Here is a 48,995-nt window from a genome sequence, read left to right on the forward strand (position 1 = left end):
GGCCCTGCCTTCGAAGGCAGGGCCGGGGCCCATGGCGTACAGCTCGTCGTCAGGCGGCCGGGGCCGCTCCGCCGTGGTGTTCGTCGTCGTCCTCCGGGAGCTTGCAGACGCGCTCCAGGAAGAAGCCGGCCGCTATGACGGCGATGCCGGCGACGACGGAGAAGCCGGCGTAGATCGCCTGGTCGCGGCGGGCGGGGACCTCCAGGGACTCCAGGAGGAAGACCCCGGTCCCGCCGTACAGTCCCGCCACCAGGGCGGCGACCAGGGCGCTCGCCTGGCCGAAGACGACCGCGCGGGCCGCCATCAGCGGGTCGACGCCCTTGGCGCCGGGGCGGCGCTCGCGCTGCGCCTTGAGGCGGGCGCGCAGCGACAGGGCCGTCGCGAGGAGGACGATCGCGATCAGGGCGAGCACGATGGGTGCGGCCAGCGGGACCCGGGGGAGCGTGCCCACCGCGGCCCACAGGCGGGCGCCCGCCCAGGACAGCACTCCGGCCACGACGAACACCGCGGCCAGTGTCCTGATGCGCAGCTCTTTCACGATGCCCCTTCGGTAGCCCGTGGGGGCCGGCCCTTGCCGGCCGGCCCGTGGTCGTCCTGACCTTAACGACTACTCGGGCAGCCGGAGTTCCAGGTCCGCACGGGGAGCGACGCCGTCCCGCGTGACCGTGGTGAGGAGCTGGGCGACGGCACCGCGGCCGGGAAGCTGCGCCTCGGGGTCGACGTCGTGCCAGGGAGCGAGGACGAAGGCCCGCTCGTGGGCGCGCGGGTGAGGGAGTGTCAGCACCGGGTCGTCCGAGACGAGGTCGGCGTACGCGACGATGTCCACGTCGATGGTGCGGGGGCCCCAGTGCTCGTCCCGTACGCGGTGGAAGGCCTCCTCGACCGCGTGCGCCCGCTCCAGGAGCGAGGACGGCGGCAGGGTGGTCCGAAGGACCACGACCGCGTTGAAGTACGAGGGCTGGCTGCCCGGTTCGACGCCCCACGGCTCCGTCTCGTAGACGGGGGAGACCGCTTTGACGCGGACGCCGGGGGTGTCCTCCAGGGCGTCGATGGCGCCCTGGAGGGTCTCCAGGCGGTTGCCCAGGTTCGAGCCGAGGGAGATCACGGCGCGCCGGGGGTTCTGCAGCGTCGAGTCGGCGGCGTCCACGCGCTCGACGACCGAGGCGGGCACCGGCTGTACGGTCGGGTCGCTCTGACCCTCGGTGAAGGACGCGGCGGTCATGCTCGGCTCCGGGTGATCGTGACGGTCACGTCGTCGAAGGGGACCGTGATCGGCGCGTCCGGTTTGTGGACGCAGACCTCGACCTCCAGGACCCCGTCGTGCTTGAGGCACGTCTGGGCGATGCGCTCGGCGAGCGTCTCGATGAGGTCGACGGGCTCGCCCTGGACGACGGCGACGACCTCCTCCGCCACGATGCCGTAGTGCACGGTCTTCGCCAGGTCGTCGTCGGCCGCGGCCGGCCGGATGTCCAGGCCCAGCGTCAGGTCCACGATGAAGGTCTGGCCCTCCTCGCGCTCCCTCTGGAAGACGCCGTGGTGCCCGCGGGCCTTGAGGCCGCGCAGCGCGACACGATCCACGCGAATCACTCCTGCAATCGTCGGTAACGGCCGTCGTGCACCGAGTGCGGTCGGCACACCAGCCTCAGGCGAATCTACCTGCGGGCACTGACAGCGTTCGCCCGCGGGGGCGGGCGTCCGGGCGAAGGCGACGAGGCTTCACCGGGCGTTTCCCCTGGGGAACGCGGCGGCTCACGGGTTGGTAGCCGCCCCTACCCCGAGGTGGTGATTCCAACCACTTCTTGGTCCCTGCGGGGCCCATACCCACTCAACCGGCGGTGTCCTCGTCCTCTTCCTCACCGGATTCTGCGAGCACGGGTGAGGCGTGGTGGGACCAGAGCTTCCAGCCCTCGGGGGTACGGCGGAAGACGTTCGTGGCGACGACGAGCTGGCCGACGAGCGGGCCGAGTTCCTCGCCGTCGTCGGGTGCCGGGCCACCGCTGAGGATGTTCTCCGTACAGGTGACGAGCGCGGTGTCGCCGGAGACGGAGACGTGCACGTCGGTGAGGAAGAACTGGATGTACTCCGTGTTCGCCATGATCAGCGCGTACGAGCGGAGGACCTCGCCGCGGCCGTTGAGGACGGGCCAGCCGGGGTGGACGCAGGACACGACCGCGCCCTCGCCCGCGAAGTCGTCGTCGGACGTGTCCAGCGGGGCCAGCCACAGGCCGGAGAGGGCCTCGAAGTCGCCCCGCTCCAGCGCCTCGTAGAAAGCCGTGTTGGCGCCTTCGACCTGCTCGACGTCGGTCTGCGGTGTGCTCACCGGGCTCCCTCTGCGGCCGGACGGCCGGCGGTGCCGGACGGCCCGTCGGTGCGGGCACCCTCGACGGCGCGGGCGACCCGTACGGCGTCGGCGGTGGCCCTGACCTCGTGCACGCGGACCGCCCAGGCGCCGTGCTGGGCGGCGATCGCGGAGACGGCGGCGGTGGCGGCGTCGCGTTCGCGCGCGGGCGGCGGCGCGCCCTTCGGGTCGGCCAGGACGTGGCCGAGGAAACGTTTGCGGGAGGCGGCGACCAGCAGGGGGTGGCCGAGGGTGTTGAGGCGGTCGAGGTGGGCGAGGAGCGCGAGGTCGTGCTCGGGGTCCTTGGAGAAGCCGAGCCCGGGGTCGACGACGATCCGGTCGGCGGCGACACCGGCCTCGATGACGGCCTCCACGCGTGCGTGCAGCTCGTCGACGACTTCGGAGACCACGTCCTCGTACACGCCCTTCACGTTCCCGCCCGCGAGGAAGCCGCGCCAGTGCATGACGACGAAGGGGGCGCCCGCCGCGGCGACGGCCGGGAGCATCGCGGGGTCGGCGAGGCCGCCGCTGACGTCGTTGACGAGGGCCGCTCCGGCGGCGAGGGACTGCTCGGCGACCGAGGCGCGCATGGTGTCCACGGAGACGGTGACGCCCTCGGCGGCGAGGCCGCGGACGACGGGGATGACGCGCTTGAGCTCTTCCGCCTCGTCGACGCGGGTGGCTCCGGGGCGGGTGGACTCGCCGCCCACGTCCACCAGGTCGGCGCCCTCGGCGACCAGGTCGAGGCCGTGCTTGACGGCCGCCGTCGTGTTGAACCAGTGGCCGCCGTCGGAGAAGGAGTCGGGGGTGACGTTCACGACCCCCATGACCGCGCAGCGGTCCCACGTCGGCAGTCCCGCGACTCGCCCGCGCCCGCGCTCAATGCTCATACGCCCAGCCTAGGCCCCTGCCGGACCGGATCGCCCTGACCGGGCACACCGCCCCCCGCCCGTGTGCGGGCGGGGGGCGGCGACGGCTCGGTGTCCGGGCTAGGCGGCTCTGACGTCGCGTTCCGCCGGTGCGTGCGCGCAGGGGCGGGGGGCCCGGGGGCGGCGGCGCAGCAGGCGGGGGAGGGCGAGGTTCACGAAGCCCTCGGCCTGCATGGCGGCGAGGCCGATGCGGGGGAGGTCCCGGGAGGAGGCGTAGACGACGAAGCGCGGCTCCCAGCGGGGGCGGAACTTCGCGTTGAACTTGTACAGGGACTCGATCTGGAACCAGCGGGAGAGGAACACGAGCAGTCCGCGCCAGGCGCGCAGCACGGGCCCGGCGCCGATCTTCTCGCCGCGGGCGAGTGCGGCACGGAACATCGCGAAGTTGAGGGAGACCCGGGTGACGCCGAGGCGGGGGGCCGCCTGGAGCGCGGCCACGATGAGGAGTTCGTTCATGCCGGGGTCGGCAGCGCGGTCGCGGCGCATGAGGTCCAGGGAGACCCCGTCGGTGCCCCACGGGACGAAGTGCAGGACGGCCTTCAGGTCGCCGTACGGTCCCGGCTGGTCGTCGGCCTTGTGGGCGGTGGCGATCAGACAGTCCCCGTCGGAGGGGTCACCGATACGGCCGAGCGCCATGGAGAAACCGCGTTCGGTGTCGGTGCCGCGCCAGTCCTCGGCGGCGCGCCGTATCCGGTCCAGTTCGCCCTCGCCGAGGTCACGGATGCGCCGTACCCGTGTCTCGTAGCCAGCCCGCTCGATGCGCTTCACCATCTGGCGCACGTTCCGCATCGCGCGCCCGGCCAGGGAGAAATCCGCGACATCCACCACCGCCTCGTCCCCCAGTTCGAGGGCGTCGAGGCCGGTTTCGCGGGTCCACACCTCGCCGCCCGTCTCGGAGCAGCCCATGACGGCGGGGGTCCAGGAGTGTGCCCGGGCCTCGTCCATGAAGCGCTCGATGGCGCCGGGCCAGGCCTCCACGTCACCGATGGGGTCGCCGCTGGCGAGCATCACCCCGGAGACCACCCGGTAGGTCACCGCCGCCTTGCCGCTGGGCGAGAAGACGACCGCCTTGTCGCGGCGGAGCGCGAAGTGGCCGAGGGAGTCGCGGCTGCCGTGCCTGTCGAGCAGGGCGCGGAGCCTGACCTCGTCGTCCTCGGTGAGCCGGGCGGCGGGGTGCTCGGGGCGGAAGGCGAGGTAGACAGTGGTGACGGTGGTCAGCCAGCCGAGGGCGCCGAGGGAGAAGGCGACCGTCCAGGAGGTGGGTCCCGCGTAGTCGACGGGGCCCTCGAAGCCGACCAGGCCGTACAGGACGTGGGTGATGCGGTCGGCCAGGCTCGGGTCGCCGATCATGCGGTTCTCGTGGACGCTGACGATGAGGAGACCGAGGACGAGGGAACCGGCGCCCATGAGGACGAAGTTGGCGAGCGCGCGCCACCGGCTGCGCGGATCGGGCAGGGCCGCGAACTCGTCGCGGTGGCGCAGCAGCGGTGCGAGCAGCGCCGCCGAGATGACGACGCCGATCAGCGAGTGCCGGTACGCGAACTGCGCGACGGCGCCCAGCGGGAGCAGGACCACCGCGGCACGCCATGCCCGTCGCTTGCGGCGCCGCAGCCCGTGGGCGAGCAGCAGCAGGAGCACGCCGGCACTGAGCGACAGGGCCGCGGCGAACGGGCCGAACGAGCCGGGCAGCACCTCCGCGAGGGCGTGCATACGGCTGTGACGGAAGCGCGGGAAGACGCCCGCGGCGATGTCCAGGAGACCGACGAGCGTGCAGGCCCTGGCGATCAGGGCGGGGACGGCGTCGGGGCTCGGACCGCGGAGTATGCGCCGCGTTCGGCCTGTTCGGCTCGGAACCTCGCCCGACAATTCCCCATCTATCCTGACAGACATCGCATCCCGTAGTTCTGCGAGAGACCTTGAATCCGGTGCCATTCCGGCATCCGGCGACATTGCGCCCTCTAGGACGGTGTCTTGGGGACACAGGTTCACTCGTCTCCGGAAAGCCGGTTCAAAAGGCAAGGAAAGTCCAGGGCAAGGCCTCGCGAAGGAGCGGGACCGCCTCGGGCGGAAAGCGCGGGCGGAGCAGCTCATGGGTCTCACGAGCAACAAGGTGCTGGTACTGGCGGTCGTGCTCGCCGTACTGCTGTTCGCGGGCACGGTGTGGTGGTGGCCGCGGCTGGCGCGGCGCACCTGGCGGGCCGTCAGCGGACGCGTGGGCCTCCTGCTGGCCACCCAGTTGGCGCTGTTCGCCTGCGTCGGACTCGGCACCAACCAGGCGTTCGGGTTCTACGCCAGCTGGGCCGACCTGCTCGGCCAGGAGCGCGGCCAGGGTGTGGTCGTGGACCACAACGGCGCGCGCGGTGCGGGCGGCGGCCCCCTCCAAGTGGTCGATACGCAGCGGGTGAACATCTCGGGCGGCTCCCGGCCGTGGACCGGCGGCCAGATCCAGAAGATCGACATCGTCGGCCGTACGACCCGGATCGCCACACCCGCGTACGTCTATCTGCCGCCCGAGTACTTCCAGCCGCGCTACCGGACCCGGACGTTCCCCGCCGTCACCGTGCTGACCGGCTATCCGGGGACCGCCGGTGCGCTCGTCAAGGGGCTGCACTACCCGCAGACCGTGAGCCGGCTGGCGAAGAACGGCAGGATCCAGCCGATGATCCTGGTCATGCTGCGGCCGACCGTGGCGCCGCCGAGGGACACCGAGTGCGTGGACGTCCCCGGCGGACCGCAGGCCGAGTCCTTCTTCGCCAGGGACCTGCCCGACGCCGTGTCGGCCCACTACCGGGTCGGCACGAAGCCCGGGAGCTGGGGCGTCATCGGTGACTCGACGGGGGGCTACTGCGCGCTGAAGCTGGCCGTCCACCACCCCGGGGTGTACGCCGCGGGCGCCGGCCTCTCGCCGTACTACAAGGCGCCCATCGACCGTACGACGGGCGACCTCTTCCACGGCGACAGGGGACTGCGCGACAGGGCGGACCTGCGCTGGTACCTGAGGAACCGTCCCGCGCCCGACACCTCACTGCTCGTCAGCAGCAGCAGGATGGGCGAGTCCAACTACAAGGACACCCTGGGCTTCATAGACCTCGTGAAGGCGACCCGGCGGACCCGGATCTCGTCGATCATCCTCGACAGCGGCGGCCACAACTTCAACACGTGGCGGCGGGAGATCCCGGCGGCGCTCCAGTGGATGAGCGGACGGCTGGGCGGCGGCTGAGGCGTGCCGTGCCGCGCGCCGCAGCGGTGTCCCGCGCGGGGTCGTGAGGGGGCGTGAGGGTGCCGTGGGCGGGGGTTGTGACGGGGGCGTGCCCGGGCGGCACGAATTCGGTGACCGGCGCCGAAAAGCCGTCCCGGAGAATTGCCGCCGTCCGCGCCGCCGCCCGCTGATTCCGGTGCGGTGACGGTCCCGGGAAGGGCCGAATTGATCAACGGGCTGGGGAGGCCGGTGGTTTGCGACGGCCCTTGCGGGACAAGGGACACGTCCTGTCGGCGGCCGGTACGCGACAAAGCCTCCGGGGTGGCTGTGTTTTTACCGTGCGGGGCACCACGATTCGCCTACGCGCGGTAAGTTTCTGGCCATGCCACGTGGACGCCACCGCCATTCCCCGCCCTTGCACAGGCTGCTGCCTCCTTCGGCGATCGCCGGCGTGTCGCTCGTCTGTGCCGTGGGGCCCTGGTTGTTCACGGAGCCGGCCGTGCTCCGTGTGCTGGCCGCGGGTGCCGCGGTGACGGCGGTCGCCGGTGCGGTCGTCATGCGCCGCTGGGACACCGCGGCGGGCAAACGCGTCGCCGACCTCACGCGCGCGCGGGCGAGCGACGAGTGGCGTCACGACGAGCGGGTCGCCGAACTGGAGACCGACCTCGACGAGTCGCGCGAGCTGCGGGTGAAGCTGGAGCACAAGCTGCGCGCCAAGCGCACCGAGCTGGCCGGCCTGCGCAACGAACACGCGGCGCTGCTGCGGCGGTACGCGACGGCGGAGACGGAGCGGGCGACCGCCCTGGAGGGCCGCCGGCAGCTCGCCATAGAGGCGTCGGTCCCGACGCGTGCCCTCCCGGCCGCGCGGACCGCTCCCGACGAGACCGCTGCTCCGGAACCCGTCGACCCGGCGGGATTCTTCGGCGTCGCCGACGCTCCGGACACGGAAGGCAGGCGCGAGCGGTCCTCCGACGCGGTGGCGGCCGGGCAGGCCGAGGACGCCGACTCGGCGACGGACGCGCAGGACGACACGAAGGACGCGAGCGACTCCACGACGGCGGAGGCCGACGAGGCCGCGGCGGACGGCGGGACGGCGGCCGGGGACGACGCGTCGTCCGAGGGCACCGCCGACACCACGGATTCCGCTGACGGCACGGATGCGGAGGCCACCGCCGACGCCGACGCCGGCAAGGAGGGTGAGGTCTTCTCGCCCGCCGGTTCGGGGCTGTTCCTGCGGGCGGGCGCCGCGCTGAGCCGGATATCGAGTGGTGGCCCGCAGAAGGAGAGCGCCGAAGCGGCGGCTCCCGGAGCGGTCGCCGTGGCGGAGTCCGACAGCGACACCGATCCCGACGCCGACCCGGACCCCGACGCCGCGCCCGACACGGGCGCGGACGCCGAAGGCGGTACGGAACCGGCGAAGGCCACCTCCCAGGGTGCCGAGCGCGGCGAGTCCGCGCTCGACGCGGCCGTGAAGGACGCGGCGGCCCGCAAGAGCGCGGCGACCCGGCAGCGCACGACCGGCCCGAAGGCCGCGACCACCAACACCGAGCCCCCGAAGGGCGCTTCACGGGCCGGGTCGGCGACACCGCCCGACGCGGGGCCCTCCACCGGATCGGGTCCCGCCACCGGACCCGGCCCGTCCTCGGGCGCCGGCGCGGAGGACGGTGGGGCGCAGGGGAAGCCCGAGGCGGTCGGCGGGCATCAGCGCGCGGCCGCCGAGGCCAAGCCTTCGCCGTCCCGCCCGGCCGCCCGGGCCGCCTCGTCCACCCAGGCCACCCCGGGTTCCTCCGCTCCGTCCGCACCGGAGGCCGCGCCGGCTCCGGCGGCCCGGGCGCACCACCCCGTCAAGCCCGCCGAGCCCGCGAAGCGTTCCGGGCACTTCACCGTTCCGACGGCCGTGGCCGTCGTCCCGCCCACCGCACCGGTGCGACGTCCCTCGGTCGAGGGCGGGTTCGACTTCTTCGGTACGCAGAAGGAGGCCGCCGACGCCGCCGCGATGGAGGCCGTGCAGAACGAGGACCTGGCCGACGTCGTCGGTCAGGAGGCGCTCGCCCTGCACAAGGCGGAGGCGGAGTCGGGGTTCAAGACCGCGAGCGAGGGTTCGCTCGGGGCCGGTCAGGTCATCGACCTGACCGCGCACGACGAGACGGAGCAGATCGACGTGGCGGGGCTGCGGAGCGCGGCTTCCTGAGCCGCTCGCACATCCGAGGCGGCCGACGCGGTGAGGGCAGTGGCACGACGCCACTGCCCTCACCGCTGTCTCCGCCTGGATGGCCCCGGCACGCGCGCGTGGCGCTCTTTTCGCGGCCACGCGCGCGTGCATGCCCATGTCGGAAGCCCCGACGCGTGCATGCCCGTGTCGGAAGCCCCGCTCGAAGACCCGCACGCCGTCACACGCTCCGCCCCGTCAGGCCATCCACCGGTCCGGCCGGGCCTCCCGGCGCCCCGTGCGGGAACGGTCGGCCTGCGCCTGGAGCAGTTCCCTCGCCTCGGTGGTGTCGCGCAGCCGTGCCGTCACCGTCTTGCCCGCGCCCGTGTCGACGTGCACGTCGGCCACTCCCTTGAGCCGCTCCCACGGCCCCTGCGTCAGCCGGACGCTCTGCACCTTCGCGTGCGGGACCAGGGAGAGGCTGCGCCGGAGCAGACCGTGGCGCGCCGCGAAGACCGTGTCGGTGACGGCGAGTCCGTAGCCCCGCCACCAGAACGGCAGGCACCAGCGGGCCCGCCGCGGCGGCCGGTCCAGGGAAGCGGGGACGGTCACCCCGGGCAGCACGGCGGCGATCACGGCCTCGGCCACCTCGCGCGGGGCGACCGGCACGAGGACCGAGTTCGACGACCCCGCCACGTCCAGTTCGACGCGGACCCAGCCGCGGCGCCGCCAGAGCAGCGGCTCGACGATCCGGACGGTCTGCACCCGGCCGGGCGGCACCGTCTCGTGCGTACGGTCGAGGAGCCCGTGGTCGATGCGCAGCCCGTCGGGGGACTCGCCCACCGTCCAGTCGTACTCGCCGACGAAGCGGCCCACGCTGCTCGCGCCCGCCGCGCCGAGCAGCGGGACGCCGGTCGCGAGGACCGTCCACACGCTGTGCGTGGCGAACCACAGCAGCGGCGGTACGACGAGTGCGGCGGCCAGGGAGCCCCAGGTGGCGCCGGTCAGCACCAGGGAGACGGCGAGGACGCCGGGCGGCACGTGCAGCAGTCGCCGCACCGGTGCCTCGCCGACCTCGCGGGCGGCCTCGGGCGTGAACCCGGCCGCGCGGGCGAGGAGCACGGCACGGAGCTTGCGGGCCTCGCCCTCGCCCAGATAGGCCAGTTCGTCCTTCTTGTCCGCCCCGACCACGTCGAGCTTCAGCTTGGCGACGCCCGCGACGCGGGCCAGCAGCGGCTGGGTGACGTCGACGGCCTGGAGCCGGTCGAGCCGGATGTGCGCGGTGCGGCGGAACAACAGCCCCGTACGGATGCGCAGTTCCGTGTCCGTCACCGCGAAGTGGGTGAACCACCAGCTCAGGAAGCCGTACAGGGCGGCGCCCGGCACGATCACGGCGAGCCCGACGAGCAGCGCCGTCGTGGTGAGCCGGGTCAGCTGTTCCTGCGCCTGGTTGGGGTCGTGGACGGCCCAGCCGGCGATCACGGCGACGGGTGCCCAGGCACGGCGGAACGGCGTCACGGGGTGCAGCCGCCGCTCGGACAGCGGCTCCCGTACGCCCACGGAGCCCTCGTCCGGCAGCGCGGTCGCCGCGGACGGACTCCCTGGCACGACGGGCGGGGGCCCCGAGGGGCCCGGGGAGGCCGTGCTCACAGGCCCGCCGATCGGGCCTCGCCGAGTTCGGTCAGCCGGTCGCGCAGCCGCTCCGCCTCGGCCGGGTCGAGCCCGGGGATGCAGGCGTCGGTCGCCGCGGCCGCCGTGTGCAGCTGCACGCTGGCGAGCCCGAAGTGCCGCTCGACCGGCCCGGAGGTCACCTCGACCAGCTGCATGCGCCCGTACGGCACCACGGTCTCCTCGCGCCACAGCACGCCCCGGCTGATCAGCAGGTCGTCGGCGCGCTCGGCATACCGCCAGGAGCGCCAGTTGCGGCCCAGCATGCGCCAGCCCCACCCGGCCAGGGCGAGCGGGAGCAGTGCGAACAGGGCCCAGCCGGTGCCCGCGAACACGCCGAGGAGCACTCCGACGGCGACCGTCAGCAGCCCCAGCCACACCACCAGCAGCAGCCGGCGCATCCGCAGCAGCCCCCGAGGCAGTCCCGTCCAGACCGGCTCGGGCGTCGCGTTCTCGGCCGTCTGCGTGCTCCCCGTCTCCATGGGGCAAGCGTACGTACGACAGACTGTGTCCATGACTCCCACGACGGAGACCATGGTCGGTATCGGCGGCGCCGCGGAGAGCACCGACATGGTGCTCAACATCGGCCCCCAGCACCCGTCCACGCACGGCGTGCTCCGACTGAAGCTCGTGCTCGACGGCGAGCGGATCCAGCACGCGGAGCCGGTCGTCGGCTACATGCACCGCGGCGCGGAGAAGCTCTTCGAGGCGCGCGACTACCGCCAGATCATCATGCTGGCCAACCGCCACGACTGGCTGTCCGCCTTCTCGAACGAGCTGGGCGTCGTCCTCGCCGTGGAGCGGATGCTCGGTATGGAGGTGCCCGCGCGCGCGGTGTGGACCCGCACGCTCCTCGCCGAGCTGAACCGCGTCCTCAACCACCTGATGTTCCTGGGGTCCTACCCCCTGGAGCTGGGCGGGATCACCCCGATCTTCCACGCCTTCACGGAGCGCGAGGAACTGCAGCACGTCATGGAGGAGATCTCCGGCGGGCGCATGCACTACATGTTCAACCGGGTCGGCGGCCTCAAGGAGGACCTCCCGGCCGGATGGGCCACCCGCGCGCGTGCCTCGGTCGCCGCGCTGCGCTCGCGGATGGGCGTGTACGACGACCTGGTGCTCGGCAACGAGATCTTCCGGGGGCGGACCCGCGGTGTGGGCACCCTCTCCGCGGAGGCCGTGCACGCCTACGGAGTGAGCGGTCCCGTCGCGCGCGCCTCCGGTGTGGACTTCGACCTGCGCCGTGACGAGCCCTATCTCGCGTACGGCGAGCTGCGGGACACCCTGCGGGTCGTCACCCGGCAGGAGGGCGACTGCCTGGCCCGCTTCGAATGCCTCCTGGAGCAGACGCACGTCTCCCTGGACCTCGCGGACGCCTGCCTGGACCGGCTCGCCGAGCTGCCGCCCGGGCCGATCAACCAGCGGCTGCCCAAGGTCCTGAAGGCACCCGAGGGACACACGTACGCGTGGACCGAGAACCCGCTGGGCATCAACGGCTACTACCTCGTCAGCAAGGGCGAGAAGACGCCGTACCGGCTGAAGCTGCGGTCCGCGTCCTACAACAACATCCAGGCGCTCACCGAGCTGCTGCCCGGCACGCTGGTCGCCGACATGGTGGCGATCCTCGGGTCACTGTTCTTCGTCGTCGGGGACATCGACAAGTAGCGCCCCGAAGGGGTCGCCGCCCGCCGGGACGCCTTCGGGAGTGTCCCGGAGGCCGACGGGACGGATCAGCCAGCCGAAGTCGCCGAGGCCGCCCGGCGCGGTGAGTTCCGCCGCCGCCCCGGCACCCGCGAGGGCACGGACGTAGCCGGCGGGGTCCGTCGACGCGAGCGTGAGCGGAGGGCGTGCGCCGCTCACGCCCAGCGCCCGAAGCGCCGCGCGCTGCGTCGTCACGTGGCCTCCGGTCCGGGCGCACGCGTCCAGCGCCACATGGGCGGTGATGTCGCACGAACCGTCCGGCACCGGCGCCGTCTCCCGTCCGTCGCGGAACCCGGTGAGGGTCCCGAAGGGCGGCCGCCGTCCGTCGAAGTGGGCGTAGTCGACGGCGACCGCGAGCCCCCGGTCGAGCGAGGCCACCGCGTCGGCCCAGGCCAGGTCCCGGGGCAGCCCGATCTCGGCACGGGAGCCTTCGGAGGGGGCGGAGGACGGCGGCCACCACCAGGTGCGCAGCCACTCCGCGTCCGCGCCGTCGACGGGCTCCCCGAGGCGTTCGGAGCCGTCGTCGCCCACGAGGACCAGCCGCGGCACCCCCTCCGCGTCCGCCTCGGCCACGTCGACCGGCACGTTGTCCAGCCACTCGTTGGCGAAGAGCAGCCCGGTGATCCCGCGCGGCGGCTCGGCGAGCCAGGTGATCCGGGCGTCCAGACCGGCGGGACGGCCGGCGCGCTCGACCGCGTACGCGCGCACGCGGGCCGCCACCTCGGCGGGGAGAGTGGCGAGGACCCCGGCCGCCAGCTCGCCGCGGCCGGCCGCCATGTCGACGAACGCCAGCTCCCCGGGCCGGCCGAGTGCCGCGTCGAGACGGCACAGCAGCCGCGCCACGGCCGCCGCGAAGAGCGGGGACGCGTGCACCGAGGTCCGGAAGTGCCCCGCGGGCCCCTCGGGCCTGCGGTAGAAGCCGGCGGGCCCGTACAGCGCCTCGTGTGTCGCCTCGCGCCACCCGCGCCACCGGCCGTTCGCCCTGAGGCCTGTCGTCGCTGTCACCGGCCCACACTAAGCGCCGGGTACGGGAGGGCCTCCACCTTGGGGAGTACGAGGGGCGGTCCCGGATCGGTCCTCCGGTTGACCCCTGCACACTGCACGCTTCCCTACTCTGGGTTACGTGCAGCGCCTCTATGACTTTCTCCGCAGGCACCCGACATGGGTCGACAGCTTCTGGGCCGTCGCCCTGCTCGGGATCACCGGCGTGAACATCGTCAGTGTCGACGGGGCAGCGGACCACCACGGGTCGATCGCCGAGTCGCTGCCCATCGCCTTCTTCCTGTGCGTGGCGGTCGCGCTGCGCCGCCGGATGCCGGAGAAGATGCTCGTCCTGGCCGCGGCCATGGGCTTCGTGCAGCTCGTCGTCGACGTCGAGGTGATGACCGCCGACTTCGCGATGCTGGTGATCATCTACACGGTCGCCGCGGACGGCGCGCGCTGGGCCTCGCGGTTCGCGCTGGTCGGCGGCCTGTGCGCGGGCACGCTCGCGCAGCTCCGCTGGCCGGCGAACGAGTCGGGCGCCCTGGGCGGCGTCCTCATAGCGATCTTCCAGACCGTCCCGTTCGCGCTCGCCTGGGTGCTCGGCGACTCGATCCGCACCCGCCGGGCCTACCTCGCCCAGCTGGAGGAGCGCGCGGCCCGGCTGGAGAAGGAGCGGGAGGCGCAGGCCAAGGTGGCGGTCGCCGCCGAGCGTGCCCGGATCGCCCGTGAGCTGCACGACGTCGTCGCGCACAACGTCTCGGTGATGGTGGTCCAGGCCGACGGCGCCGCATACGTCATGGACAGCGCCCCGGACCAGGCCAGGAAGGCCCTGGAGACCATCTCCGGGACCGGCCGCCAGGCGCTGGCCGAGATGCGCCGCCTGCTCGGCGTCCTGCGCACCGGCGAGCACCAGGAGGTCGGCGAGTACGTGCCGCAGCCCGACGTCGAGCAGCTCGACGACCTCATCGAGCAGTGCCGCGCCTCCGGCCTCCCCGTCGACTTCAAGGTGGAGGGCACCCCGCGCCCGTTGCCCAGCGGCGTGGAGCTGACGGCGTACCGCATCGTGCAGGAGGCGCTCACCAACACGCGCAAGCACGGGGGGCCGAACGCGGGGGCCAGTGTCCGCCTGGTCTACTTCGACGACGGCCTCGGCCTGCTCGTCGAGGACGACGGCAAGGGCGCGCCCCACGAGCTGTACGAGGACGGGGGCGCCGACGGGCAGGGCCACGGCCTGATCGGCATGCGGGAGCGCATCGGCATGGTCGGCGGCACCCTGGACGCGGGGCCGCGGCCGGGTGGAGGCTTCCGCATCAGCGCCCTGCTGCCGCTCAAACCGGCCCACTGACACCTGTACACACACTTGATCCGTAGGTTGATGCGTACGGTGATCCGTACGAAGTGAAAGGACCCCGATGGCGATCCGCGTGATGCTCGTCGACGACCAGGTGCTGCTGCGCACCGGCTTCCGGATGGTGCTCGCCGCCCAGCCGGACATGGAGGTCGTGGCCGAGGCGGGCGACGGCGTCGAGGCCCTCCAGGTGCTGAGCGCCACCGCGGTCGACGTGGTGCTGATGGACGTCCGCATGCCGAAGCTGGACGGCGTGGAGACGACCCGCCGCATCTGCTCGGACCCGAACCCGCCGAAGGTGCTGATCCTCACCACCTTCGACCTCGACGAGTACGCCTTCTCCGGGCTCAAGGCGGGCGCCTCCGGATTCATGCTCAAGGACGTGCCGCCCGGCGAGCTGCTCGCCGCCATCCGGTCCGTGCACAGCGGTGACGCGGTGGTCGCGCCGTCGACCACGCGGCGGCTGCTCGACCGGTTCGCGCCGATGCTGCCCAACACGGGCAAGGAGCCGCAGCACAAGGGCCTGGAGCGGCTCACCGAGCGGGAGCGCGAGGTGATGATCCTCGTCGCGCAGGGACTGTCGAACGGCGAGATCGCGGCGCGCCTCGTCCTCTCCGAGGCCACCGTGAAGACCCACGTGGGGCGCATCCTCACGAAACTGGGGCTGCGCGACCGGGTCCAGGTCGTCGTGCTGGCCTACGAGACGGGCCTGGTCCGGGCCGGCGGGCTCGGCTGATCCGTACGGCGCCCGGGACCTGAGGCGTGACCGGGGCGTGACCGGCGCCCACTAGGGTCTGCGCATGCTCCTGTGGATCAACGGCCCCTTCGGTGGCGGCAAGACACAGACCGCACACGAGATCCAGCGCCGGCTGCCCGGCAGTGTCATCTGCGACCCGGAACATCCCGGCTTCGGTCTGCGCCGGATGCTGCCGCCCGAACTGCGCGGCGACTTCCAGGACTTGGCGTCCTGGCGGCAGGGTGTCGTCGAGGTGCTCGACCTCGCGCTCGGCAAGCACGACGGTGTGGTCATCGCGCCCATGACGGTGACCGATCCGCGGTACTTCGCGGAGACGGTCGGCCGCCTTCGCGAACTGGGCCACGACGTACGGCACTTCACGCTGCTGGCCGAGCGGGAGACCGTACTGGCGCGGCTGCGTGAGCGTGGCTTCGGGCGGCTGCTGCGGTACGTCGCCGGGAGGGACGCCCCGCTGCGGCGCGAGAGTTGGGCCGTGGAACAGCTCGACCACTGCCTGGAGCGGCTGCGCGAACCGGACTTCGCCGAGCATCTGTGGACCGACCAGGCGACGGTCGCGAGGACCGCCGACCGGATCGCGGTGCTCGCGGGACTGGCGCTCACGCCGAACCGCGACGGACTCGTCCGCGGGCGCCTGCGGCGTGCGTGGACGAGCGCGCGCCACATCCGGTTCGACTGACCCCCGGCGCCCGTCCGCGCCGTCCTTCCGCCCGCCCACCGGCGGGCGGCCCTACCGCAGCAGGCCTTCCAGGAAGTCGCTGCCCAGCCGGGCCACCACGCCGACGTCGAGCTGGTGCAGCACGTACCGGCCGCGCCGCCGGGTGGTGATCAGGCCCGCCTTCTTCAGCACGCTCAGGTGCCGGGATATCTCCGGCGCGGTCACGCCGTGCACGTGCGCCAGCTCCCCGGTGGTGTACGCGCTGCGGGCCAGGTGACGGCAGATGCGCATCCGGACCGGGTGCGAGAGGGCGGTCATGCGCAGGGTGAGCTGTTCCACCGAGGGCGGGACGGCGAGGTCGGGGGAGCTGACGGGGTAGTGCAGCACGGGCTGCCACCGGTACCGGTGCAGGACCATCAGGTGCGGGCGGCCGAGGCTGGTGGGGACGAGGAGCAGACCGCCGTCCGCCGTGACCGTGTGTCCCTCGGTCAGCTTGTCGACGACGATGTGCCCGGCCGTCTCGTCCAGCGACAGCGCGGAGGAGACGGAGGACAGCGCCTCGGCCAGGCCCCTGCGGCGGAGCAGCTCGGTCCGGTGACGGGCCTCGGCGGCCAGCGGGTGCCGCAGCCGGGACCAGGTCTCGGCGAAGAAGGCCTCGTCGCAGTCCTCCAGGAACTGCCGCAGCCAGGCCCGGACGCCGGGTGGGTCCGCCAGCAGCCGCTCGGTGAACCGCGTCTGCTGCGGGCCGCGCGAGGCGGCCAGGTCGACGGCCCTGCGGCGCACCTCGGGGTCGGTGAGGGCGTGCGGTCCCGCGGAGCTGTACGCCAGCGCGGCGGTGAACTCCAGGGCCGCGTCCACGAACTGCTCGTCGGTGAGCTTGTCCAGCAGGTCCAGGTCCTCGGCGAGCGTCATCCCCGGCAGGGTGGCCCCGCCGGGGATGCCCGCGCACGGCAGGAACAGGTCCGAGAACGTCGTACGCCACAGGAAGTCCGCCTCGCACATGCGGTCCGCGAGGTGCGGGTCGAGCCCGGCGGTCACGCCGGTCACCCAGCCCTGGAGCCCGGGGTGGTGGGCCGGCTCCGCGAGCGCGTGCAGCGCCATGCCCAGCTCGGCCAGCGGGGACGGCACGAAACTGATCCGCTCCGGCCGCAGCCCGCCGATGTCGATACGCACGCTCATGCCCCCATGGTGCACCCCGCCACCGACACCGGCCGCCGTCGATCGACCGCAGCCGTCAACCGACGCGACACCCGCGGTGATCAGGCGCAACCTGGGATGACCACGGCACTTCGCGCGGGCCTTCGGATCCCGTCACCGTCCCGAGAGGCGATCCGTCATGAGCATCACCCAGCAGTACCTCCTGGACACCTACCGGGCCGCGCAGCACGCTGAGCCCGCCCCTCCGGCGCCGGGAACCCACGACGCCGAGACCGTGCCCGAGCTGCGGGAGTACCGGCGCTTCCGGGCGGTCGTGGCCGGGCGTCCGGCGCGGGGGCGGATCCGGGGCGCCCTGGGCCGGTGGCTGCACGCGGGACGCCACCACCCGGCCTGCTGAGCCCCGGATCGGCCGTGGCCGATCCGGGACAGCGCCGGGCAACCGCGTCACGAACCCGCGGGCAGCCGCTTCACGAACTCGCGGACGGCCGCCTTCACGTCGTCCGCCGTCCACTCCAGGCCCGGCTCGGCGACGGTGACCTCGGTGAGTGAGAGGCCCGGGCCGCCGGGCGACCAGCCCTGGCCGAACAGGCCCGTCCGCGTCTCCTCGGTCTGCAGCAGCGCCGCGTCCCCGAGGACGTCCGGGTCGTACGGCAGCCAGACCTGGAACTGGTGGGTGTGCGGCACCTCCGGGTGGACGCGGGCCCACGGCACCCCCGCCTCGGCGAGTCCCTCGCGCAGGGCGGTGGCCACCACGCGCGCGTGGGCGACGTACTCCGGCAGCCGGGGCAGCTCCCGCTCCAGGCCGACCAGGGCGGACAGGACGGTCGGGAACTGCTGGATGATCATGCCGCCGTAGCGGTGCCGCCAGGTCTTCGCCTCGTCGACGAGGGTCCTGGGGCCGGCGATCGCCGCGCCGCCGAAGCCGTCGAGGGACTTGTAGAACGACACGTACACGCTGTCCGCGAGGCCCGCGATCTCGTCGAGGGGGCGGCCGAAGTGCGGGGTGCACTCCCAGAGGCGGGCCCCGTCGAAGTGGACCACCGCGTCCCGTTCGCGGGCGGCCTCCACGACCTCGGTCAGCTCCTCCCAGCCGGGCAGGACGAAACCGGCGTCCCTGAGGGGCAGTTCCAGGAGCAGCGCGCCGAACGGCTCGGGGAAGTCCCGTACCTCCTCGGCGGTCGGCATCCGCGACTCGTCCGTCAGACGCACCGTGCGCAAGCCGCTGACCTGGCTGAACGCATGGCGCTCATGGACTTCCGGGTGGTTGAGGGCGTGCAGGGCCACCGTGGGGTTCCCGGTGCGGCCCGCCCAGCAGCGCAGCGCGACCTGCTGGGCCATGGTGCCGGTCGGGAAGAACGCCGCCGCCTCCTTGCCCAGCAGCCCGGCGACGCGCTCCTCCAGGGCCTCGACGATGCCGTCGCCGTACATGTCGACCCGCCCGTCGAGGTCGTACGCCTCCTCGGCGGCCTCGCTCAGCCACGCCAGGCGCTCACGGAGCGTCTGCTGGTAGCTGGGCCGCCACAGCACCCGTTCCGCCGTCTTCCAGGCGAGCGCGCGCCGCTCGAACCGCTCCTTGGGAGACAGCCGCGCCGCCTCTTCCCCGACCTGCTCCGCAGGCTCCGTACCGGCCTCTGCCGCCCTGTCGCTCATCCCTGGATGATGTCCTGAGCCTGCCCGGCCGGTCATCTCGAATTTTCCGCACGCCCCTGACCTGCGCAGATCGTGTTCGCGCGGTGGGTGGAACGGCGAGTCGGACGGTCCGCGGGCACCCACAGCCTGTGGACGACCGGACGCCCGCCGAGGCAATCGCGTTAACATGACGAGAAATCGTCCGGTACCCCGAGCGGACTGGAACGGAAGGCCGCCGTCGAGTGAGTACATTCCCGCAGTCAGAGCCCAAGGACCGCCCCGCGCGGCTCGCCGTCGGCGTCGTCGGCGCGGGCCGTGTCGGCCCCGCGCTCGCCGCGGCCCTCCAGCTCGCCGGGCACCGCCCGGTGGCCGTCTCGGGCGTCTCGGACGCCTCCCGGCGCCGCGCCGCGCAGCTGCTGCCCGACGTGCCGCTGCTCTCCCCGGCGCAGGTCCTGGAGCGCTCCGAACTGGTGCTGCTGACCGTCCCGGACGACGCCCTGCCCGGTCTCGTCGAGGGACTCGCCGAGACCGGCGCCGTCCGCCCCGGCCAGCTCGTCGTGCACACCTCCGGCCGGTACGGCGCGCGCGTCCTCGACCCGGTCCTCAGGGCGGGCGCCCTGCCGCTCGCCCTGCACCCCGCGATGACCTTCACCGGCACCGCCGTGGACGTCCAGCGGCTCGCCGGCTGCTCCTTCGGGGTCACCGCGCCCGACGAGCTGCGGCTGGCCGCCGAGGCCCTGGTGATCGAGATGGGCGGCGAGCCCGAGTGGATCGCCGAGGAGTCCCGGCCGCTCTACCACGCCGCCCTCGCGCTCGGCGCGAACCACCTGGTGACCCTGGTCGCCGAGTCCATGGAGCTGCTGCGCACCGCCGGTGTCGAGGCCCCGGACCGGATGCTCGGCCCGCTGCTGGGCGCCGCGCTGGACAACGCCCTGCGATCGGGCGACGCGGCCCTCACCGGACCCGTCGCGCGCGGTGACGCCGGGACGGTCGCCGCGCACGTCGCCGAACTGCGCGAGCACGCCCCGCAGACCGTCGCCGGCTATCTCGCGATGGCCCGCGCGACCGCCGACCGCGCGCTCGCCCACGGACTGCTCAAGCCGGAACTCGCCGAGGACCTCCTGGGGGTACTCGCCAACGGAGCGGACGGGACCCAGGGGACCGAGGGAGACACCCGATGACCACAGCCCTGCTGCGCACCGCCGACGAGCTGCACGCGCGCGCCCGCACCGGCCGCCGCGCCGTCGTCATGACGATGGGCGCCCTCCACGAGGGCCACGCCACCCTGGTCCGCACCGCCCGCGAGATCGCGGGCGACGACGGCGAGGTCGTCGTGACCGTCTTCGTGAACCCCCTCCAGTTCGGGCAGGGCGAGGATCTCGACCGCTACCCGCGCACCCTCGACGCCGACCTGAAGATCGCCGAACTGGCCGGTGCGGACGTCGTGTTCGCGCCCTCCGTGGACGAGGTATACCCCGGCGGCGAACCGCAGGTCCGGATCTCCGCCGGGCCGATGGGCGAGCGCCTGGAGGGCTCCGCACGGCCGGGACACTTCGACGGCATGCTCACCGTCGTCGCCAAGCTCCTGCACCTCACCCGCCCGGACGCCGCGCTGTTCGGGCAGAAGGACGCCCAGCAGCTCGCGCTGATCCGGCGCATGGTCCGCGACCTGAACTTCGGCGTGGACGTCGTCGGCGTGCCCACCGTGCGCGAGGAGGACGGCCTCGCCCTCTCCAGCCGCAACCGCTACCTGGCACAGGCCGAGCGGCGCACCGCGCTCGCCCTCTCGCAGGCCCTGTTCGCGGGGCGCGACCGGCACGCCGCGCAGGAGGCGCTGCGCGCCCGGGCCCGCGAGGTGCCCGCCACCCGCGCGCGTGCCGAGGCCCTCAGCGCCCTGGGCGAGTCCCGGGCCGCGGCCGACGCGCACGCCGTCGCGAAGGCCGCCCCCGGCGGACCCGTCGGGGTCCGCTCGGCCGCGCGGCTCGTCCTCGACGAGGCGGCCCGCATGAACCCGCCGCTGACCCTGGACTACCTCGCCCTCGTCGACCCGTCCGACTTCAGCGACATCCAGGACGACTTCACCGGCGAGGCGGTCCTCGCCGTCGCCGCCCGGGTCGGGACGACCCGGCTGATCGACAACATCCCCCTCACCTTCGGAGCCGCCTCGTGACCGGCAAAGGCACAGGTTCAGACACCGCTACGGGCACCTGCATACGCCTGCACGCGCCCGCTCCCGGCTGGGCCCTCACCGCGGACGTCGTGGTCGTGGGCTCCGGCGTCGCCGGGCTGACCACGGCCCTGCGCTGCGAGGCCGCGGGGCTGCGCACCGTCGTCGTCACCAAGGCCCGCCTCGACGACGGCTCCACCCGCTGGGCGCAGGGCGGCATCGCCGCGGCCCTCGGCGACGGCGACACCCCCGAGCAGCACCTCGACGACACCCTCGTCGCGGGCGCCGGGCTGTGCGACGAGGAAGCGGTCCGCATCCTCGTCACCGAGGGCCCCGACGCCGTCCGCCGGCTCATCGCGACCGGCGCCCACTTCGACGAGTCCTCCGAGGGTGGCCTCGAACTCACCCGCGAGGGCGGTCACCACCGCCGGCGCATCGCGCACGCGGGCGGCGACGCCACGGGTGCCGAGATCTCCCGGGCCCTCGTCGAGGCGGTCCGCGCGCGCGGGCTGACCACGGTGGAGAACGCGCTCGTCCTCGACCTCCTCACGGACGCCGAGGGCCGCACCGCGGGCGTCACCCTGCACGTCATGGGAGAGGGCCAGCACGACGGCGTGGGCGCCGTGCACGCCCCCGCCGTGGTCCTCGCCACCGGCGGCATGGGCCAGGTCTACTCCGCGACCACCAACCCGTCCGTCTCCACGGGCGACGGCGTGGCCCTCGCCCTGCGCGCGGGCGCCGAGGTCTCCGACCTCGAATTCGTCCAGTTCCACCCGACGGTGCTGTTCCTCGGGGCCGACGCGGAGGGACAGCAGCCGCTGGTCTCCGAGGCGGTCCGCGGCGAGGGCGCCCACCTGGTCGACGCGGACGGCGTGCGCTTCATGGTCGGCCAGCACGAACTGGCCGAGCTGGCGCCCCGCGACATCGTCGCCAAGGGCATCATGCGCCGCATGCAGGAGCAGGACGCCGAGCACATGTTCCTCGACGCCCGGCACTTCGGCGCCGAGATGTGGGAGCACCGCTTCCCGACCATCCTCGCCGCCTGCCGCGCCCACGGCATCGACCCCGTGACCGAGCCCGTCCCGGTGGCCCCGGCCGCCCACTACGCCTCCGGAGGCGTGCGGACCGACGCCCGCGGCCACACCACCGTTCCCGGCCTGTACGCGTGCGGCGAGGTCGCCTGCACCGGCGTCCACGGCGCCAACCGGCTCGCCTCCAACTCGCTGCTGGAAGGCCTGGTCTACGCCGAGCGCATCGCCGCCGACATCACGGCGAGCCACGCCGCGAACGGCCTGCACGCGCGCGTGCCCGAGCCCGTCCCGCACCCCGAGAAGCCCGCGCACCCGCTGCTCGCCTCCGAGGCCCGGTTCGCGATCCAGCGGATCATGACCGACGGCGCCGGCGTGCTGCGCTCCGCCGAGTCCCTCGCGACCGCGGCCGAGCAGCTCCAGCGGCTGCACAGCGAGGCGCGGGACGCCCTCGACGAGAACGGCAAGACCTCCGAGCCGGGCGTCGACACCTGGGAGGCGACCAACCTGCTGTGCGTGGGCCGCGTCCTGGTCGCCGCCGCCCTCCTGCGCGAGGAGACCCGCGGCTGCCACTGGCGCGAGGACCACGCGGACCGGGACGACACGGACTGGCGCCGCCACATCGTCGTACGGCTGAATCCCGACCGGACACTCGCGGTCCGGACCACCGATACCGCAGACTTCCCCCCGACGACCCGGCAGCCTCGTCAGGCGCCCCCGTCCCGTCCCCAGGAGCAGTGACCGAAGTGAGCACCCCCGACCTTCCCCTCGTCCAGAGCGGCGGCTGCGGCGACGGCTGCGGCTGCGGCGCCGAAACGGACGAGGAGTACCTGGAGTGCGGCCTCGACCCCGCGCTCGCCCAGCTCCTCGCCGACGCCGGACTCGACCCCCTCGAGGTCGAGGACATCGCCAACGTGGCGATCCAGGAGGACCTCGACCACGGGGTGGACGTGACGAGCGTCGCGACCGTCTCCGAGGACGCCGTGTCCACCGGTGACTTCACCGCCCGGGACGCGGGCGTCGTCGCGGGCCTGCGGGTCGCCGAGGCCGTGCTCTCGGTGGTCTGCACGGACGAGTTCGAGGTCGAGCGGCACGTCGAGGACGGCGAGCGCGTCGAGGCCGGCCAGACCCTGCTCAGCGTCACCACCCGCACCCGCGACCTGCTGACGGCCGAGCGCAGCGCGCTGAACATCCTGTGCCGCCTGTCCGGCATCGCGACCGCCACGCGCGCGTGGGCGGACGCCCTGGAGGGCACCACGACCCGCGTGCGGGACACCCGCAAGACGACGCCGGGCCTGCGCTCGCTGGAGAAGTTCGCCGTGCGCTGCGGCGGCGGCGTGAACCACCGCATGTCCCTCTCGGACGCCGCGCTGGTCAAGGACAACCACGTGGTCGCCGCGGGCGGCGTGGCCCAGGCCTTCAAGGCCGTGCGGGAGGCCTTCCCGGACCTCGCGATCGAGGTCGAGGTCGACACCCTGGGGCAGCTGCGCGACGTCGTGGACGCGGGCGCCGACCTGATCCTTCTGGACAACTTCACGCCCGCCGAGTGCGCGGAGGCCGTGGGCGTCGTCGAGGGCCGTGCCCTCCTGGAGGCGTCCGGCCGGCTCACTCTCGCCGACGCCGGGGCGTACGCGAAGACGGGCGTCGACTTCCTGGCCGTGGGCGCGCTCACGCACTCCTCGCCGATCCTGGACATCGGCCTCGACCTGCGAGCGGCGGAGTAACCCCGGCCATGCTGCTGACCATCGACGTAGGCAACACCCACACGGTCCTCGGTCTCTTCGACGGGGAGGAGATCGTCGAGCACTGGCGCATCTCCACCGACTCGCGCCGCACCGCCGACGAGCTCGCCGTGCTGCTCCAGGGCCTCATGGGCATGCACCCGCTGCTCGGCGAGGAGCTCGGCGACGGCATCGACGGCATCGCGATCTGCGCCACCGTCCCGTCCGTGCTGCACGAGCTGCGCGAGGTGACGCGGCGCTACTACGGCGATGTCCCCGCCGTCCTCGTCGAGCCCGGCGTCAAGACCGGCGTGCCGATCCTCACGGACAACCCGAAGGAGGTCGGCGCCGACCGGATCATCAACTCCGTGGCGGCCGTCGAGCTCTACGGGGGCCCGGCGATCGTCGTCGACTTCGGCACGGCGACCACGTTCGACGCGGTCAGCGCGCGGGGCGAGTACATCGGCGGTGTCATCGCCCCCGGCATCGAGATCTCCGTCGAGGCGCTCGGCGTCCGGGGCGCGCAGCTCCGCAAGATCGAGGTGGCCCGGCCGCGCGCGGTGATCGGCAAGAACACCGTCGAGGCCATGCAGTCCGGGATCATCTACGGGTTCGCCGGCCAGGTCGACGGGGTCGTGAACCGCATGGCGCGCGAGCTCGCGGACGACCCCGAGGACGTCACCGTCATCGCCACGGGCGGCCTCGCTCCCATGGTCCTCGGCGAGTCCTCGGTGATCGACGAGCACGAACCGTGGCTGACCCTGATCGGTCTGCGCCTGGTCTACGAGCGCAACGTCTCCCGCATGTGAGCCCCCGGGGTCCGGCCACCCGCCGGACCCCGGCATCGCCGGGAACTCCTTCGGAATTGTCGGGTCTCTTCAGCGCCCCTTACCGAATACGACTTCTTCGGCATCCGCGACGACGCCGCGCACGATGTGTTCCCGGTGTCCCCTCGCTGTCGTTCTCGCGGACTTCTCCGGAGAGTTCCCGCTGACTCGCACTCCGGTGTTCTTCGGTGACCGCTCCCGAACGAGGCGCGCCACATTTCTTTCGCTATGCGGCTTTTGTCTTATTAGCGCGTATCGTCGCCGCATGCCTACGCCCTACGGATCCCACGGCGGCATGGCGTTCGGTGCGGAGGAGCTGCGTGTGCTCCGTCGCGCTCTCGCCCTTGCCCTGCACCCCAGTCCCGTCTCGGCCGAGGACGTCCAGGACTGCCTCCGCCTCGCCGAGTCCGTCGACGAGGCGCTCCGCGAGGGGGTCAGACTCCGGGCCTTCCTGCTGGCGGACCTCGCCCGGTACCGCGCCGCGCTGCCGGGCACCGCCGGCGGCTACCTCGTCCTCCTGGAGGAGGTCCTCGCGGCCGGCTACCGGCCGAACCCCGACGACCTCGCCGCGCTCCGCGCGCTGCGCGGCAACCCCACCGCGGCCGCCCTGCTGGACCGCTGCCGGGTCCTCGCCGAACAGGACGTGCGGGCCCGGCTCGCGGGCCGCTCGGTCGCCGCGGTCCCGTCGGTACCGTCGTCCCGCACCCGGCTGCTGGCGCTGCCCGGAGGCCGGGCCGCCGACCGGCCGGAGAAGAAGGCCGAGCCGAAGCCGCCGTCGCGGCCGCCCGCCAGGACCCCGGGCACGGACCGCCCCATCCCCACTCCGGGTGAGGTCTTCCCGCCGCGCCGCAAGTCCGGACCGCCCCCGTCGAACCCTCCGCAGCACCTCGCGGCGGGCTGACACCGGTCGCCGACCCCGAGGGATCGGCATGGCGCCCCCTGGCTACTCTGGAGGCATGGACTATGTCTCCGCGCTCGTGCCCCCCGTCGTGATGGCCGTCTTCTTCATCGGGCTCATCGTGACGATCGTGAAGACCCAGGGCGGCGCCAACAAGGCCAAGGAGGACGCGGCCGTCGACGCCGTCCTCGCGCGCGCGGAGAGCGCCCAGCAGGCCTCGGGCCCCAAGGACGCCGGGGTCTGACCCCTCCGGGGCGCCGCCCCCGCGGAGTCCCCGCCCGGGGGCTCCGCGGCGCACGGGTGCCCTGACGCGTACCGCGCCCTCCACGGCGTACGACTCGGACGTTTCATGTGTTTCATACGTTCTTCGAGTCGTACGCCCTTTTTGTTGACTCTCTCCCACTATTGTTCTGGACTGTGCCTCGCCCATTGGGAGAACTCGAAGACTCGGTCATGACGCGGGTGTGGAAGTGGAACCGCCCGGTGACCGTTCGGGAAGTCCTGGAAGACCTTCAACAGGAACGGTCCATCGCGTACACCACGGTGATGACCGTTTTGGACAATCTCCATCAGAAGGGCTGGGTCCGCCGCGAGGCGGAAGGCCGGGCCTATCGATATGAAGCGGTCTCCACGCGAGCCGCCTACTCCGCCGCCCTGATGAACGACGCCTGGTCGCAGAGCGACAACCCGGCAGCCGCTCTCGTCGCGTTCTTCGGGATGATGAGCGAGGAACAACGGGTCGCGCTCAGGGATGCCGTACGCATGGTGCAAGGGCCCGAACTACCCGAACCCCCGGGTTCCGAAGCCGCCGAAAGGCCGGGGGCGGCCGAGCCCTCCCAGGAGAACCCCGCCGCCCACGAGGACGGCTCCGGGCGATAGCGTCCGCTCATGCCAGCAGAGCATCCCGCAGAGGTTCCAGCAGACCTTCCGGCACAGCATCCCGAAGTCGCCGCAAAAGCCCTCACCGTCCGGCGGGCCAGGACCAGCGATGTCGCGGCCGTACGCCGGCTCCTTGACGCGAACGTGCGCCGCCGCATCCTCCTCGACAAACCCACGGTCACCCTTTACGAGGACATCCAGGAGTTCTGGGTCGCGGAACGCGACGACAACGCCGAGGTCGTCGGCTGCGGTGCGCTGCACGTGATGTGGGAAGACCTCGCGGAAGTCCGCACTCTCGCCGTGAACCCGACGGTCAAGGGCCTCGGGGTGGGGCATCAGCTGCTGGAGAAGTTGCTCCAGACCGCCCGGTGGCTGGGCGTTCGGCGGGTTTTCTGTCTGACCTTCGAAGTCGGCTTCTTCGCGAAGCACGGCTTCGTGGAGATCGGTGAGACTCCTGTCGACACCGAGGTGTACGCCGAGCTCCTGCGTTCCTATGACGAGGGCGTGGCGGAGTTCCTCGGTCTCGAACGGGTGAAACCGAACACCTTGGGCAACAGTCGGATGCTTCTGCATCTGTGATCGCCGTCGGCTATTCCGGCCGAGCGCCTTGCCCAGGTGCCCTATGTCCGAAACGCGCATGTTTCCCGGCAGTCGGTGCCCACTCAGTCTCTGCCAGGGGTTTGTGTTTTTCCAGCAAAAGCGGTTTGCTTTCCGACGTACTGCAGTACTGCATATAACAAGGGACGGCGAAACGGCGGACGCCGCAGACCCTCCTTGCCCTGAAGTTATCGATGAAAGGAAATCCGGTGGCACAGAAGGTTCAGGTCCTTCTTGTCGACGACCTCGACGGTGGCGAGGCGGACGAGACCGTGACGTTCGCGCTGGACGGCAAGACGTACGAAATCGATCTCACGACCGCCAATGCGGACAAGCTCCGTGGCCTTCTCGAGCCCTACGTGAAGGGTGGTCGTCGTACCGGAGGCCGTGCTTCGGGCGGACGCGGAAAGGCGCGCGCCACTTCCGGCGGCAGCCAGGACACCGCGCAGATCCGCGCGTGGGCCAAGGAGAACGGCTACGAGGTCAATGACCGCGGCCGCGTTCCCGCGTCCATTCGCGAGAAGTACGAAGAGGTCAACGGCTGAGCGCTCACGCGCCCCAGCCGCACCCGGTGACATTGCGTCGCCATCGTCTGTACGACGCGTACGAGATCGGGGGCGCCCCCAACGCCCCCGCCGACGGCCCCGCCGCCCAGTGCCGACAGCGTCGGCAGTGCCGGTCGCACGGCACAGCCGGGCTCGGGGGGCCGCAGCCAGCGGGCGGCCCCTCGCGGGTCCTCCCGCGTCTCCCGTCCGGCCGGCGGAGTACGGAAACCCGGCGGCGGGGGAGCCGCGACGCTCCCGCCCGCGCCGACCGCCGTGAGGTCCAGCGCCAGGCCGCCCCACTCCAGCCAGTCGAGCAGCCCCGGCAGCTCCTCCGCGCTTCCAGCGGCCACCAGCAGCCCCATCCGGTCCCCGTGCAGAACCACCGGGGACCCGGGCCCGAGATGCCGCAGCGCCGCGAACCCCGCCTCGGCCGGTCCCTCCAGGACGTCGAAGAGCACCCCCGTCACCAGCCGTGTCGGCGGACCGGGCACGGTCGCCCACCCCAGTTCGTTCTCGTACCACTGCTGCACCGGATCGACCGGGTCACCCGGGTCGAGCGGCCGACGGGGAAGGGGAACGGTGGGAACCATGCAAGGAGCAACCGCCGGAACGGCCCCGGAGTTACGCTGGGTGTCCCCATGGGCGCACAGAGTTCCGGAGAAACGGGCGTGCGAGAGCGTTCGGCGGGGCATGGATGTTCGCCCGTAGCGGAGGGAACCGGTGCGCGCGGCATGGACTGTCCGTGCGTGCGGGTAAGACATCCCTAGTGGGAGGGGCGACACGCAGGAATCCGGCATCTCACGTTCGCCATCGGCGTACTGATGGTGAGGGTATCTGCCTGGCCTGCGGGAACATCGTCTCGCACCATCAGGTTGAGGCAGATGTCGGCGTTCGGGGTCAGGAGGCCAAGGACGGTGTCGGCAGTTGGAATGAGCGGTCCCCGCTTGCGGGACTAAGCTGCGGAAGGACAGGGAGGGGAGCGTCCCCTTACTGCCTGACCGCTCTGAGGAGCGATTAACGATGTTCGAGAGGTTCACCGACCGCGCGCGGCGGGTTGTCGTCCTGGCTCAGGAAGAAGCCCGGATGCTCAACCACAACTACATCGGCACCGAGCACATCCTCCTGGGCCTGATCCACGAGGGTGAGGGTGTCGCCGCTAAGGCCCTGGAGAGCCTCGGGATTTCGCTCGAGGCGGTCCGCCAGCAGGTGGAGGAGATCATCGGCCAGGGCCAGCAGGCCCCGTCCGGCCACATCCCCTTCACCCCCCGTGCCAAGAAGGTCCTGGAGCTGTCGCTCCGCGAGGCCCTTCAGCTGGGCCACAACTACATCGGCACGGAGCACATCCTGCTCGGCCTGATCCGTGAGGGCGAGGGCGTCGCCGCCCAGGTCCTGGTCAAGCTGGGCGCAGACCTCAACCGGGTGCGGCAGCAGGTGATCCAGCTGCTCTCCGGCTACCAGGGCAAGGAGACCGCCGGCGCCAGTGGCGGCCCCGCCGAGGGCACCCCCTCCACGTCCCTGGTCCTCGACCAGTTCGGCCGGAACCTCACCCAGGCCGCTCGTGAGTCCAAGCTCGACCCGGTCATCGGGCGCGAGAAGGAGATCGAGCGGGTCATGCAGGTGCTGTCCCGCCGTACGAAGAACAACCCGGTCCTGATCGGTGAGCCCGGCGTCGGCAAGACCGCCGTCGTCGAGGGCCTCGCCCAGGCCATCGTCAAGGGCGAGGTGCCCGAGACCCTCAAGGACAAGCACCTCTACACCCTCGACCTCGGCGCGCTGGTCGCCGGCTCCCGCTACCGCGGTGACTTCGAGGAGCGCCTGAAGAAGGTGCTCAAGGAGATCCGCACCCGCGGCGACATCATCCTGTTCATCGACGAGCTGCACACGCTCGTCGGTGCGGGTGCCGCCGAGGGCGCCATCGACGCGGCTTCGATCCTGAAGCCGATGCTGGCCCGCGGTGAGCTGCAGACCATCGGTGCCACCACGCTGGACGAGTACCGCAAGCACCTCGAGAAGGACGCGGCCCTCGAGCGCCGCTTCCAGCCGATCCAGGTGGCGGAGCCTTCCCTCCCCCACACGATCGAGATCCTCAAGGGCCTGCGCGACCGGTACGAGGCCCACCACCGCGTCTCCATCACCGACGAGGCCCTGGTGCAGGCGGCGACGCTCGCCGACCGGTACATCTCGGACCGCTTCCTGCCCGACAAGGCGATCGACCTGATCGACGAGGCGGGCTCCCGGATGCGCATCCGCCGGATGACCGCGCCGCCGGACCTCCGCGAGTTCGACGAGAAGATCGCGGGCGTGCGCCGCGACAAGGAGTCGGCCATCGACTCCCAGGACTTCGAGAAGGCGGCGTCTCTCCGCGACAAGGAGAAGCAGCTGCTGGCGGCGAAGGCCAAGCGGGAGAAGGAGTGGAAGGCCGGCGACATGGACGTCGTCGCCGAGGTCGACGGCGAGCTCATCGCCGAGGTCCTCGCCACGGCCACCGGCATCCCGGTCTTCAAGCTGACCGAGGAGGAGTCCTCGCGTCTGCTGCGCATGGAGGACGAGCTCCACAAGCGGGTCATCGGTCAGAAGGACGCCATCAAGGCGCTCTCCCAGGCGATCCGTCGTACGCGAGCGGGTCTGAAGGACCCGAAGCGTCCCGGTGGTTCCTTCATCTTCGCCGGCCCCTCGGGTGTCGGTAAGACGGAGCTGTCGAAGACCCTCGCGGAGTTCCTCTTCGGTGACGAGGACGCGCTGATCTCCCTCGACATGTCGGAGTTCAGCGAGAAGCACACGGTCTCGCGTCTCTTCGGTTCGCCCCCCGGCTACGTGGGCTACGAAGAGGGCGGCCAGCTGACCGAGAAGGTCCGTCGCAAGCCGTTCTCCGTCGTGCTCTTCGACGAGGTCGAGAAGGCCCACCCGGACATCTTCAACTCGCTGCTGCAGATCCTGGAGGACGGTCGCCTGACCGACTCCCAGGGCCGGGTCGTCGACTTCAAGAACACGGTCATCATCATGACGACCAACCTCGGCACGCGGGACATCTCCAAGGGCTTCAACCTCGGCTTCGCGGCCGTGGGCGACGTCAAGAGCAACTACGACCGGATGAAGGCCAAGGTCAACGAGGAGCTGAAGCAGCACTTCCGCCCCGAGTTCCTGAACCGTGTCGACGACACGGTGGTCTTCCACCAGCTGACCGAGGAAGACATCATCCAGATCGTCGACCTCATGGTCGCGAAGGTGGACGAGCGTCTGAAGGACCGGGACATGGGCATCGAGCTCAGCCCCAGTGCCAAGTCGCTCCTCGCGAAGAAGGGCTACGACCCCGTGCTGGGCGCCCGGCCGCTGCGCCGGACCATCCAGCGCGAGATCGAGGACGTCCTCTCCGAGAAGATCCTCTTCGGCGAGCTCCGTCCCGGCCACATCGTGGTCGTCGACTCGGAGGGCGAGGGCGACGCCAAGGCCTTCACCTTCCGCGGCGAGGAGAAGTCGGCACTGCCCGACGTCCCGCCGATCGAGCAGGCGGCCGGCGGCGCCGGTCCCAACCTGAGCAAGGAGGCGTAACCCCCGGGTTCGCCTGACAGGGGCTGCCCCAGGACCACGGTCCTGGGGCAGCCCCTTTTGCGTGCGCGCGAACGCGGCGGCACGCCTTCGGGGCACGCGGCCCCCAGGGCAAGCCGCCGAGTGGCCCAGCGCCTCAGCGGTCCAGCGGCCGGGGCGGCGCACGCTGCACAGCGGGTCCGCGCGCAACCCGCCCGTGCGCACCGCCCCCGCGCAATCAGCCGGCAGGCCAGCTGCTCGGCGGCTCAGCGGTCCGGGTGCCGCACTGCCTGCACCCGCGGGGCCAGGGCGCACGCTGCACGGCGGGTCCGTCGCGAGCCAGTCAGGGGCCAGGGCGGCCGACGTCCAGCGGGTCCGTGCGGCAATGCCCCCACGGGCTGCAGGGGTCGCATCGGCCGCATCCTCGCCGTAGCGCCGTAGCGCCGTAGCGCCGTAGCGCCGCAGCCTGCGGCCCTCGCCTCGCTGTCCCGGCTCACCGGCGCGGGAGGCAGGAGGGCGGGGGAGTCAGTCCTCCTGACGCCTCCGTTGCCACCCCCTCCCGGACTCCCCGGACTCCCCCGAGCGGGGTCCGAGCCCTCGAACCCCTTCCCCGCGGTCGCGGACCACGTCCGGGCCGTCGCCGTGGGTCAGTGCGGAGGGGGACGGAGTGGCCTGGGGCACATCCCCAAGTGCCTTGTGACCAGGGGCGGGAGGGTAGCCCGGGTCACATTCAGGGGGGTCCGGAACCGGCTGCCCGGTGACATGGCGCACAGGCGATTTGTCCGGTACTAGGGTGAATAGTGGATGCACAAGAACGGACATAAAGGACCTTTGGCCCGGAACCTTCGGGACGGTCCTCCCGTCCTGCGGGCCGACGGGCCACAAGCCCGTTTCACCAGGGATGCCGCAGCCCGAAGTGCGCCTAAACCTCGCTTCCCGGGTCGAATCGGGGGGATCGCGTCCCGGATGTCCGAGCTGTCAAGGTTCATTAGGTTTCGGGATGAACTACTAGTTTGCGTCGTAGCGAGGGGGTTTGAGCATCCCTGGGTGCGCGGGTTACCAAGGTATGGCCCCACCGGGTCGCAGGTCATCGCACCGGGTGGTCGCACAGTCCTTGTCCCCGTCATCACGAGGTATTCATGTCGAAGCGCGTCACGTCCCGCAAGTCCCTCTCGTCCCTGGTCCGCAATCGGGCGGCCGTCGTGGCCGTCGGCTTGAGCGCCACGGTCGCACTGGGTGCGGGGGTCGCGAACGCCGCCGAAGCCGGGCTCAGCAGCAGCGGAACCGTCACCTCGGCCCACGCCGTGCAGACGCAGGCCGCCGCGCAGGCCAAGGCCGCCGCGGTGAAGAAGGCCGCAGCCGCCAACAAGGCCGCCGCGGCGAAGAAGACCGCCGTGTCCGCCAAGAAGACCGCCGCCAAGACGGCCGCTTCCTGGATCGACCCGGTCAAGAAGTACACGCTGTCCGCCACCTTCAACCAGGCCGGCGGCATGTGGTCCCACAAGCACTCCGGCCAGGACTACGCCGTGCCGCTGGGCACCGACGTCATGGCCGCCCACGGCGGCACCGTCGTCAAGGCCGGCGGCAACGGCGCCGGTGACGGCCCGGCGTACGGCAACGCCATCGTCATCAAGCACGGCAACGGCACGTACTCGCAGTACGCCCACCTGTCGCGCATCGACGTGAAGATAGGCCAGGTCGTCAAGACCGGTCAGCACATCGCCAAGTCCGGCAACACCGGAAACTCGAGCGGCCCGCACCTTCACTTCGAGATCCGTACGACCCCGAACTACGGCTCGGCCGTCGACCCCGTCGCCTTCCTGCACGGCAAGGGCGTCAAGGTCTGATCAACCCCGCGCCGGTGATCCGGCGCGGCAGTGCCCGGACGGGGCGGACGAAGGCGGAGTCTCACGGCGTCAGGAAGCGGCGCCGAGAGGCTCCGCCTCCGCGTTGGTGTCTCCGTGTGTCTGCGCGTTCGCGCCTACGCGGCCGAGCCGCCGTGGGCCTGTGTCACCAGATCGATCGCGACCTCCAGGACGGCCTTGCGCTTGTCCTCGGGGTCGCCTTCCACGTCCTTGAGGACGAACATCCCGGCGTGCATCGTGAAGAGCGCGCTGATGCAGCGGACCTGGTCGGTCAGGGGGGACTCCGGCTCCTTGATGATCTCCAGCAAGCTCATCATCCGGTGCTTGAAGGTCTCGCCGATGCTCAGCTCGCGGACCGTCGCCTGGTTCTCCTGCATGAAGCGGAAGAGCGGGGACGCGCCGCCGAGTGCGTCGCTGTAGCGGCGCAGCACCTCCTGCTTGGTCTCCAGGCTGTGCGGCTGCTGCTTGCCCCACTCGATCAGCTCGTCGAGTGGCCTCGTCAGATCCTCGAAGAGGCTGATGAGGATCTCTTCCTTGGTCTTGAAGTGGTAGTAGAGCGCCGCCTTCGTGACGTCGAGGTGTTCGGCGATCTCCCGCAGCGAGGTCTTCTCGTACCCGTGCTCGGAGAACAGTTCTAGGGCGACGTCCTGGATGCGCTGCCGGGTGTCGCCCCGGCGCTGCCGCTTGGTGCCGTCCATGGTGCCGCCCATCCTCGTACTCCTCGCGCTCCCTGAAAACCTACCTGTGACCCCGCTGGCAAAACTAATTAAACTTACTTGACGCCCGGCTAGTTGCGGGTCTACTTTCCTCAGTGTAGTCAGCTTGCCGGTCGGCAAGTAAGTGGCCGAACGGCAAGCAGTCGCAGCTAGGGGAGTGGAATCGATGGCGGACAAGACACAGGCGGCCGTGCCGGCCGCGGGGGCCGGGGGACAGGCCGCGGGCCAACCGTCGGCGGAGGAGAAGAAGCCGCGCAGCGTGCGCGTCGTGCTGCTGGCACTCATGATCGCGATGCTGCTCGCGATGCTGGACAACATGATCGTGGGCACCGCGATGCCGACGATCGTCGGTGAGCTGGGCGGTCTGGAACACCTGTCCTGGGTGGTCACCGCGTACACGCTCGCCACCGCCGCCTCCACCCCGATCTGGGGCAAGCTCGGCGACATGTACGGGCGTAAGGGCGCCTTCATGACCTCGATCGTGATCTTCCTGATCGGCTCCGCGCTCAGCGGCATGGCCCAGGACATGGGCCAGCTCATCGGGTTCCGCGCCATCCAGGGCCTCGGCGCCGGTGGTCTGATGGTCGGCGTCATGGCGATCATCGGCGACCTGATTCCGCCGCGGGAGCGCGGCAAGTACCAGGGCATGATGGCCGGTGTCATGGCCTTCGCGATGATCCTCGGCCCGCTGGTCGGCGGCACCATCACCGACCACTGGGGCTGGCGCTGGTCCTTCTACATCAACCTGCCGCTCGGCATCGTCGCCCTCCTCGCGGTCAGCGCGGTGCTGCATCTGCCGAAGAAGCGCGTCGAGGCGAAGATCGACTACCTCGGTGCGGGGCTGCTGGCCCTCGGCATCTCCTCCATCGTCCTGGTCACCACCTGGGGCGGCACCGAGTACGCCTGGGGCTCCGCCCGGATCATGGAGCTGATCGGCATCGGCGTCGCCGCCCTCGTCGGCTTCGTCTACTGGCAGACCAAGGCCGCGGCCCCGGTCATCCCGCTGCACATCTTCCGCAGCCGCAACTTCACGCTGATGTCGCTCATCGGCTTCATCACCGGCTTCGTGATGTTCGGCGCCGTGCTCTTCCTGCCGCTGTACCAGCAGTCCGTGCAGGGCGCGTCCGCCACCAACTCCGGTCTGCTGCTCCTGCCGCTGCTCGGCGCGATGCTCGCCGTGTCGATGGTCGCCGGACGCGTCACCACCAACAGCGGCCGCTACAAGGTCTTCCCGCTCGTCGGCAGCGTGCTGATGATCATCGGCCTGTTCCTGCTCTCGCAGATGGACACCGAGACCACCCGCCTCACCTCCGGCCTGTACATGGCGGTGCTCGGCGCGGGCATGGGCTGCCTGATGCAGATCACGATGCTCGTCGCGCAGAACAGCGTCGAGATGAAGGACATGGGCGTCGCGTCCTCGTCCACCACTCTCTTCCGTACGCTCGGCTCCTCGTTCGGTGTCGCCATCATGGGCGCGCTGTTCAACCACCGGGTGCAGGACGTCATGACGGAGAAGGCCGGGGCGCTCGGCTCCAAGCTGACCGAGAAGTCCGCGCAGCTCGACGCGGCCAGCCTGGCGAAGCTGCCGGCGGCGGCCCGTGAGGCCTACCAGCACGCGGTGGCGTCCGGTACGCACTCCGCGTTCCTGCTCGGATCCGTGGTCGCGGTGGCCGCCCTGATCGCGGCGGTCTTCGTGAAGGAGGTCCCGCTGAAGGGGGCGGGCGGGCCCAAGCCCGGCGAGGACGAGTCCCGCGACGCGGTGCCGGTCCCGCTGGCCGAGGTCTGATCCCGCCCGCCTCTCCCCGACCGTTCCGACCCGAAGGCCCCCGGCGTTGTCCGCCCCGGGGGCCTTCGCCCGTGCCGGGCCCCTGTCGGTGCCGCGTGCCACCATCGGGGCGTGGACCGAATGCGGCAGCTGCGGCTCGCCAAGGACGTCATGGACCGGGACTGGGCCGAGCCCGGCGTCGACCTGGAAGCGCTGGCAGCCCGGGCCGGGTATTCGCGGTACCACTTCGTCCGCGCGTTCAAGGCGGCGTACGGCGAGACCCCGGGCCAGTACCTGACGCACCGGCGCATCGACCGTGCCGAGGACCTGCTGCGCACCGCGAACCTCTCGGTGACGGAGATCTGCCACCTGGTCGGCTTCAGCAGCCTCGGCACGTTCTCGGCACGCTTCAAGGCGTGGACCGGGCTGACACCGAGCGCGTACCGGGCGCGGCACGTCGGCCGGGGCGCGGCGCTCATCCCCGGCTGCTACGCGATGCTCTGGGCCGGCGGCTTCCGGAGGGGCCCGGGTACGGCGGTGGGCGTCGAGGGAGTCGGTCCGGGCGCGGACGACGGGCCGCGTCCCGCCTCCGGCGAGCAAGACCGCAATTCCGGAGAAGCGCCCTGACCCGGCGGCTGCCTACGGTGGCAGGGCGCGCACGACGCGCCCGTCCGTACCGCGCGACCCCGCACACCTGGAGCACACCATGATCAAAGGGCTGGCCATCTCGACCGTCTGGGTTCTCGACCAGGACCGGGCCCGGGAGTTCTACACCGAGAAGCTCGGTCTCGAGGTGCGTACGGACATGACCATGGGGGAGGGCGGCATGCGCTGGCTCACCGTCGGCGCCCCGGACCAGCCCGAGGTCGAGCTGACCCTCATGGTGCCGGGCCCGCCCGCCATGGACCCCGAGTCCGCCGAGATGATGAAGAAGCTGGTCGCCAAGGGCGCGCTCGGCGCGGGCGTGCTGCGGACGGACGACATCCACGGGGACTACCGCAAGCTCAAGGACCGGGGCGTGGAGTTCCTCCAGGAGCCGCAGGAGCGCCCGTACGGCACGGAGGCCCTGTTCCGTGACGACTCCGGGAACTGGTTCTCCTTCACCCAGCGCCGCGAGGGCGATCTCGACCTGGAGCGGGACTGGAGCTGACGGACCGGCCCCGCTCCCGGCCGCCCGCTACTTCCCGGCCGCCCGCTACTTCGCGGCGGGCGGCAGCATCGGGTAGCTGCCCGTGCTCGTCGGCGCGTGTTCCGGCAGCCACAGGACGGCGACCGCGCCCTCGGCGGGCACGTCGTCGGGGGCGCCCGCGGGCCGTACGTTGCGGAAGGTCAGCCGGGCGCCGAGCACCCTGGCCTGGCCGGCGGCGATGGTGAGCCCGAGGCCGTGGCCGTGGCCCGCGCGGTCCGTGCTGCCGGTGCGGAAGCGGCTCGGGCCCTCGGCGAGGAGCTTCTCCGGGAAGCCCGGGCCGTGATCGCGCACCCGGATGACGCGACCCTCGACGGTGACCTCGATGGGCGGCTTCCCGTGCCGGGCGGCGTTCGCGAGGAGGTTGAACAGGACGCGCTCCAGACGACGCGGGTCCGTCGTGACCTCCGACTCGTGCACCACGCGCACCTCGACGTCCGCCCCGCGCGCGGCCACGCGGCGGCTCACGAAGTCGCCGAGCATGATGTCCTGCAGCTCGGCCCGCTCGGAGGCGCCGTCGAGCCGGGCGACCTCCAGGACGTCCTCGACGAGGGTGCGCATGGCCTGCGCCCGGTCCCGCACCAGTTCGGTGGGGCGGCCGGGAGGCAGCAGTTCGGCGGCGGTGAGCAGTCCCGTGACCGGGGTGCGCAGTTCGTGCGCGATGTCCGCGGTCACCCGGCGTTCGGCCTCGATGCGCTGCTGGAGCGCGTCGGCCATGGCGTCCACGGCCCGCGCGAGGTCGTCGGTCTCGTCGAGCACGACACCGCCGATCGCGTCCCGGACACGGACGTCGGTCTCGCCCTTGGCGACCCGGTTCGCGGCGGCCGCCGCCTTGCGCAGCCGGCGCGACAACTGGCCGCCGATGAGGACACCGAGCGCGCTTCCGCCGAGGACGACGGCGATGGAGCCGATGACCAGCGCCTGGTCGAGGTCCTTCATCACGTCCGCGTTGCGGTCGGTGAACCGCTCGTGCCAGGACAGCACCTGCCCGTTCCTGAGCGGAACGGCGGCCCAGATGTCCGGCACCCCGGCCGCGTTGTCCGAGACGTACGTCGCCCGCCGGCCCTCGCCCACCTTCGCCTGCAGGTCCGCGGGGATGGAGGGGTCGTCGATCTTGGCGCCGAACGGCGGTGGACGGCCCGGCCCGTACATGCGCTCGGCGAGCTGGATGCGCTCGTCCGCCAGGTCGCGCGAGTTGTCGAGCATGGAGACACGGGCCGCGTTGTGCACGACGAGGCTGAGCGCGATCGCGACGAGCGCGCCGACCAGGGCGATCGCTGTGCTGAGCTTCCAGCGGATGCCCGTGCGGATGCTCGTGCCCGAGTCCGTGCCCCGGTCGATCCCTATGCCCAGACCGCGGATCCTGCCCGCGTCCCGGCCCGCGCCGTCGCTGGTGCCGGGGCCGCCGGCCGGGCGCGAGACCCGGCCCACGACCGAGTCCGCGCGTCTGTCCCGAACCGGTACCCGCCCCGGCACCGGGCGCTTGCCCGGAGCCGCCGCCGACCGCTGAAATATCCCCCGCATACCCCTGCTCAGGCCTTCAACTTGTAGCCGAAGCCGCGGACCGTCTCGATACGGTCCTGGCCGATCTTCGTACGCAGTCGCTGCACATGGACGTCGACGACGCGGGTGTCCCCGCCCCAGCCGTAGTCCCACACCCGTTCGAGCAGCTTGTCGCGGCTCAGCACCGTACCGGGCGCGGAGGAGAACTCCAGGAGCAGCCGCATCTCGGTGGGCGTCAGCGCCACCGGCGTCCCGTTCCGGTGCACCTCCATGCCCTCGGTGTCGATCTCCAGGTCGCCGAAGGAGAGGACACCGCCGTCCACCGACGCGGGCCCCTCACCGGACCCGCCCTGGCCGCCGTTCGCGTGCCCGAAGCGGCGCAGCACCGCGCGGATCCGGGCCACCAGGACGGCGCCGTCGAACGGCTTGGTCACGTAGTCGTCGGCGCCGGCCTCCAGGCCGAGCACGACGTCGATGGAGTCGGCGCGCGCGGACAGCATGATGACGGGGACGGTCGACTCGTCGCGGATACGGCGGCACAGCGAGACACCGTCGAGGCCGGGGACCATCACGTCGAGCAGAGCGATGTCGGGGCGGTCGGCGCGGAACGCCTCCAGGCCGGAGAGCCCGTCGGGCATGGCCGTGACCGCGAAGCCGTCGCGCTCCAGGGCGAGTTGTGTGGCCTCGCGGATGACGTCGTCGTCCTCGACGAACAGGACGTGGGTCTGCTCTGCCATCCGGCTGCTCCGTCTGCTCTCAGTTCGCGTCGGGGACGGGCGAACTCGCGCCGCCCACCGCGTTGCTGTAGTCGTTGTGGATCCGGGACCGCTCGACGAAGCGGGCCGTGGACCAGCCGTAGGTGATCACTTCCTCGCTGGAGGGGTACGACACGGGGTCGCCCTTCTCGTACAGCTGCTGGGTCACCACCAGGTCGCCCCGGTCTATCTCCGCGTAGACCGGCGGCTCCTCGGCCTTGAAGACGTTCTGGTACCGGCCGTTCTCCTCGCGGTACACGTACGAGCCGATGCCGACTGCGTCGGCGCAGGTCATCACGTTGATCACGATGTCGTTCGCGCCGCCGCCGGTGAGGTCCCCGTACGACACGTCGACGGGGTACTCGTCGGCGACACACGGCTTCAGGTCGCGCTTGACGGCTGCGCTGACCGCCGGATCGTCGCGGACGATCTTCACCGCGTCCACCCGCCGGGGCGCCTTGGTCGGTGAGGAGGAGGCCACCGGTGCCGTACTGCCCTTGGCGACGGCGTCCGTGCCCGCCGGGCCCTCGTCGCGGGCGCCGGTGCCACCCGTCGCGCAGGCGGTCGTGAAAAGGCCGAGGGCGGCGAGCACGGCCACTGCCGAACTCCCCGCCTTCAGGACCTGTCTGGCCCGAACTCCTAGGCCGCGCAACGCTCCCGCTCCTCACGTTCGAGCGCGCGAGCGTCCAGATCGCGGCTCTCCAGCTCCTCGCGGAGCCGGGCCAGCGCCCGGTGCAGCGTGCTCTTGACCGTTCCGGCCGACATGCCGAGTGCGGCGGCCGTCTCCTCGGTGGACATCTGCTCCCAGTGTCGCAGCACCACGACACTGCGCTGCTTGGGTGCCAGCACCTTCATGATGTCCATCAGCAGCGCGCGGTCCGCGTGCTGCTCGGTGGCGTCCTCCACGCTCGCGTCCGGCAGCTGCTCGGTGGGCACCTCTTCGAGCTTGCGGGCCCGCCACCACTCGGTGCGGGTGTTGATCATGACGCGGCGCAGGTAGGCGTCGGCGAGGCGCTTGTCGGCGATCCCGTCCCAGCGGCCGTACGTCCGCACGAGCGCGGTCTGGAGCAGGTCCTGGGCGTCGACCGGGTCGGGGACCAGACGGCGGGCACTGCGCAGCAGCGCGTCCTGTCGGGTGCGGACGTACTCCTCGAATTCGAGCACCTCGCCGTGCGCCATGATCAACCGCCTCCATCCCCGTTTCCGACCTGCCTGCTGCCGGTTCTCCGTTGCCTGCGACCGAGGGCTCCCCGGCCGCTTGTCGCGGCCGCCCTGCGGTACGGCAATGAAGCTACGGAGGCGTTGTCACGGGGTTGTCCGAGCCAGCCTGCGGCCAGCACTCGGCTGTCCGTCGGTTGTGTAACGGATGTAGGAGCTGGGTAAGGCGACGTGGGTCTCTGTCCGGGTTGGTCCCGGTTCGACCCTCCGGCTATGTCAGCGGCAGCCGATACAGACCACCGGGGAGTGGCTCGACCAGTCCGTCGGAGACGAGTCCGTCCAGCGCCCGGGCCCGCTGGACCGGTTCCTCCCACACGCGGTCCAAGGCGGTCTGCGGAACCGGCACGTGGGCCTCGCGCAGGACGGCCAGCAACTTGCCCCGCACCTGACGGTCGGTGCCCGCGTACGTCTGCCCCTTGCGCGGCGGCCCGTCGTGCTCGGGCTTGCCCGCCAGCCGCCAGGCGCACTGCGCGGCGATCGGGCAGCGGTGGCAGGACTCGTTCTTCGCCGTGCAGACCAGCGCCCCGAGCTCCATCGAGGCGGCCGCCCAGCGTGAGGCCGTCCGCTCGCCCTCGGGCAACAGCGTGCGGGCGAGCCGGCGCTCGGCCGCGGTGGTGGCGTTCGGCGGGTACTGCACGCCGGTGACGGCGCGGGCGAAGACCCGGCGGACGTTGGTGTCCAGCACGGGGTGCCGCTGGCCGTAGGCGAACGAGGCGACCGCCGCCGCCGTGTACTCCCCGATGCCGGGCAGCGCCAGCAGCTGCGCGTGCTCCGACGGTACGTCGCCGCCGTGCCGTTCCGTTATGGCCACCGCGGCGCCGTGCAGCCGCAGGGCGCGGCGCGGGTAGCCGAGCCGGCCCCAGGCCCGGACGGCCTCGCCGGGGGCGTCCTTCGCCAGGTCGGCGGGGCGCGGCCAGCGGGCCAGCCACTGTTCGTACACCGGCAGCACGCGGTTGACGGGGGTCTGCTGGAGCATGAACTCGCTGACCATCACCGCCCAGGGTCCGGCGTCGGGGTGCCGCCAGGGCAGGTCGCGCGCATGCTCGTCGAACCAGTCGATGACGGGCGCGTGGAGGTCCTCGCCGGGAGCGTTCCGGGCGGTTTCGGTGGGCTTGGTGGGTGCAGTCATGGCGGTATCGATCCTGCCATGCGGGGACGGGGACGTGGGGGCGACGCCGGGGGCGGGCGGTGGTGAAAGACCGCACCCGGTCGTCTCCACGTCCCCGGAAGGGTGCCGACCGGGATGATGATCCGGAAAAGTTGATGCCGGGGCGGCGGGTGGGGCCGGTGACGCCGCGGATCTCTCGTACAGTTTGCGCCGTGGGATCACTGCGCAATCCGGTCGGGCCGCTTCCCTCCACCATCTATTGGCGTCGGAGGGCCGTTCTGCTGTCCGTGGTAGCCCTGTTGGCGCTGCTCACGGTCTGGGTGGTCGGCCCGGGCGGCGGGGGTGGTGACAACAACTCCGGCGGATCGAACGGGAAGAACCCCGCGCCCTCGATCACCCCGGGCCCCTCCGGCTCGGGTCCCGCGATCAGTCAACACCCGGGCGGCCGCGACGAGTCGAACGGTGGCGGCAGCGGTGGCAGTGCTGGCGGGGACGGCAGCGGTGGCGGCGGGAGCGGTGGCGGCTCCGGTGACGGCTCGGGGTCCGCGGGGTCCGGCGGAAGCGCCGGCGGCGGCTCCGGTGACGGGGCCAACGGCGGTGGTGGGGCGGGCGGTCAGCTCCCGGCCGGTTCCAGCCTCCCCAACTGCACCCCGAACTACGTCAAGTTGACGCTCAAGAGCGTGCACAACTCGTACGCCCCCGACGAGCGGCCCACCATCCAGCTCATCGCCAAGAACACCTCGGGCAGCGACTGCAAGGTCGATCTCGGCCCGAAGAACACGGTTCTGACGATCACTCAGGCCGGCAGTGACGATGACATCTGGGCGTCCGACGACTGCCCGAAGGGTGCCACGGGCGCGCTCTACCGCGTCCCGGCGCACAGTCAGGTCACCTACACCGTGAAGTGGGACCGCAAGCCGGGAGCCCCCAAGTGCGCCACGCCTCCCGCGGGTTCGGCTCCCGCCGGCACCTACCTGGTCGAGGCGAAGGCCCCGGGCCTGGCCAAGGCGCAGACGTCGTTCGTGCTCTCGAAGGACTGAGCGCGGCTGCCCTCCGGGGCGGGGGCGACCCGCCCCGGAAGCCCAGGGAGCGGGACTCGGCTCCGCCGGACCGCCTCACGCGTCGTGCGCGCTCCGGGAGGCCCGTGCTCGCGCTCCGGAGAGGGCGGGACGCGTCGTGGCCTCTCGGCCCGCCCCACCTGTCGGACGCGCTCGGCGAGGAGTGACCGCCGGACGCGGCTCGCCCGTCCGGTGATCAGCCCACTGCCTCAGACGTAGCGCTCCAGGATCGAGGACTCCGCCAGCCGGGACAGGCCCTCGCGGACGCTGCGGGCCCGCGCCTCGCCCACGCCGTCCACCGTCTGGAGGTCGTCGACGCTCGCGGCGAGCAGCTTCTGCAGCCCGCCGAAGTGCTCGACGAGCCGGTCGATGATCGCGCCGGGGAGCCGCGGCACCTTGGCGAGGAGCCGGAACCCGCGCGGGGACACCGCGGAGTCGAGCGCCTCGGGGGAGCCGGTGTAGCCCAACGCCCGCGCCACCGTGGACAGTTCGAGAAGCTCCGCGTGGCTGAGCGCGTCCAGCTCGAAGAGCGCCTCGTCGACGGTGCGGGAGCGCTTCGCGGTCGGTTCCGGCACGTAGTCCCGGACGACCAGCTCGCGGTCGGGCTCGACGCCGGCGATCAACTCGTCGAGCTGGAGCGTCAGAAGACGTCCGTCGGTGCCCAGCTCCACGACGTACTCGGCGATCTCGGTCGCGATGCGGCGCACCATCTCCAGCCGCTGCGCGACCGCCGAGACGTCCCGGACGGTGACCAGGTCCTCGATCTCCAGCGCGGACAGCGTGCCGGCGACCTCGTCCAGCCGGAGCTTGTAGCGCTCCAGCGTCGCGAGGGCCTGGTTGGCCCGGGACAGGATCGCCGCCGAGTCCTCCAGGACACGGCGCTGACCGTCGACGTACAGGGCGATCAGACGCATCGACTGGGAGACCGAGACGATGGGGTAGCCGACCTGCTTGCTCACCCGGTCCGCGGTGCGGTGCCGCGTGCCCGTCTCCTCCGTCGGGATCATCGGGTCGGGCACCAGTTGCACACCCGCCCGCAGGATCTTGGTGATGTCCTTGTCGAGCACGATGCCGCCGTCGAGCTTGCACAGCTCGCGCAGACGGGTCGCGGTGAACTCGACATCCAGGATGAATCCGCCCGTACACATCGCTTCGACGGTCTTGTCGGAGCCGAGCACGATGAGTCCGCCCGTGTTGCCGCGGAGAATCCGTTCGAGTCCGTCACGCAGTGCCGTACCGGGTGCCACGGCGCTGAGCGCGGCGCGCATCTGGCCATCGGCACCGGAGCTCCCACCGGACTTTCCGGGAGCTGCTGCCCGGTCGTTGGCTGCCACTGCACTCCTCCGGTCGCGGGTTTCCGGTCGCGCTCGGTTCGTACGGACGGGCGAGACCAGGGCAAAGTCTACCGGCGCCGCTCCTCTTCCCGTGGGGCCTCTCTGCGACGCGAGCGCGGAAGGACGCTCAGCGCCTCTCCGATGTCCGCCACTTCCTGGACCTTCATACCGGCCGGGACCTTGCCCGGGTCGGCCGGGACGAGGGCGTGCGTGAAGCCCAGCCGGTGCGCCTCGGCCAGCCTGCGCTGCACGCCCGTGACGCGTCTCACCTCGCCCGCGAGTCCCACCTCACCGATCGCCACGAGGTTCTTGGGCAGCGGGGTGTCACTCGCGGCGGACGCCAGGCCCAGCGCGATGGCGAGGTCCGCGGCGGGCTCGGAGAGCTTCACGCCGCCGACCGTCGCGGAGTAGATGTCCCGCTTCCCGAGCGCGCTGATCCGGCCGCGCTGCTCCAGGACGGCGAGCATCATCGAGACGCGGGAGGTCTCCAGGCCGGACGTCGTGCGCCGCGGGGAGGGGATCTGCGAGTCCACGGTGAGGGCCTGCACCTCGACGACCAGGGGGCGGCGGCCTTCGAGGGTGACGGTCAGGCAGGTGCCGGGCACGGCCTCGGCGCGGCGCGTGAGGAAGAGCCCCGAGGGGTCGGTCAGCCCGGTGATGCCCTCGTCGTGCAGCTCGAAGCAGCCGACCTCGTCCGTCGTCCCGTAGCGGTTCTTGACGCCGCGCACGAGGCGCAGGCGCGCGTGCCGGTCGCCCTCGAAGGACAGGACGACGTCCACCAGGTGTTCGAGGAGGCGCGGACCCGCGATCGCGCCGTCCTTGGTGACGTGGCCCACGAGCAGGGTGGACATGCCCCGCTCCTTGGAGGCGCGGATCAGCGCGCCCGCGACCTCGCGGACCTGCGCCATGCCGCCGGGCGCGCCGTCGATCTCCGGGGAGGCGATGGTCTGCACGGAGTCCAGGATCAGCAGGGACGGCTTCACCGCGTCCAAGTGGCCGAGGACGGCGGCCAGATCGGTCTCGGCGGCGAGATACAGGTGGTCGTCGATCGCCTTGATGCGGTCGGCGCGCAGCCGCACCTGGCTGGCCGACTCCTCGCCCGTCACGTAGAGGGTGCGGTGCTCGTCGCTCGCCGACTTGGCCGCCACGTCCAGCAGGAGCGTGGACTTGCCGACGCCGGGCTCGCCCGCGACGAGGACGACCGCGCCGGGCACGAGTCCGCCGCCGAGGACGCGGTCCAGCTCGGGCACGCCGGTGCTGCGGGCGGTGGCCTGACGGCCGTCGACCTGTCCGATGGGGACCGCGGAGGTGGTCACCCGGCCCGGTGCCGTCGTCCGGACAGCGGGCGTGCCGTACTCCTCGACCGTCCCCCACGCCTGGCATTCGGGGCAGCGGCCGAGCCACTTGGCCGTCTGCCAGCCGCACTCGGTGCAGCGGTAGGACGGCCGGTCCTTCGCGGTTTTCGTACGGGCAGCCATGACCGAACCGTAGCCGCACCCACTGACAACCCGGCCCGCGCGGGCCGCCGGCGGTGGAACGGGCCCGCCCCGGCCGCCCGGCTCCCCTCGGAAGCCGCCACCCTGAGCCCCCCGTGCCCCGGTTCCACCCCCGCGTGACGGAACCTCCGGCGGCCTCGCGCCGGGTCATCTGCCACCGACTGCCATCGCCGCCCGTGACGGCCCAGGCCAGGGATCGGGGGTCACTGTCCCCTATTGAGGGATCGTTTCACCCGTACGGATTAAATGTGCTCAAGGTGGAGGAAGCGGCCACCGTCGGGCACCTACGGTCGCACGGGTGATGAGCAGCAGTCCGGAGACCTCCACGCACACCACCGGCGCACACCGGGCGCACGGAGCCGCGCGCAAGCGGGCGGCCGTGCCCCGTGGCGCGACCCCCCACACCCTGGCCGAGCGTCCCCCCGCGCGGTACGAGCCGTACCTGGACGGCCTGTTCACCTACTGCCTGTCCGTGCTGTGCGACCACGACGCGGCCACCGCAGCCCTCGGGGACACCCTCGCCCTCGCCGAGCGCCGCAGCCCGCGCGGCCCGGAGTCCGGCGCCGACCGCAGGGCCTGGCTCTACGCGCTGGCCCGCTGGTCCTGTCTGCGCAAGCTCACCGAGGCGCGGCGCAGGCGTCAGGCGGCGCACGCCTCCGGGCGACACACTCCGCGGAAGGCGTCGAAGCGACAGAAGATCGACTCCCCGGGTCTCGCCGCGGCCGGAGGCGCCGAAGGAGTCGCCGAGGTGAGGGCGTCCCACAAAGGAGCCCACAAGGCCACCGCCGACCGGCGCGCGGCCGAGGCGCTGAGCGCCGTCCCCCTCTCCGAGGAGGCCCAGGCGCGACGGAGTCACGAACTCGCCCTGCTGGCCTGGCCGGAGGCCGCCGGCACCACCCCGGAACAGCGCGAGGCGCTCGAACTCGCCGTCCGCCACCAGCTCGCCGCCCACGAGGTCGCCGCCGTCCTCGGCATGGACCTGGCCGGCACGCGCGAGCTGCTCGCCTCGGCCGCCTGCGAGGTGGAACGCACGCGTGCGGCCCTGGCCGTCGTGGAGACGGGCACCTGCCCGAGCGTCGCCCGGCTGACCGGCGACAGCCGGCTCGTCCTGAGCGCCACCCTGCGCGGAGAGCTGGTCCGGCACGTCGACGACTGCCCGCGCTGCCGCCGTACCGCCGAGCGCGCGGTCCCCGGTACCTGGCCCGGCACCAGCGTCACGCCCGCCGCGCTCCCCGTCCTCGAAGCCCCGCAGGCGGACCTGCGCGTGGCGATGGCACACGCGCCCCGCGCGCGGGGCAGCGCTCCGCGCTTCGACCGGCGCGGATTCCCGATGGACCCGAAGGACCACGCGGCCCGGCGGGACCGGCTGCGCGCGCGTGCCGTGACGACCGCGATCGTCGCCACCGTCGTCGCGGCGCCCGTCGTCGCCCTGTGGGCGGCGTACCGGGGCGCGCCGCTGACGGGGGAGGGCGTCGACGGCCGTCCGGCCACCGCGAGCGAGGCCCAGGACCCCGACGGCCTGGACGCGGGCCGGGCGGGCGGCTACGAGAACGCCGGCAACGCCAGCTCCCGTCCGGACTCCCGCTTCACCAAGGGAAGCCGCTCACCGGACGTGTCCGTGGAGGTCGTCAGCGCCCCGGGAAGCAGGCAGGGGCACCTCTCCGTGGTGGCCCGCAACGACGGCGACACCACCCTGGTCACCCTGACCGCGTCCGGCAGCTCACCGGTCCACTGGTCGGCCCGCACCGGCGCGGCCTGGCTCTACCTGAGCAAGGCGTCGGGAACGCTCGATCCGGGCGAATCGCTGACGATCAAGGTGTACGTCGATCATCTCCACGAGCCGCTGGGCCACTGGAGAGCACGGGTGTCGATCGCTCCGGCGGGCGCGGTCGTCACGATCGACGGGTACGGGAACGCGCGCCCGTCCCACCCCGGCGGCCACGGCCACGGCCATGGGCACGGCCACGGGCCCGGCCCCACCCCGAGCGGCACCGGCTCGTCGGGGCCGGGCTCGACGCCGCCGGCCAGCCCGGAGCCGTCCGACAGCCCGGCCGACCCGTCGCCCACCCCGACGCCCACCGACCCGTCCCCCTCGGACCCGGGCGGCTCGACACCGCCGCCGAGCGACAGCGGCACGGCGAGCCCCTCGTCGTAGCGCAGGCCCGTGCGAGGCATACGGGCCGTGGTCACGTCCTCGGACGGGTCAGGCCACCGGGTCCGCGGGATGCGGTGCCAGCAGCGGCAGTTGCGAGGCGAGGCGCTCCTCGCAGAGCTCCACCAGCCGGCCGTACCCCTCCTTGCCCATCAGCTCGACCAGCTCCGGCCGGTACGAGACGTACACCGGGTCGCCGGCGCCGTGCGCCGAGGTCGCCGACGTGCACCACCAGTGCAGGTCGTGGCCGCCCGGCCCCCAGCCCCGGCGGTCGTACTCGCCGATGGAGACCTGGAGGATCCGGGTGTCGTCGGGCCGGTCGATCCACTCGTACGTGCGACGCACCGGCAGCTGCCAGCAGACGTCCGGCTTGGTCTCCAGAGGCTCGCGCCCCTCCTTCACCGCCAGGATGTGCAGCGAGCAGCCCGCGCCGCCGGCGAAGCCGGGACGGTTCTGGAAGATGCAGGACCCCTTGTACGGGCGCGTCTGGCGCTCGCCGTCGTCGTCCTCCGAGACCCAGCCGGTCTTCGTGCCCACGTCATGGTGCTGCCAGAGATCCGGCGTGAGCCGGGCCACGTGCCCCGCCACCCGCTGCTCGTCCTCCTCGTCGGAGAAATGGGCCCCCAGCGTGCAGCAGCCGTCGTCCGCGCGGCCGGCCTGGATGCCCTGGCAGCCACTCCCGAAGATGCAGTTCCAGCGAGAGGTCAGCCATGTCAGATCGCACCGGAAGATCTGCTCGTCGTCGGCCGGATCGGGAAACTCCACCCACGCGCGAGCGAAGTCGAGGCCCTTCTCGTCGCTCTTCATCGCTGCCTTCTTCGACTTCGTGGCCTTCGCCTGCGAAGAACCCGTGGCTGATTTGTCGGACTTCGCCTTTTTCGTCTTTGGCACGGGTCCAGGGTAAGTCGCTTCCGCCCGCTCCGGGGACGCCCTGTCCGTCACCCGCAGATCACCCTTTGACAAGGGCTTTCGCCCCGGCCCACGAGAAGCGCCGTGCTGGCAGTAGCGTTCCGTACATGAGACTCGGTGTCCTCGACGTGGGTTCGAACACGGTGCATCTGCTGGTGGTGGACGCGCACCCCGGCGCCCGGCCGCTGCCCGCGCATTCGCACAAGGCCGATCTGCGGCTCGCCCAACTGCTCGACGAGAGCGGGGCGATCGGCCCCGAGGGCGTCGACAAACTGATCGAAACGGTCCGGGACGCCCTGGAGGCAGCCGAGGACAAGGGCGTCGAGGCGCTCCTCCCGTTCGCCACGTCGGCTGTCCGCGAGGCGAGCAACGCCGACGAGGTCCTCGCGCGCGTGCAGACCGAGACCGGTGTCGAGCTGCAGGTCCTCACCGGCGCCGAGGAGGCCCGGCTCACCTTCCTCGCCGCCCGCCGCTGGTTCGGCTGGTCCGCGGGCAAGCTCCTCGTCCTCGACATCGGCGGGGGCTCCCTGGAGATCGCGTACGGCATCGACGAGGAGCCCGACGCGGCGGTGTCGCTGCCGCTCGGCGCGGGCCGGCTGACCGCGGGCTGGCTGCCCACCGACCCGGCGGACCCGGCGGACGTCCGGGCCCTGCGCCGTCACGTGCGCGCCCAGATCGCCCGGACCGTCGGCGAGTTCAGCCGCTTCGGCGCCCCCGACCACGTGGTCGCCACGTCCAAGACGTTCAAGCAGCTCGCCCGCCTCGCCGGCGCGGCACGTTCCACCGACGGCCTGTACGTCCAGCGCGAACTGAAGCGCCGCTCCCTGGAGGACTGGGTCCCCCGCCTCACCGCCATGACCGCCGACGAACGGGCCGAACTCCCCGGCGTCTCCCCGGGCCGCTCCGGTCAACTCCTCGCCGGCGCCCTCGTCGCCGAGGGCGCCATGGACCTCTTCGGCGTGGAAACGGTCGAAATCTGCCCCTGGGCCCTACGAGAGGGAGTCATCCTCCGCCGCCTGGACCAGATGGAATCAAACTAGCGAGCAGGGCTGGACGGAGCGGGACGAGTCCCGCACCCGGACACGGCCGCGCGGGGCGGCCTGGGAACGGACTTGAGCACGGACACGTGATGGGGGCGCGGGAAACAGCGCGATCGGTCACAGCGGTCCCGCACCCGGGTACGGCCGCGCGGGGCCAGCTGGGAAGGGACCCGGGCGGGGACGCCGGG

At 72.2% G+C, this 48,995-nt stretch carries 46 protein-coding genes; 25 read left to right on the top strand and 21 right to left on the bottom strand.

Annotated features, from left to right (window positions below; all coding sequences use genetic code 11):
- Positions 1-49 precede the first annotated feature (49 nt).
- The 6 genes from AB0C62_RS34430 to AB0C62_RS34455 all read right to left on the bottom strand — a co-directional run bounded on the left by AB0C62_RS34430 (position 50) and on the right by AB0C62_RS34455 (position 5,133).
- Complete coding sequence (locus AB0C62_RS34430) at positions 50-538, bottom strand: DUF3180 domain-containing protein (protein WP_362980009.1); 489 nt, start codon at positions 536-538, stop codon at positions 50-52.
- A 69-nt stretch (positions 539-607) separates the two neighbouring features.
- Positions 608-1,222 carry a 2-amino-4-hydroxy-6-hydroxymethyldihydropteridine diphosphokinase gene (gene folK / locus AB0C62_RS34435; RefSeq protein WP_362980011.1) on the bottom strand — a complete coding sequence of 205 codons (615 nt, stop codon included), beginning with the start codon at positions 1,220-1,222 and terminating at the stop codon, positions 608-610.
- Positions 1,219-1,578, bottom strand: coding sequence for a dihydroneopterin aldolase (gene folB, locus AB0C62_RS34440; protein ID WP_164372926.1), 360 nt, complete (start codon positions 1,576-1,578; stop codon positions 1,219-1,221). The genes folK and folB overlap by 4 nt, the downstream gene beginning before the upstream one ends.
- A gap of 247 nt (positions 1,579-1,825) precedes the next feature.
- On the bottom strand, positions 1,826-2,320 hold the full coding sequence (locus AB0C62_RS34445; protein WP_362980013.1) for a nuclear transport factor 2 family protein: 495 nt from the start codon (positions 2,318-2,320) through the stop codon (positions 1,826-1,828).
- Complete coding sequence (gene folP / locus AB0C62_RS34450) at positions 2,317-3,228, bottom strand: dihydropteroate synthase (RefSeq protein ID WP_362980015.1); 912 nt, start codon at positions 3,226-3,228, stop codon at positions 2,317-2,319. Before folP ends, AB0C62_RS34445 begins: the two co-directional genes overlap by 4 nt.
- A 99-nt stretch (positions 3,229-3,327) precedes the next feature.
- Positions 3,328-5,133: a phosphatidylglycerol lysyltransferase domain-containing protein gene (locus AB0C62_RS34455; protein WP_362980017.1), complete on the bottom strand. Its 1,806-nt coding sequence runs from the start codon at positions 5,131-5,133 to the stop codon at positions 3,328-3,330.
- Positions 5,134-5,356: 223 nt separating this feature from the next.
- Here AB0C62_RS34455 and AB0C62_RS34460 point away from each other — a divergent pair, with 223 nt between their 5' ends.
- A complete protein-coding gene (locus AB0C62_RS34460) occupies positions 5,357-6,487 on the top strand; it encodes an alpha/beta hydrolase-fold protein (protein WP_362980019.1) in 1,131 nt (376 codons plus the stop codon).
- A gap of 478 nt (positions 6,488-6,965) precedes the next feature.
- Positions 6,966-8,657, top strand: a complete 1,692-nt coding sequence (locus tag AB0C62_RS34465; RefSeq protein ID WP_362980021.1) for a hypothetical protein — start codon at positions 6,966-6,968, stop codon at positions 8,655-8,657.
- A gap of 216 nt (positions 8,658-8,873) precedes the next feature.
- Here the strand turns inward: AB0C62_RS34465 and AB0C62_RS34470 are convergent, their stop codons facing one another.
- Together AB0C62_RS34470 and AB0C62_RS34475 are read right to left on the bottom strand one after the other, a co-directional pair.
- Positions 8,874-10,193, bottom strand: a complete 1,320-nt coding sequence (locus tag AB0C62_RS34470; RefSeq protein ID WP_362980095.1) for a PH domain-containing protein — start codon at positions 10,191-10,193, stop codon at positions 8,874-8,876.
- 68 nt (positions 10,194-10,261) lie between these two features.
- On the bottom strand, positions 10,262-10,765 hold the full coding sequence (locus AB0C62_RS34475; RefSeq protein ID WP_362980023.1) for a PH domain-containing protein: 504 nt from the start codon (positions 10,763-10,765) through the stop codon (positions 10,262-10,264).
- A gap of 31 nt (positions 10,766-10,796) precedes the next feature.
- Here AB0C62_RS34475 and AB0C62_RS34480 point away from each other — a divergent pair, with 31 nt between their 5' ends.
- A complete protein-coding gene (locus tag AB0C62_RS34480) occupies positions 10,797-11,948 on the top strand; it encodes an NADH-quinone oxidoreductase subunit D (protein WP_362980025.1) in 1,152 nt (383 codons plus the stop codon).
- Here AB0C62_RS34480 and AB0C62_RS34485 read toward each other — a convergent pair.
- Complete coding sequence (locus AB0C62_RS34485; protein WP_362980027.1) at positions 11,913-12,989, bottom strand: SAM-dependent methyltransferase; 1,077 nt, start codon at positions 12,987-12,989, stop codon at positions 11,913-11,915. The two genes, AB0C62_RS34480 and AB0C62_RS34485, sit on opposite strands and share 36 nt — an antisense overlap.
- Before the next feature lie 118 nt (positions 12,990-13,107).
- Between AB0C62_RS34485 and AB0C62_RS34490 the strand changes: the two genes are divergently transcribed.
- The 3 genes from AB0C62_RS34490 (at position 13,108) to AB0C62_RS34500 (ending at position 15,749) form a co-directional block, all read left to right on the top strand.
- Positions 13,108-14,313, top strand: a complete 1,206-nt coding sequence (locus tag AB0C62_RS34490; protein ID WP_362980029.1) for a sensor histidine kinase — start codon at positions 13,108-13,110, stop codon at positions 14,311-14,313.
- Between the two features lie 67 nt (positions 14,314-14,380).
- The gene (locus tag AB0C62_RS34495) at positions 14,381-15,052 is read left to right on the top strand and encodes a response regulator transcription factor (protein ID WP_081218619.1); all 672 of its coding nucleotides are present in this window, start codon (positions 14,381-14,383) and stop codon (positions 15,050-15,052) included.
- A 64-nt stretch (positions 15,053-15,116) separates the two neighbouring features.
- On the top strand, positions 15,117-15,749 hold the full coding sequence (locus AB0C62_RS34500; RefSeq protein ID WP_362980031.1) for an AAA family ATPase: 633 nt from the start codon (positions 15,117-15,119) through the stop codon (positions 15,747-15,749).
- A gap of 51 nt (positions 15,750-15,800) precedes the next feature.
- Here the strand turns inward: AB0C62_RS34500 and AB0C62_RS34505 are convergent, their stop codons facing one another.
- Positions 15,801-16,907 (bottom strand): DUF5937 family protein, encoded by a 1,107-nt coding sequence (locus AB0C62_RS34505; protein WP_362980033.1) that lies wholly within the window; start codon positions 16,905-16,907, stop codon positions 15,801-15,803.
- Positions 16,908-17,064: 157 nt separating this feature from the next.
- On the opposite strand from AB0C62_RS34505, the gene AB0C62_RS34510 reads away from it, so the two are divergent.
- Positions 17,065-17,283, top strand: a complete 219-nt coding sequence (locus tag AB0C62_RS34510; protein WP_362980035.1) for a hypothetical protein — start codon at positions 17,065-17,067, stop codon at positions 17,281-17,283.
- A gap of 47 nt (positions 17,284-17,330) precedes the next feature.
- On the opposite strand, the gene AB0C62_RS34515 is transcribed toward AB0C62_RS34510, so the two are convergent.
- Positions 17,331-18,536 (bottom strand): beta-eliminating lyase-related protein, encoded by a 1,206-nt coding sequence (locus AB0C62_RS34515; protein WP_362980037.1) that lies wholly within the window; start codon positions 18,534-18,536, stop codon positions 17,331-17,333.
- 221 nt (positions 18,537-18,757) lie between these two features.
- Between AB0C62_RS34515 and AB0C62_RS34520 the strand changes: the two genes are divergently transcribed.
- From AB0C62_RS34520 to AB0C62_RS34565, 10 genes are all read left to right on the top strand, one after another.
- A complete protein-coding gene (locus tag AB0C62_RS34520; RefSeq protein WP_362980039.1) occupies positions 18,758-19,696 on the top strand; it encodes a DUF2520 domain-containing protein in 939 nt (312 codons plus the stop codon).
- Positions 19,693-20,685, top strand: coding sequence for a pantoate--beta-alanine ligase (gene panC / locus AB0C62_RS34525; RefSeq protein ID WP_362980041.1), 993 nt, complete (start codon positions 19,693-19,695; stop codon positions 20,683-20,685). Before AB0C62_RS34520 ends, panC begins: the two co-directional genes overlap by 4 nt.
- On the top strand, positions 20,682-22,451 hold the full coding sequence (locus AB0C62_RS34530) for an L-aspartate oxidase (RefSeq protein ID WP_362980043.1): 1,770 nt from the start codon (positions 20,682-20,684) through the stop codon (positions 22,449-22,451). The genes panC and AB0C62_RS34530 overlap by 4 nt, the downstream gene beginning before the upstream one ends.
- 5 nt (positions 22,452-22,456) lie before the next feature.
- On the top strand, positions 22,457-23,434 hold the full coding sequence (gene nadC / locus AB0C62_RS34535) for a carboxylating nicotinate-nucleotide diphosphorylase (RefSeq protein ID WP_362980045.1): 978 nt from the start codon (positions 22,457-22,459) through the stop codon (positions 23,432-23,434).
- 8 nt (positions 23,435-23,442) lie between these two features.
- A complete protein-coding gene (locus AB0C62_RS34540) occupies positions 23,443-24,240 on the top strand; it encodes a type III pantothenate kinase (RefSeq protein WP_164372942.1) in 798 nt (265 codons plus the stop codon).
- 283 nt (positions 24,241-24,523) lie between these two features.
- On the top strand, positions 24,524-25,159 hold the full coding sequence (locus tag AB0C62_RS34545) for a hypothetical protein (protein ID WP_362980047.1): 636 nt from the start codon (positions 24,524-24,526) through the stop codon (positions 25,157-25,159).
- 55 nt (positions 25,160-25,214) lie between these two features.
- Entirely contained in the window at positions 25,215-25,400 is a 186-nt protein-coding gene (locus AB0C62_RS34550) for a hypothetical protein (protein WP_266847580.1), read from the top strand.
- A gap of 173 nt (positions 25,401-25,573) precedes the next feature.
- A complete protein-coding gene (locus AB0C62_RS34555) occupies positions 25,574-26,035 on the top strand; it encodes a BlaI/MecI/CopY family transcriptional regulator (protein WP_362980049.1) in 462 nt (153 codons plus the stop codon).
- A gap of 9 nt (positions 26,036-26,044) precedes the next feature.
- Complete coding sequence (locus AB0C62_RS34560; RefSeq protein WP_081218631.1) at positions 26,045-26,614, top strand: amino-acid N-acetyltransferase; 570 nt, start codon at positions 26,045-26,047, stop codon at positions 26,612-26,614.
- 227 nt (positions 26,615-26,841) lie between these two features.
- A complete protein-coding gene (locus tag AB0C62_RS34565; protein WP_081218632.1) occupies positions 26,842-27,177 on the top strand; it encodes an Lsr2 family protein in 336 nt (111 codons plus the stop codon).
- On the opposite strand, the gene AB0C62_RS34570 is transcribed toward AB0C62_RS34565, so the two are convergent.
- Positions 27,108-27,767 (bottom strand): SCO3374 family protein, encoded by a 660-nt coding sequence (locus tag AB0C62_RS34570; protein WP_362980051.1) that lies wholly within the window; start codon positions 27,765-27,767, stop codon positions 27,108-27,110. The two genes, AB0C62_RS34565 and AB0C62_RS34570, sit on opposite strands and share 70 nt — an antisense overlap.
- 430 nt (positions 27,768-28,197) lie before the next feature.
- On the opposite strand from AB0C62_RS34570, the gene AB0C62_RS34575 reads away from it, so the two are divergent.
- Together AB0C62_RS34575 and AB0C62_RS34580 are read left to right on the top strand one after the other, a co-directional pair.
- Positions 28,198-30,726 (top strand): ATP-dependent Clp protease ATP-binding subunit, encoded by a 2,529-nt coding sequence (locus AB0C62_RS34575; protein ID WP_164372946.1) that lies wholly within the window; start codon positions 28,198-28,200, stop codon positions 30,724-30,726.
- 1,115 nt (positions 30,727-31,841) lie between these two features.
- A complete protein-coding gene (locus tag AB0C62_RS34580; protein ID WP_362980053.1) occupies positions 31,842-32,549 on the top strand; it encodes a M23 family metallopeptidase in 708 nt (235 codons plus the stop codon).
- Positions 32,550-32,683: 134 nt separating this feature from the next.
- On the opposite strand, the gene AB0C62_RS34585 is transcribed toward AB0C62_RS34580, so the two are convergent.
- The gene (locus AB0C62_RS34585; RefSeq protein ID WP_362980055.1) at positions 32,684-33,277 is read right to left on the bottom strand and encodes a TetR/AcrR family transcriptional regulator; all 594 of its coding nucleotides are present in this window, start codon (positions 33,275-33,277) and stop codon (positions 32,684-32,686) included.
- A gap of 172 nt (positions 33,278-33,449) precedes the next feature.
- Here AB0C62_RS34585 and AB0C62_RS34590 point away from each other — a divergent pair, with 172 nt between their 5' ends.
- The 3 genes from AB0C62_RS34590 to AB0C62_RS34600 all read left to right on the top strand — a co-directional run bounded on the left by AB0C62_RS34590 (position 33,450) and on the right by AB0C62_RS34600 (position 36,198).
- Positions 33,450-35,069 (top strand): MDR family MFS transporter, encoded by a 1,620-nt coding sequence (locus AB0C62_RS34590; RefSeq protein WP_362980057.1) that lies wholly within the window; start codon positions 33,450-33,452, stop codon positions 35,067-35,069.
- Positions 35,070-35,189: 120 nt separating this feature from the next.
- Positions 35,190-35,675: a helix-turn-helix transcriptional regulator gene (locus AB0C62_RS34595; protein ID WP_362980097.1), complete on the top strand. Its 486-nt coding sequence runs from the start codon at positions 35,190-35,192 to the stop codon at positions 35,673-35,675.
- A gap of 79 nt (positions 35,676-35,754) precedes the next feature.
- Entirely contained in the window at positions 35,755-36,198 is a 444-nt protein-coding gene (locus AB0C62_RS34600; protein ID WP_164372950.1) for a VOC family protein, read from the top strand.
- A 45-nt stretch (positions 36,199-36,243) separates the two neighbouring features.
- Here AB0C62_RS34600 and cseC read toward each other — a convergent pair whose 3' ends face one another.
- From cseC to AB0C62_RS34625, 5 genes are all read right to left on the bottom strand, one after another.
- Complete coding sequence (gene cseC / locus AB0C62_RS34605) at positions 36,244-37,758, bottom strand: two-component system sensor histidine kinase CseC (protein WP_362980060.1); 1,515 nt, start codon at positions 37,756-37,758, stop codon at positions 36,244-36,246.
- Between the two features lie 8 nt (positions 37,759-37,766).
- Positions 37,767-38,474: a two-component system response regulator CseB gene (cseB, locus tag AB0C62_RS34610; protein WP_362980062.1), complete on the bottom strand. Its 708-nt coding sequence runs from the start codon at positions 38,472-38,474 to the stop codon at positions 37,767-37,769.
- Between the two features lie 19 nt (positions 38,475-38,493).
- The gene (locus tag AB0C62_RS34615; protein WP_362980064.1) at positions 38,494-39,090 is read right to left on the bottom strand and encodes a hypothetical protein; all 597 of its coding nucleotides are present in this window, start codon (positions 39,088-39,090) and stop codon (positions 38,494-38,496) included.
- Positions 39,091-39,131: 41 nt separating this feature from the next.
- Entirely contained in the window at positions 39,132-39,671 is a 540-nt protein-coding gene (locus AB0C62_RS34620) for a SigE family RNA polymerase sigma factor (RefSeq protein WP_266761288.1), read from the bottom strand.
- A gap of 250 nt (positions 39,672-39,921) precedes the next feature.
- Positions 39,922-40,839 (bottom strand): A/G-specific adenine glycosylase, encoded by a 918-nt coding sequence (locus AB0C62_RS34625; RefSeq protein WP_362980066.1) that lies wholly within the window; start codon positions 40,837-40,839, stop codon positions 39,922-39,924.
- Positions 40,840-41,030: 191 nt separating this feature from the next.
- Between AB0C62_RS34625 and AB0C62_RS34630 the strand changes: the two genes are divergently transcribed.
- On the top strand, positions 41,031-41,858 hold the full coding sequence (locus AB0C62_RS34630) for a hypothetical protein (protein ID WP_362980068.1): 828 nt from the start codon (positions 41,031-41,033) through the stop codon (positions 41,856-41,858).
- A gap of 227 nt (positions 41,859-42,085) precedes the next feature.
- On the opposite strand, the gene disA is transcribed toward AB0C62_RS34630, so the two are convergent.
- Complete coding sequence (gene disA, locus AB0C62_RS34635) at positions 42,086-43,210, bottom strand: DNA integrity scanning diadenylate cyclase DisA (RefSeq protein WP_362980070.1); 1,125 nt, start codon at positions 43,208-43,210, stop codon at positions 42,086-42,088.
- A 68-nt stretch (positions 43,211-43,278) separates the two neighbouring features.
- The gene (radA, locus tag AB0C62_RS34640) at positions 43,279-44,688 is read right to left on the bottom strand and encodes a DNA repair protein RadA (protein WP_081218648.1); all 1,410 of its coding nucleotides are present in this window, start codon (positions 44,686-44,688) and stop codon (positions 43,279-43,281) included.
- 319 nt (positions 44,689-45,007) lie between these two features.
- Between radA and AB0C62_RS34645 the strand changes: the two genes are divergently transcribed.
- Entirely contained in the window at positions 45,008-46,861 is a 1,854-nt protein-coding gene (locus tag AB0C62_RS34645; protein WP_362980072.1) for a hypothetical protein, read from the top strand.
- 48 nt (positions 46,862-46,909) lie between these two features.
- On the opposite strand, the gene AB0C62_RS34650 is transcribed toward AB0C62_RS34645, so the two are convergent.
- Positions 46,910-47,665, bottom strand: coding sequence for a hypothetical protein (locus AB0C62_RS34650; protein WP_362980099.1), 756 nt, complete (start codon positions 47,663-47,665; stop codon positions 46,910-46,912).
- 209 nt (positions 47,666-47,874) lie between these two features.
- Here AB0C62_RS34650 and AB0C62_RS34655 point away from each other — a divergent pair, with 209 nt between their 5' ends.
- On the top strand, positions 47,875-48,807 hold the full coding sequence (locus AB0C62_RS34655) for a Ppx/GppA phosphatase family protein (RefSeq protein ID WP_362980074.1): 933 nt from the start codon (positions 47,875-47,877) through the stop codon (positions 48,805-48,807).
- The last annotated feature ends 188 nt before the right edge of the window (positions 48,808-48,995 follow it).

Source organism: Streptomyces sp. NPDC048643 (assembly GCF_040650615.1).
Taxonomy (GTDB): domain Bacteria; phylum Actinomycetota; class Actinomycetes; order Streptomycetales; family Streptomycetaceae; genus Streptomyces.

What these genes read in the sequence shown, in the direction of transcription:
- folK (WP_362980011.1), bottom strand. Translation starts at nt 1,222, where the DNA reads ATGACCGCCGCGTCCTTCACCGAGGGTCAGAGCGACCCGACCGTACAG.
- folP (WP_362980015.1), bottom strand. Translation starts at nt 3,228, where the DNA reads ATGAGCATTGAGCGCGGGCGCGGGCGAGTCGCGGGACTGCCGACGTGG.
- AB0C62_RS34460 (WP_362980019.1), top strand. Translation starts at nt 5,357, where the DNA reads ATGGGTCTCACGAGCAACAAGGTGCTGGTACTGGCGGTCGTGCTCGCC.
- AB0C62_RS34475 (WP_362980023.1), bottom strand. Translation starts at nt 10,765, where the DNA reads ATGGAGACGGGGAGCACGCAGACGGCCGAGAACGCGACGCCCGAGCCG.
- AB0C62_RS34480 (WP_362980025.1), top strand. Translation starts at nt 10,797, where the DNA reads ATGACTCCCACGACGGAGACCATGGTCGGTATCGGCGGCGCCGCGGAG.
- AB0C62_RS34495 (WP_081218619.1), top strand. Translation starts at nt 14,381, where the DNA reads ATGGCGATCCGCGTGATGCTCGTCGACGACCAGGTGCTGCTGCGCACC.
- AB0C62_RS34500 (WP_362980031.1), top strand. Translation starts at nt 15,117, where the DNA reads ATGCTCCTGTGGATCAACGGCCCCTTCGGTGGCGGCAAGACACAGACC.
- AB0C62_RS34505 (WP_362980033.1), bottom strand. Translation starts at nt 16,907, where the DNA reads ATGAGCGTGCGTATCGACATCGGCGGGCTGCGGCCGGAGCGGATCAGT.
- AB0C62_RS34510 (WP_362980035.1), top strand. Translation starts at nt 17,065, where the DNA reads ATGAGCATCACCCAGCAGTACCTCCTGGACACCTACCGGGCCGCGCAG.
- AB0C62_RS34515 (WP_362980037.1), bottom strand. Translation starts at nt 18,536, where the DNA reads ATGAGCGACAGGGCGGCAGAGGCCGGTACGGAGCCTGCGGAGCAGGTC.
- panC (WP_362980041.1), top strand. Translation starts at nt 19,693, where the DNA reads ATGACCACAGCCCTGCTGCGCACCGCCGACGAGCTGCACGCGCGCGCC.
- AB0C62_RS34540 (WP_164372942.1), top strand. Translation starts at nt 23,443, where the DNA reads ATGCTGCTGACCATCGACGTAGGCAACACCCACACGGTCCTCGGTCTC.
- AB0C62_RS34545 (WP_362980047.1), top strand. Translation starts at nt 24,524, where the DNA reads ATGCCTACGCCCTACGGATCCCACGGCGGCATGGCGTTCGGTGCGGAG.
- AB0C62_RS34550 (WP_266847580.1), top strand. Translation starts at nt 25,215, where the DNA reads ATGGACTATGTCTCCGCGCTCGTGCCCCCCGTCGTGATGGCCGTCTTC.
- AB0C62_RS34560 (WP_081218631.1), top strand. Translation starts at nt 26,045, where the DNA reads ATGCCAGCAGAGCATCCCGCAGAGGTTCCAGCAGACCTTCCGGCACAG.
- AB0C62_RS34570 (WP_362980051.1), bottom strand. Translation starts at nt 27,767, where the DNA reads ATGGTTCCCACCGTTCCCCTTCCCCGTCGGCCGCTCGACCCGGGTGAC.
- AB0C62_RS34575 (WP_164372946.1), top strand. Translation starts at nt 28,198, where the DNA reads ATGTTCGAGAGGTTCACCGACCGCGCGCGGCGGGTTGTCGTCCTGGCT.
- AB0C62_RS34580 (WP_362980053.1), top strand. Translation starts at nt 31,842, where the DNA reads ATGTCGAAGCGCGTCACGTCCCGCAAGTCCCTCTCGTCCCTGGTCCGC.
- AB0C62_RS34585 (WP_362980055.1), bottom strand. Translation starts at nt 33,277, where the DNA reads ATGGGCGGCACCATGGACGGCACCAAGCGGCAGCGCCGGGGCGACACC.
- AB0C62_RS34590 (WP_362980057.1), top strand. Translation starts at nt 33,450, where the DNA reads ATGGCGGACAAGACACAGGCGGCCGTGCCGGCCGCGGGGGCCGGGGGA.
- AB0C62_RS34595 (WP_362980097.1), top strand. Translation starts at nt 35,190, where the DNA reads ATGCGGCAGCTGCGGCTCGCCAAGGACGTCATGGACCGGGACTGGGCC.
- AB0C62_RS34600 (WP_164372950.1), top strand. Translation starts at nt 35,755, where the DNA reads ATGATCAAAGGGCTGGCCATCTCGACCGTCTGGGTTCTCGACCAGGAC.
- cseC (WP_362980060.1), bottom strand. Translation starts at nt 37,758, where the DNA reads ATGCGGGGGATATTTCAGCGGTCGGCGGCGGCTCCGGGCAAGCGCCCG.
- cseB (WP_362980062.1), bottom strand. Translation starts at nt 38,474, where the DNA reads ATGGCAGAGCAGACCCACGTCCTGTTCGTCGAGGACGACGACGTCATC.
- AB0C62_RS34620 (WP_266761288.1), bottom strand. Translation starts at nt 39,671, where the DNA reads ATGGCGCACGGCGAGGTGCTCGAATTCGAGGAGTACGTCCGCACCCGA.
- AB0C62_RS34625 (WP_362980066.1), bottom strand. Translation starts at nt 40,839, where the DNA reads ATGACTGCACCCACCAAGCCCACCGAAACCGCCCGGAACGCTCCCGGC.
- radA (WP_081218648.1), bottom strand. Translation starts at nt 44,688, where the DNA reads ATGGCTGCCCGTACGAAAACCGCGAAGGACCGGCCGTCCTACCGCTGC.
- AB0C62_RS34645 (WP_362980072.1), top strand. Translation starts at nt 45,008, where the DNA reads ATGAGCAGCAGTCCGGAGACCTCCACGCACACCACCGGCGCACACCGG.
- AB0C62_RS34650 (WP_362980099.1), bottom strand. Translation starts at nt 47,665, where the DNA reads ATGAAGAGCGACGAGAAGGGCCTCGACTTCGCTCGCGCGTGGGTGGAG.
- AB0C62_RS34655 (WP_362980074.1), top strand. Translation starts at nt 47,875, where the DNA reads ATGAGACTCGGTGTCCTCGACGTGGGTTCGAACACGGTGCATCTGCTG.